We start from the raw sequence: 53,023 nt of genomic DNA on the forward strand, positions 1-53,023 counted from the left end.
AACGAGCGTTCGGTACCCAGTGCGCCGGCCTGCTGCAGGGCGGCGCGCACCCGGTCCAGGCGGGGAAGGTCAGCCGTCGCGATCGGCGGCGCCACGATCTCGTGCGGTACCAGGCGGCCCGCGGCGTCCGCGAGCCAGCGTTCCAGCGCGGCCTCGTCGGAGTCGTCCAGCTCGATGCCCAGGCGCGCGAGGTGTTCGCGGTAGCCGCGGTCCTTCAGTACCCGGGCGTCCAGCTCCAGTTGGAAGTCGCCGACGTCCGTGTCGCGCACATGGAAGACGAAGGCGCTGTCCGACTCGATATGCCCCCCGAACTCGTCTTTCACGGTCTCGGCCATCGTCTCCAGCGACACCCCGGCCATCTCGATCTCCACGCCGATGCGCCGGGGTGCGCCCTCCGGATTGGCGGGCCAGGGGAGTTCGTGAAAGGGCTCGCTCATGCGTGTCTCGGAGTAATCGGGAGTCACCATGATAGCGGCTCGGTGTACCTCATGCGGCCCGGGCAGTAGGATAGGCGCCGACCTACAGGAGCCCGCCGAACCCATGGATCGAATCTATCTGCGCGACCTCGAGATTGATGCCGTTGTTGGCGTCTACGACTGGGAACAGCGCATCCAGCGCCGCCTGCGATTCGATATCGAACTGGCGGCCGATACCCGCATCGCCGCCTACTCCGGCGAGATCGGCGACACCGTCGACTACGAGGCGGTGGCCAACGCCGTGCGTGCCATCGTCACGCGCGAGCCGCATGCCTTGCTGGAATCCCTGGCCGAGGAGATCGCCGAGGCCCTGATGGCCCAGTTCGGCACGCCCTGGCTGCGCATCAAGCTCGGCAAGCCCGGCGCCGTGCCCGGCGTGCGCGAGGTCGGCATCGAGATCGAACGCGGTAGCCTTTCCTCGTAAACCCGCGCCGGCGACGGGGCGCTGCCCCGGTCGGCGCCACCCCCCTGCCGTGCTGTGTCATCGCGGGTCGCGAGGCGACGTGGCGATCTGCAGGGCAGGGAGGTGTTCGCCGTACGTCCCGCATGGCCGCGTGTGCGTTGGTCGCGCCTGTCCCCGCCTCGATTTGCCTCTCCAACCCCGCCACTCGCCGAAGGACTGAACCTTCCGGAATCCCGTACATGGTTCACAGTCCTCGGTCTCCGCACGTTTTTGGTGCGTGTGCACTTTTAGTGCGCACCAAATAAAGGCAAAAGCCCGTGGTTGGGCCGCAACAGGTGTTGCGAAAAGCCGATTTTGCTCCCTTTTGGTACTTGGCACAGCCCGTGCAAGGACCGGGTGTCGACTACGCGACACTCGATTGACCAATCTGGGAGATGACCAACATGAAGAAGTTCACCCGTTCCGCGCTGGCCGCTGCTGTCCTCACCGTAGGCTCCACCGGTGGCGTCGCCTTTACCTCCACCGCCGCCGCGGAGCTGTCCGTGAACATCGGCGCGGTGTCCAATTACTACTTCCGTGGTTTTTCCGAAACCGACGACGGTGCTGCCGTTCAGGGTGGTATCGATTACGAGCATGCCTCTGGTTTCTACGTGGGAACCTGGGTATCGAATGTTGACTTTGGCGTCGACGAGGGGAATGAAGATCAAACAAGCTACGAAATGGATCTTTATCTTGGATTTGCCGACGCGTTCGACAATGGGTTCGGCTACGACGTCGGTTACATCTATTACGCCTATCCGGATGCCCGAGACGATACCGGTTCCCTGAGTGCCGACTTCGGCGAGATCTATGGTGAGGTCAGCTTCGATACGGGCGTTGTGGGACTGTACGGCGGTATGGCCTACGTCGTTCACGACAGCGATGACTCGGCCCTGGAAGACGACGACATGTACTTCTACGCCGGCCTGGATGTCCCGTTCATGGACGTCTACAGCGCCGGCTTCCTGGTAGGTCGCACCAGCTTCGACGATTCCAACGCCGAAAACTACACCCACTACACCGCCAGCCTGACCCGTGATGCGGGCGACTGGGGCGAGTTCAGCTTCAATCTCGAGTATGTCGACGAGACCGACGAAGACCTGGGCGCCTGGGTGGGCTGGTCCAAGACCTTCTGATTCCGCATTACCGCCTAAAGCAACAGCGGGTCCGCCAGATGGCGGGCCCGACTACAGGAGTCTGACATGAAGATGATTACCGCCGTAATCAAGCCGTTCAAGCTTGATGATGTTCGCGAGGCGATCTCGGAGATCGGCGTACAAGGGATGACCATGACCGAAGTAAAGGGTTTTGGTCGCCAGCGCGGTCATACCGAGCTCTATCGCGGTGCCGAGTACGTGGTCGATTTTCTGCCCAAGGTGAAACTGGAAGTGGCTGTCGACGAGAACCTGGTCGATCAGGTGGTCGAGGCCATTTCCAAGTCTGCCAGCACGGGCAAGATCGGCGACGGCAAGATCTTTATCACACCGGTGGAGCAGGTCGTGCGTATTCGCACGGGCGAGACCGGCCCGGAAGCCCTTTAAGGCCTCCGTCTTCCATCGAATGAGGAATTTCAATCATGGAAATTGAACAGCAAGTTGTCGAACTCGCCTACGCAATGGACACCTTTTACTTTCTGGTGGCCGGCGCGCTGGTGATGTGGATGGCCGCGGGCTTTACGATGCTCGAGGCTGGTATGGTGCGCACCAAGAGTGTGGCCGAAATTGCAACGAAGAATATCGCCCTGTATTCGATCGCCAGCATTATGTACATGCTGATCGGTTACAACATCATGTACAGCGACGGCCTGAGCTCTATCATCCCGGGCCTGGGCTTCCTGATCTCGGGCGACAACGCGGTCGCGGACGTACTGGGTAGTGGTGGCGACATCTACTACTCTGATCGTGCCGACTTCTTCTTCCAGGTCGTGTTCGTGGCCACCGCGATGTCCATCGTCTCGGGTGCCGTGGCCGAGCGCATGAAGCTGTGGGCCTTCCTCGCCTTCGCGGTCGTCCTGACCGGCTTCATCTACCCGATCCAGGGCTTCTGGAGCTGGGGTGGCGGGATCCTCGACCAGATCGGCTATCTGGACTACGCCGGTTCCGGCATCGTCCACTTCACGGGTGCCGCTGCCGCGCTGGCCGGTGTGCTGCTCCTCGGGGCGCGCAAGGGCAAGTACGGCAAGGATGGCCAGATCAACGCGATCCCGGGCTCCAGCATGCCGCTGGCCACCCTGGGTGTGCTGATCCTGTGGCTGGGCTGGTTCGGCTTTAACGGTGGTTCCGAGCTGAAGGTCTCCGACATCGAGTCCGCTAACGCCGTGGCCGCCGTGTTCGCCAACACCAACTTGGCCGCGGCCGGGGGTGTGGTCGCCGCTCTGATCACGACCCGTCTGGTGTTCGGCAAGGCGGACCTGACCATGGCGCTGAACGGCGCGGTCGCGGGCCTGGTGTCCATCACCGCCGAGCCGCTGATGCCCAGCCCGTTCCTGGCGATGATCATCGGTGCCATCGGTGGCGTGATCGTGGTCTTCTCGATCGTCGCGCTGGACAAGCTGAAGATCGACGACCCGGTCGGCGCGATCTCCGCGCACGGTACCGCCGGTATCTGGGGTGTGATGGCGGTCCTGCTGTCCAACCCGGACGCGACCTTCTTCGGCCAGATCGTGGGCCTGCTTGCCATCTTCGCCTTCGTCTTCGTGGCCAGCCTGATCGTCTGGGCCATCCTCAAGGCGGTGATGGGTATCCGCCTGAGCGAAGAGGACGAGGATGTGGGCGCCGACATCGCCGAGTGCGGTCTCGAGGCCTACCCGGAGTTCACCGGGAAGCAATAAACCCTCGTTAACCTGAACCGGGGTCGGGCCACAGGCCCGGCCCCAACATCGTCTCCTCCGACGCCGACAAGACAGTCTCCCAGGACTTGGATGTTGGCCTTTGGGCGCCCCTCCCCGGGCGCCCTTTTTTGTTTCCCGAGCTGTGGGAGCGGGCTCGCCCGCGAAGCCCCTGCCTGCGCCCGATAGTGCGATCGACATCCGCAGAGGCACCCCTCACGGCGGACCGTTCGTCTCGCAGCAAGCAGCGCCTGCCCGTCCGGCCATTCATCCCGCCGCCCCGGCTTCGGTTACGATCGCCATTTCGCCGCACCGGAACCCTGTCGCATGGATCGCCTGCTGGATGTTCGCCAACTGAAAACCGCCCATCTGGGCCCGCTGGATCTGGCGCTTCAGCCCGGGGAGCTGGTGCAGGTCACGGGCGCCTCCGGTTCCGGAAAATCCCTGCTGCTGCGGGCCCTGGCCGACCTTGACCCCAATACGGGGGAGGTGATGCTGAACGGGCAACCGCGGGACGCCATGGCGCCGGTCGACTGGCGCCGGCGCGTGGCGTACGTACCGGCGGAGACTGCCTGGTGGGGCGAGCGAGTGGACGAGCACCTGCCAGCAAATTTCGCCCGCCCGGCGGCCCTGCACCTGCTGGAGCAGGTCGCCTTGCCCGAGGCCTCTCTAGGCTGGGAGGTCGAACGTCTCTCCAGCGGCGAGAAGCAGCGCCTGGGGCTGGTGCGCGCGCTGCTGAACCAGCCGCGCGTCCTGTTGCTGGACGAGCCCACCGCCAATCTGGATCTGGAAAACACCAAACGCATCGAACGCGCGGTACGGGGGTATCTCGCCGAGGAAGACGCGGCAGCGCTTTGGGTCAGTCACGACACCCTGCAGCGTCAGCGCCTGGGCGGCCGCATCCTGACCATCGCCAACGGCAAGCTGGAGGTGACCGCGTGGAACTGATCTCGCTTTCCGCGCTGGATTTGTCGCTGGCGGCGTTGCTGGTCGTCGCGCTGGCAGGGCTGACCGTCTGGGCACGTATGGGGCTGGGGCGCAGCCTGCTGATCGCCGGGGCGCGCACCGTGATCCAGCTGCTGCTGGTCGGGCTGATCCTGCAGACGCTGTTCGACCATGCGCAGCTCGGTTGGGTGGCCTTGATGGCGGTGATCATGCTCGCCGTGGCCGGCTACGAGGTGATGGCACGCCAGCAGCGCCGCTTCGCCGGGCTGTGGGGCTACGGCATTGGTGCCGTGACCATGTTCATCTCGGCGTTCGCGGTCACGGTGCTGGCGCTGACCACCATGGTCGGCCCGACCCCCTGGTGGGAGCCGCAGTACGCGATCCCGCTGCTGGGCATGCTGCTCGGCAACACCATGACCGGCATCGCACTGGGGCTGGACCGCCTGACCCAGACCGTCTGGCGTGAGCGCCGCACAATCGAGGGCCGGCTCGCGATGGGGGCCTCCTGGAGCGAGGCGGTGACGACCATGCGTCGCGAGGCCGCGCGCTCCGGCCTGATGCCGACCATCAATGCTATGGCCGCCGCCGGCATCGTCAGCCTGCCGGGCATGATGACCGGTCAGATCCTGGCCGGCGCCCCGCCGGTTGAGGCCGTGAAGTACCAGATCCTGATCATGTTCCTGATTACCGCCGGCACCGGCTTCGGCACCCTGGGCGCGGTCTGGTTCGCCTCCCGCCGCCTGTTCGACACCCGCGAACGCCTGCGCCTGGACCGCCTCAAGGCCGGCCGCCACACCTAGTCACGAGCTCAATGCACTCTCCGGCGTGTGTGGCGCCCGTCATCGCGTGGCGTGCAGCGCCGTGACGATCTCCGTGGGCGGCCCCGGCGTTGGCCCGGGCGAGCGTCGGAGGTTTTGTTACGAGATGGCCACGGCCCCTGACGGGGCCTCGCCATGACGTTGAAAAGTACTGTCATCGCGAGGCGCGCAGCGCTGTGGCGATCTCCGTGGGTGGCCCCGGCGCTGGCGCGCGATCAGGCGAACAGCTTGCGACGGAAGAACTCCGGGGTGGCACCAGCGGCGCGGTGGATCGCGGCGTTGTAGTAGTGCGTGATAAACGGCAGCTCTTCGGCGGCCTCTTCGCGCAGGAAGGACACCGGGCAGTCCTTCGCGGCGATGGTGCAGGTCCACCAGCCGGAGGGGTAGGTGGCCTGGGGGAAGTGCAGGGTCAGGGCGTCGATGAAGTTCGCCGCGCGCAGGCTGTCGTGCATCGGGCGGATGATGCTGTCGGTGTGCAGTAGCGGCGATTCGCTTTGCTGCACCAGCAGGCCGTCCGGGCCCAGGGCCTTCACGCAGTCCTTGTAGAACGCGGTGGAGAACAGGCCCTCGGCCGGGCCGACCGGATCGGTGGAGTCGACAATGATCACGTCGATGGAGCCGGGGGCGGCGTCCTTCAGGTACTGCACGCCGTCGTCGAACAGCAGTTCGGCGCGCGGGTCGTTGTTGGCGTCGCACAGCTCCGGGAAGTACTGCTCGGACAGGCGGGTGACGCGCTCGTCGATATCCACCTGCACGGCGCGCTCGACCTCGTCGTGCTTGAGGACCTCGCGCAGGGTGCCGCAGTCGCCGCCGCCGATGATCACCACGTTCTTCGGGGCGCTGTGCGAGTACAGCACCGGGTGCGACATCATCTCGTGGTAGATGAAGTTGTCGCGGCCGGTGAGCATCACGCAGTCGTCGATGACCATCAGGTTGCCGAAGGCCTCGGTCTCGTAGATCTCGATCTTCTGGTACGGGGTCTGTTCCTCGTGCAGCTTCTGCTTGATGCGCAGGGACAGCGCCATGTCTTCGTGCGGTTCGCTGAACCAGTTGTTGTCGAGTGCCATTAGGCGGCTCCCCTTGCCGGTGCGGTGGACGGTATGATGCGCCGCTATGATAGTGCCCTGTATCCTGCGGGCAACTCTGTTCTTCTCGTCATTGCGAGGAGCCGTAGGCGACGACGTAATCTCCTGAATGAGGGCAATGCGCCTGGTTGCCCTGATCGCCCCTGGTGTTCGGGGGGAGATGAAGGCGATTGCCACGTCGCTTCGCTCCTCGCAATGACGGGGCTTTCCTAGCTTTTGAAATCCGGGAACACCATGACCGTCACGCCCTGGAATCTGGATGAGGCCCGCACTACCTACGGGATCGACCACTGGAACGGTGGCTTCTTCGAGGTGAACGCCGCGGGCAACGTGGCGATGCGACGCGCGGACTGGCCGGAGCACCCCGGCGTGGATCTGTACGAGCTGGCGGGCCGCCTGCGCGAGGAGCATGTGGGTCCGCCGGTGCTGGTGCGGTTCCAGGATGTGCTGGACGGGCGCGTACGCCGCCTGGCGCGGGCCTTCGATACCGCCGCGCGCGAGCTGGAGTACGAAGGCGCGTTCACCGCGATCTACCCGATCAAGGTCAACCAGCAGCGCAGCGTGGTGGACCAGATCCTGGCGGCCGGCGATCAGCCGGATGCCGAGGGACTGACCCCGCGTGTGGGGCTGGAGGCCGGCAGCAAGCCGGAGCTGATGGCCGTGCTGGCGCAGTCGCGCCCGGGTGCGGCGATCATCTGCAACGGTTACAAGGACCGCGAATACGTGCGCCTGGCGCTGATCGGGAGGCAACTCGGGCACCGCGTGTACATCGTGATCGAGAAGCCCTCCGAGCTGGAGGAGGTGATCCGCCAGGCCGAGGCCATGCAGGTCGAGCCGCTACTGGGCCTGCGCGTGCGCCTGGCCTCGGTCGGCAAGGGCAAGTGGCAGAACACCGGCGGCGAGAAGGCCAAGTTCGGCCTGTCCGCGGCGGATGTGCTGGGCATCCTCGAGCGCCTGCGCGGCCTTGGCTGGCTGGACCGGCTGCAACTGCTGCACTTCCACATGGGTTCGCAGATCGCGAACATCCGCGACATCCAGAATGGCATGGGCGAGGCGGCCAGCTATTTCGCCGCGCTGACCGAGGCCGGGGCGGCGCTGCGGGTGGTGGATGTCGGCGGTGGCCTGGGCATTGACTACGAGGGCTCGCGCTCGCGCAACGAGTGCTCCATCAACTATTCGGTAGAGGAGTACGCGCTGAACATCCTGCGCCCGCTCAAGCGCATCTGCGAGGAGCAGGGCCTGGCCATGCCCGAGGTCTTCAGCGAGTCCGGCCGTGCCCTGACCGCGCACCACGCGGTGCTGATCACCAACGTGATCGACTGCGAGCCGGCCCCGGGGGATGGCGACGTGCCGCCCGCAGCAGATGGCGAACTGCCGGAGATCGCCGCCATGCGCGCCTTGCTGGAGGACGGCGAGCGCCCGGCCTCCGAGATCTACCACGATGCCGCCTATGGCCTGGCCGAGGTGCAGGCGCGCTTTGCCCGCGGGATGCTGTCGCTGGTCGACCGTGCCCGCGCCGAGGCGATCTACTTTGCCCTGTGCCAGCGCCTGCTGGCGCGGCCCGAGGCCCTGCCGGCGGAGGTGCACGCGGAGCTGATCGACAAGCTGGCGGACAAGGTGTTCTGCAACTTCTCGGTGTTCCAGTCGATCCCGGATACCTGGGCGATCAACCAGATCTTCCCGATCATGCCGCTGCATCGCCTGGACGAGCGGCCGACCCGGCGCGCGGTGCTGCAGGACCTGACCTGCGACTCCGATGGCCACATCGAGCACTACGTGGAGCGCGAGGGCACGCATACCACGCTCGCACTGCACCCGTGGAACGACCGCGAGCCGTACTACCTCGGCATCTTCCTGGTCGGCGCCTACCAGGAGATCCTGGGCGATCTGCACAACCTGTTCGGGGACACCGACACCGTGAACGTGGAACTGCTGCCCGAGGGTGGCTACCGTCTGGTGGACCCGGAGCGGGGCGACACCGTCGACGAACTGCTCTCCTATGTGCACTTTGCCCCGGATGACCTGCGCCGCACCTTTCGCGCCAAGATCGACGCCGCCGGCCTGCGTGGCGAGGCCGCGGGACGGCTGCTGGCCGAGCTGGAACAGGGCCTGACCGGCTACACCTATCTCGAGGACTGAACCCATGCAGTGCTACGTCTACCGCGCAACCCGTCGCGCCGATACCTATGTCTACTTCCCGGAGAAGGACGATTTCTCCGACCTGCCCGAAGGCGTGATGCGCGCCCTCGGCACCCTGGAGTTCGCACTGGAGTTCGATCTGACACCCGAGCGCACCCTGGCCCAGGAAGATCCACAAAAGGTCCTCGCTAACCTCGAGGAGCAGGGCTTCCATCTCCAGTTCCCGCCCCCGGAAGACGAGTCCGGGTCCTGACCCTCCGCGCGGCCATCCGCACATGGCGCCGCCAAACTCCCAGAACCAGCGCCCTCTCGGTCATCCCGGAAACCGCGCAGCGGTTATCCGGGATCTCATGCGGTGGGGGCTGCCCGGGCTTCGGGGGCTGTCCAGCCTCGGTCATCCCGGCTCTTCGCTGCGCTGCGGCCGGGATGACCGGGGCGGGGTGGCTGCAGGCGGGGTGCGTTGAGCCAGCAGCGGATGGCGAGCTTCAATCTGGCCTCCACGGCGCCCATGGTGATACATTGTTATAACTTCGGCCGGTTTGTGGGGAGGCCATGAAAACAACTTTGCGACAGATCGGAAACTCCCGCGGCGTTCTGTTACCTGCGACACTGTTGCGCCAATGCGGGATCCGCGACGAGATCGACCTGCGGCTCGAGGGTCACCGGATCGTGATCGAACCGATTACCGAGCCGCGCGCCGGCTGGTTCGACCACTACGACATCGATCAGGACGATGCACCCGAATGGTCCGACGCGCCCTGGGCCGAGGATGCCGAGGAGTGGGAATGGTAGGGCGTCGCGCACCGGTTCGCCGCGGCGACGTCTACTGGGTCAACCTGGACCCTACCGTTGGAACGGAGATCCGCAAGACCCGTCCTGCATTGATTGTCTCCCCCGACGACATGAACGCAGCCTTGCCACGGGTTCTGGTGGCCCCGATCACCAGCAAGGGGCAGCCCCTTGGATGCCGGCCGGAGGTCGAGCTCGCGGGCCGCCCGGCCCGTATTCTTCTGGACCAGATCCGCAGTGTGGACAAGCGGCGTCTGGGGTCCACGCTTGGCTCGATCGAACTCGCAAGCTGGCATCCGCAACTCCTGGAAATGTTCGTCTGACGTTTGTGAGCTGCCATCTGACCAGGCCCTGGGTCGTGCGCGTAGAACAGGACGTTGGTATAGACGAAGACCTTATCGCTCATGCAGCGCGTCCCGATCCGGGCGTTCGCCGCCGAAGTGGCAGCCCTTGTCCAGGGCGGCCAGGGCCGCGCGCTTGGAACGCTCATACCGTTCGGATCGTTCCACGATGTGCTCCAGTTCCTCCGTCAGCAGCCGGCAGACCGAAGTCGAACGACGGGCTGCGATGACCTTCAGTTCGGTCAGTACCTGCTTGTCGAGGGACAGGGTAATGTTCTGTTTCATGTTGAATCCTCATGGCTCACGTAAAAATGCGTAGCACGAAAACTACGTGCATTCAACGGAGGCCAGTGTGCTGTCAGCGATCAGGTCGGGGGGGGTGCCGTACTGGCTTGGCCACAGGGCTCAGGTGGCCGGTAGTTCCGGGGCGGAATCGCTTTGGCTGGGGGCCGCGGGGAGGCGCGAGGGCGGAGCCTGCGCATAAAACGCGGGAGTCGCAGCGCGGTCACGCATAAGTCTGTATAGTGTCCGCCCTTTTGCCAGTATCCAGAGTTTGTATTCCATGACCGAGAAGCTTCGCAACATCGCCATCATCGCCCACGTTGATCATGGCAAGACCACGCTGGTCGACCAGCTCCTGCGCCAGTCCGGCACCCTCGACAAGCGTGGCGATCACGGCGAGCGGATCATGGACTCCAACGCCATCGAGAAGGAACGCGGGATCACCATCCTGGCCAAGAACACGGCCATCGAATGGCAGGACTACCGCATCAACATCGTGGACACCCCCGGACACGCCGACTTCGGTGGCGAGGTCGAGCGCGTGCTGTCGATGGTCGACTCGGTGCTGCTGCTGGTGGACGCGGTGGATGGCCCGATGCCGCAGACCCGCTTCGTGACGCAGAAGGCCTTCGCGATGGGCTTCAAGCCGATCGTCGTGGTCAACAAGGTCGACCGCCCCGGCGCGCGCCCCGACTGGGCCGTGGATCAGGTGTTCGATCTGTTCGACCGCCTTGGTGCCACCGACGAGCAGCTCGACTTCCCCATTGTGTTCGCCTCCGCGCTGAACGGCTTTGCCGGGCTGGACTCCAGTGTCACCGAGGGCGACATGACCTGCCTGCTGGAGACCATCGTCAAGCATGTCGCGCCGCCGAACGTGGACGCGGATGGCCCGTTCCAGATGCAGGTCTCCTCGCTGGACTACAACTCCTATCAGGGTCTGATCGGCATCGGCCGCGTGAAGCGTGGGCGCATCAAGCCGAACACCCCGGTCAAGGTGGTGGATCGTGAGGGTGGGGTGCGCAATGGGCGCATGCTGCAGATCATGGGCTTCCATGGCCTGGAACGGGTGGAGGTTCAGGAGGCCCGGGCGGGCGACATCATCACCTTCACCGGGATGGACAAGCTGTTTATCTCCGACACCCTGTGCGATCCGAACCACGTGGAGGCGATGGAGCCGCTGACCGTCGACGAGCCGACCGTCAGCATGACCTTCCAGGTGAATACTTCGCCGTTCGCCGGGCGCGAGGGCAAGTACGTCACCTCGCGCGTGCTGCGCGACCGCCTGCAGGAAGAACTCAAGCACAACGTCGCCCTGCGCGTGGAAGAGGGCGAGGACCCGGACAAGTTCAAGGTCTCCGGCCGTGGCGAACTGCACCTGGGCATCCTGATCGAGAACATGCGTCGCGAGGGCTACGAGCTGGCCGTCGCGCGCCCCGAGGTGGTCATCAAGGAAGTCGACGGCGTGAAGCAGGAGCCGTACGAGTCGGTCACCGTGGACGTCGAGGAGCAGCATCAGGGCACGGTCATGGAGAAACTCGGCGAGCGCCGAGGCGAGATGACCAACATGGTTCCGGACGGCAAGGGCCGCGTGCGCCTGGACTTCATCGTGCCGTCGCGCGGCCTGATCGGCTTCCAGACCGAGTTCATGACCGCCACCTCCGGCACCGGCATCCTGCACCATATCTTCGACCACTACGGCCCGTATCAGTCCGGGGCGGTGGCCTCGCGCCAGAATGGCGTGCTGATCGCCAACGCCGCCGGCAAGGCCCTGGGCTTTGCCCTGTTCAACCTGCAGGACCGTGGCAAGCTGTTCATCGGCCCCGGCGAGGAGGTCTACGAAGGCATGGTGATCGGCCTGCACTCGCGCGAGAACGACCTGGTCGTCAACGCGCTCAAGGCCAAGCAGCTGACCAACATCCGTGCTGCCGGGACCGACGAGAACATCCAGCTGACCCCGCCGATCCGCATGACGCTGGAGCAGGCCATCGAGTTCATCGACGACGAACTGGTCGAGGTGACCCCGGAAAACCTGCGTATCCGCAAGAAGTTCCTGCTCGAGCACGAACGCAAGAAGGCCTCCCGCGCCGCCGCAACCGCCTGAAGCTAGACCCAAGGCGGAACCAAAAAGCGCCCGGCCGGATCGCATCCGCCGGGCGCTTTTTTTACGTCCTGCCCTCTGCCGCCATCCCGGAGCCCGCGCAACGGTTATCCGGGATCCCCTGCGCCGGGGATTGCGCGGATCCCGGGGTATGTCCAGCGCCGGAGATCCCGGCTCATCGCTGCGCTGCAGCCGGGAGGACGGTGCGGCGTCTGGAAGCAGATGGGCGTCCCTTCCGTTGCCCGCCAGCTGTAGGAGGCGAGCCCTCTCGCCGATCAGGTGCGTCCAGCGCCCCATCGCCCAGAGGGCCGGGCTCCTGCGGGAGACGAGGGCTGCAGCGGCATGTGTTCAGGAGAGCTGTTCGAGGAGACGGGTGTCCTCTTTCTTCCAGTTATCCGGGGTCTCCTCCGGCTGGATCGTGCTGCACGAGGTGATCTGGCCTCCGCTCTCATCCGGTGCTATGGTGTTTTGGTGTGCACGATTCAGCCCGTCTGGAGGGCTTCGATGAGCCGATTAACCATCACCCTGGACGACCAGCTGCATCAGGCCCTGAAAGAGGCGGCGGCGCGGCAGCAGCGTTCCATCGCTTCGATTATCGAGGAGAGCCTGGTCTATCGCGGGATTCGTACCCGTAGCGAAGCGCGGCAATTAGTGGCCTCGGCTCGGAAGCGCGCAGCGCTAAGCGAAGAAGATGCCATGGCTCGAGCGCTGGAGGAGACCCGTTCCGAGCGCGGCCGATGAAGCAGTGGACGCTGGTGGTCGACACCAACGTCGTGGTCGCGGGGCTTCTGTCCAGTGCGCCACGCTCGCCCGTATGCCGTGTCCTGGACGGGATGCTGGCGGGACATTTCCCTTTCCTGACTTCGCCTGCCCTGATATCCGAATATCGCAGGGTTCTCTTGCGGCCGTCGCTGGTTCGGCTGCATGGCCTTTCGGACTCGCATATCGATGACTTGGTGACCGAACTGGTCGCCAATGCGATCTGGCGTGAGCCGAGCCCCACATCGATTTCGGCCCCGGATGCCGGAGATGCTCACCTGTGGGATCTGCTGGCTTGCCACCCGCGCAGCATCCTCGTGACGGGCGACAAGCTGCTGGCCCAGCAGCCATTTGCGCCGGGTCGTGTCGTCACGCCCGAGGCAGGCCTTCAGCTGTTTGAAACGAGCTGATTAGGTGCGCGGGCGCGGTTGTCTGGGGCGCGAGCGGAGTTTGTTATTTTGGGTTCGTGATCTCGGATCCCCGGGCCACGCGATTCTAAACGGCGTCATCCTGGAAACAGTGGCGGGCCAGCCTCTCACTGAGTTTCAGGCAAAAGGCAAGGTTTGACCCCGAGGCTCCGCTTGCGTCCCAAAGGTACGCCCGCGGATCACGCCGCATGGACCGCTTCCCGGGTTCGCTCGATATCCGCGAGGACATACGGATTGGTCACGCTTTGCGGTGTCACCAAGTCCACGGGCCGTCCAAGAATGTCGCTCAACTCTCTGCGCAGACCGAGGAATTGCTCGAGGGACAATCCGGTCTGCTCCGGCCCGAATTCCACGAGGAAATCCACGTCCGAACGTTCAGGGTCGAAATCTTCCCCGCGAGCCGCAGACCCGAAAACGTCCAGCCGCGACACACCGAAGTCACGGCATGCCGATTCGAGCGCGTCGAGATGTTGTCGAATCAATGGATGCATGATGCCCAAGCCTCCTACCGCTATTACGATACGACAGTCACGCTTGGAGCGCAGCCAGAAGGCTATGCCTCGATTGAGGCCCCGGCTGGCCCGCTGAGAGGGGTACACCCTCCGGAGCAGGCTACGGGCAGGGGTGCGCCGTTCGAGGGTCCAGAACACCAGCAGGAATGTAGACGGAAAACAAACCTTTCCCCGGTTCCTGTATTACCAGATGCAGCGTATCGGGAAGTCGCGCAAGGCCGGATCGGTGGTCAGCAATGGGATCTGCTCGAGCTCTGCCTGGGCAGCTAGGATGCGATCGAACGGGTCGCGATGGTCGACAGAATAGGTCCCGGCGTGGATCGCTTGCGAGTAGTTCACTGCCAGATGCGTAAAGCCATCTGCGGTGACGAGTTCATCAAAGCGCTGGATGACTACACCGCCAATCTGCAGTTTGCCCAGTCGATGCTTCGTCGCAATCTCCTATGCGCTGGCGGCGCTTACCATGACAGCGTTATCCAAGTCCCCAATAATTTCCCGAGCGCGTGACGATAGCCGCGAATCGTTCGTTAACCACCAGAGCAGGGCGTGGGTATCGAGCAGGACTCGCACACTATTTCTCCCAAGCGGCGAGTTCATCCTCCGGCAAGGGTTCGAAGAATGCGTCTTCGACCTGGCCCGTTATGCGCCCGGGTTGGCGCTGTAATGGAGGGGATGCCAGCGGCTCCAGCCGCGCATACGGCCGGCCTGACTTGGCCAGGATGATCTCCTCGCCATCATGCGCGCGCTTCAGCAGTCGCGACAGGTGCGTCTTTGCTTCGTGTACGTTGACTGTTGTGCTCATGAGCTCGCCTAATCCGACTAAGTCGTATGACTAAGCCTATGTGCCGGAAACGATTTAATCAAATCGTTCCTGTAGACCATTTCGTCGAGTGGGTCTCACCCAGGCCCGGGGCAAAAGGCAAGGTTTGACCCCGAAGGCTCGATTCTAAACGGCGTCATCCTGGAAACAGTGGCGGGCCAGCCTCTCACTGAGTTTCAGGCAAAAGGCAAGGTTTGACCCCGAGGCTCCGCAACCGCCACCTTCCGGTGGTGGAACAACGGACGGTGTTGAATCGCAAGCTTCGCGGCCATGATGCCTACTTTGGCATCACCGGGAACGTCAAGGCGCTGCAACGTCTGCGCTTCGAGGTTCAGGGCCGTTGGCGCAAGTGGCTCAGCCGCCGATCCCGAGCGGCGCAACTGAACTGGATCCAGTTCAACCGCCTGCTCCAGCGTCACCCGCTCCAGCCTGCACGCGTGGTTCACCGTGTGTACGCCACGTAGCATTTGCTACACCGAGGAGCCGGATGCGTCAATCGCGCACGTCCGGATCTGTGGGAGCCGCGGGTGAGCAATCACCCGTGGCCACCCAGCCCCCGTTTTCTTCGCGGTTTCGCGGCCCGGGGATGAAGGCGTGCAGCGCGCGCGGGATGCAGCGTCACGTCACCGACAATATGCCTTTTGACTCGCGCTGTCCGGCTAGCAGTCGTTCGGAGCAAAAGGCAACGTTTGACCCCTAGCCAAGAAAAAGCCCTGGCATCAACTTGACGCCAGGGCTTGGTCGTGCTCAGGACTAAATAAATCTGTCCCCGTTGCTTATTCTTCTTCGCCCGTTACGCGGGATCTGCTTCGTCGGTGCAACCGCGGATGTCTTGATCACCGTAGCCATCGGCGACGCAGGTGGCAACGGTGCCTTCTTCGTTCACGTTAAGGGTGATCGTGCCGCGGCCACTGCTGTCAGAACTGATAGTTGCGCCTGTCCAATTCGGGGCGGTGCCATCAAGGTCCGCCTCAACCGCTTCGGTGGAGCAGAAATCAGCATCTGTGTCGCGTCCAGTTTGAATTGCTTCTGCGACACACGTCAGGACGCCGCGGGCTTCGGCTAGATCGGCCCCGCCGGCGGCGCGGTCGGTGTAGTTCTGATAGGCCGGCAGCGCGATAGCAGCCAGGATGCCGATGATCGCGACGACGATCATCAGTTCGATTAGGGTGAAGCCCTGTTGGGCGGTCTTCTTCTGCATGGTGGTTCCCCTTGTGTTCGGTTGGAGGCGTCCTTTTGGAGCGCAGCAGAGAACAAGCAGGAGGCGTGCCAACTCGGAGATTGGGGCGGCATGGCGAGCCTGCAGCCCCTGGGGCCCATTTGAGCGCCCATTTGGCACGGGTTACAAACCCCTTGTCGCAGTGACAACCTGTGCCAAGCAATACGTTCGGCACAGGTGGGTGCTGCGATATGGTGCGGATTTACCTGTGGTGTACGATTGAGGCAACCAACGAGAGAAACGGTCATGCATTGGATCTCCATCGACACGGCGATGCGCGTCACCGGCCTGGCCCGTCGCACGCTTTGGCGTCGGGTTGCCGGGCACCCGGAGTGGAAGCGAAATCTGGACGAGCCGTTACAGCGGGCACTCATTGCCGTCGATGCACTGCGTTCGGATTTGCTCTTTGATGCGACGGAGGACGATCTCGCGGTACTTGTCGCGGCGGATCGGCGCGAGCCGGAGTCGATGAACGATCTGGCACTTTTGCTGCTGGAGGCGGGGCATCCGGAGTCGGCGCTGGAATGGCTAAGCCGGGCCGCCAAGAAGGACCACCCGGACGCAATGCATTGGCTGGGCCGTTGTTATATCTCGGGCGAGGGGTGCATTGCTGACCGAAGTGAGGGGCTTGCGTGGCTTCAGCGCAGTGCGAAGAAGGGGCATGTGATTTCGGCTCGTCAGCTGGACGCGCTCGCTTCAGGCTTGCCCTCCGGCTGACGCCGAAGAGGTGTAGCGACAGGCCATTTATCTTTTCACAAGGTCGTTTTATCTATTCGGGTCGGCCGAAACCGGCCCACCCTGTTGCGCCCCAAAAATCCCAAACGAGCTGGATCTAAAAACCGGGCTCCAAGCAGGATTCGTCGTGGTTATCTCCGGTCGGGTTAAAGCAGTAGTTCTGACCGATGTTCTTGTTGGCCGTAAGGAGCTCCTTCAGGCCTTCCGGGAGGTTGTCGCATTGGCCGCTTTCGGCCAGCACGAAGTGGTGTCCGAAGTCGTCGTCAGCCTCACTCGGGTTGTAGAAATCCTCGCGAGGAAGAGCCTCTTGCGGAACGGTGAGTCCGGTTTGTACGCCCAGTTCAACCCCTTGCCTAATGCCGCGGTTGGAGGTTTCGGCGCGATATCGGCGTCGATCAATCTCGATGAGGTGGCGTGAGCCCCAGTCCACTGCAGGGTAACCTGTCGGTTCGGTGTCGTCCGGGTCCCCTAGGCAGACGTTGTAAGTGGGTTGTCGGCCGGTGGCGCTAAACTCCCGGCGCAGTAGCTCGGTGTTCCCGTACCAGTTGGAGCCCGCAAAACATTGATAAAACATGACCGCATTGCCGTTAAAAACGCTCGCGCCAGGGCCCGTTAGCCCTAGCACGTTGGCGACCGAGCCCCCTTCAAACGTGACATCGGCGGCATCGATGCGATTATTGATGCAGGCCTGAACGGTTCGTGTATCGGAGCGGACAACTTCGAAGTCTTCGAGGTCCAGGTCCGCGTGGTCGCTCGTGCGGAACACGAAGCCCGAGATTGATGCGAAGCCGATCCCATCGGGATCCGCGATCTCGATGATCACGTCGTCCGCGCGGACGATCTGCCGGCGGCCATCTTCGTCGCTGTAACGTTCTTCGTAATCCTCGAAGACGGTTCTACTTGTAACGTCCGGATTGGTGGGGTCCAGTGGCTCGCGCCCTGTGAGCTCGCGGCCCGATCGTGGGCCGTCTTGTTCGCCTCCTGGCAGCCGACCCCGGGCGATGTTGCCGATGTCGCCAAGGTCGTCCCATGCGATATTGCTGGCGACTTCGACGCTTTCGCGCGGCCCCCACGGGCTATCCCAGGAGACTGTTACCTGGGCGGTGTGCAGGGCGGGGTTTGTCCCTGCGTCGGGGTGGATCAGGATGGATCGCTCGATCTCGAAGTTGGCATTAGTGCCTTCATGGGTGTCTGTGTTGCTTTCTGCCGCCAGGCGAGTCGGATTGCCCCGAAGCCGTTCGATCTCCGCGCTGGCCAGGCGGACGGCCTCCGATCGGGTTTTGGTTTCGGCTGCGCCGGTGATGAGTTCACCGTGCAGTTTGGCGATGGCGAGCAGCCCCACTGACACGACGGCCAGCGCAATCAAGGCCTCGAGCAAGGTGACCCCTTTGGTCCGCGAGCTGAGCTGTCCCTTCGATGCGTGGTTCATTCGATGTTCCTCTCTCCCCGTCACTAGCGGGGCGTTGAGCATGGGGCGCGTTATTGGGAGAGCCAGTCGCGCCATGAGCCCGTTACTGCGCCGCGACGGCCAACATTGCTAGCGCCACCGGCCGCGACGGGGTCAAAAATGAATTTCGGGTTGCCGGCGATAAAATCTGGATCCGCTTCGTTAAGGATGGTGGTGTTGCGTTCGATGATCGCGGCTCCGTAGAACTCGGGATTGCCCGTGGCAACGAGTTCCTCCTTGACATAAAGAACACCGTGAAATTCGTCGAATTGTCCACGGGCCGTTACGTTTCCATCGACCACCATTACGACTGGGTTTTCCCGGGTTCCGATCGTACCCTCGAGGGTAATGTCACCATCGACCCAAATGGTCTGTCCGTTGTATTCGGGGCCGAGGTTGCCGGGAAACTCACCCTCTTCGAAGTGGTGCGTTACGAGATTGTCTCGGTATTCTTCTCGCGGCGCGCCCATGAAGCGCTCGAAAAACTCGTCATCTGGTATATTCATGGACGGGTCGTAGTCGAGTACGTCGACCCCGATTCGATCCTTGTTGGACATCTCCCGGTAGATGCTGCTGCCGGGGCCGGGGACTGGGTCATCAAGTGCCGGTGGTTGTTCCGTAAGTTGGCGCATGAATGTAGTCCCCGCGTTCCCGGATATATCTACCGCGCTACCCGTGCGGATGGTCAGGTTGTTGTATGCGTTGAACACTTCGGCGTTGCCGCGGATGTCGACGCCGCCGCGGGTGATTATGGGGTTGTTCGGGGGGTTGCCGAGTGATGGCCCGGCTTTCATGGTAATCAATACCGCCTGCGACGCCGATTCGTCGTCACTCCAGCCGCAGGCCATGACCACGAACTCGCGGTTGTCGAAGTCCGTGGGGAGGGTGGGTGCCACAAAACCGGCAGCGGTGTTGCTGCATCCAGTGGGGGCATCGTCCAGGCTGTAGTAAGCGACCCTGTAGGGGCCATTGGCGTTGTCATTGACCGAGGATGGGTCGTAGTTGCCGCGGCGGATGTGGTCCATGGCGGTTTCGAGCCCGCTCTGGGCGGCGGCGGCGGTTTGCTTGGCCCGGATCTCGTTCCCGGACATGCGCTGCTCCAGTATGGACGTCTGTGCGGCGAAAATAATGGTGATCGTCACGGCAACCATGATGATGAGCGCGATCAGGAGCGATGCGACGCCGTCCATTCGGTGGCCGATACGATGGTGGTTGGCTCTTGTTGCGTACATGTCAATGCACTCCGGCGTTCCAGGTCAGGGCGCCCAGATCACGCGATGGTTTCGGGCTTTGGCGCTTTCATTCAGGAACGTTCGGGTCGTCGAGTCTTGGGCGTGCTCGGCTTCCAGCAGGATATTGATGCGGCGCATTTCGACCAGCACGTCTCCCGCTTCGGTGTCACTGGGCGGTGTCGCGCAAGCCGGCGCCGTGCTGGCTGTGCTGGTGATCTCGGAATAGTCGCCGTCTGCTGTGGAGGCGTTCATGCAGATGGATCCCGCTGTAGAGAAACGTAGCCGGATAATGGATGTCGTGTCTGGATCCGTGATGGATTCCCAGCCGCTGCTTTCATCGCAAACGCCGCTGGATGTCTGGTCGCGTGGTGCGTTGAGTATTTGGATCGCACCGCTTTCAAGGCGGTAGCCGAAGACATACTGGCGGTTGTCGCCTTGTAGGTCGGTCAAGTCGTACGGAAGGTCATCGTCAGCGGGATAGGTAAACGTTGGGTCGTAGGCAACCAGTATGCAGTCACCTCCATGGATGCTCATGTCGCGGATCGGTGTGTCGTCAGCGCGCATGAAGGGATTATCCGGGAGTTCGTCTGCATTTTGCTGCACGCGGCTTGTGTGTGAGTACCCGGCCCGTCGGATGTCGTTGATCATCATGTCCATTGCCACGCGTGTTTCCTGCGTGAGGCGAGCCTCCTGTGTGACGAAGATCGCGCCGCGGATGACCGTGATGTACAGCGCTGCGATGGCGGCGATCACCAAAGTGGCAACCAGGATGCCGACCATTAACTCCACAAGTGTGAAGCCATAACTGCGCGCAGGCGCCGGGGCGCGAGATAAAGCACCCAGCTTTTGGGGGCCCTGATGGACTTTCAACATGACCTGTACCCCGCTCTGCCGTTATCTGTCCCGCATACGCTTGGGCGGCCAATGGCATTGATTTCAACCTCCATTCCGTAGCCTTTCGGGGAGGAGAATTCCAAGGTCGCCGGGGCTCCCGAGACCGCGGTGCCGCGGACGTGACTGAACTGGATCTCGAGGTCACCTGCAGGCATATCGATGTTTCGAAACTGATTGGCGCGAACAGTTCTTTCGACCGGGTCTTCGGTGCCCGCCATACGGACGGTGCATGAGTTTTCTACCGAGCAGCTGCAGTCAGGAGATTCCGATATCCCATGGCACCACTCGGACCCAGCCTCGGACACGAAGTAGATATCGCGACCCTGCTTGATGGCTTCGGTCCGGGCAATCTGGATCTGGTGTAGAGCGCTTTCTGCCGCCCCTACGACACGTCGTTGCTCGATCATATTGAAGACGGGCACAGACGCAGCCAGCAGGATAGCCATGACCGCTAGTGTGACCACGAGCTCGATCAGGGTGAAGCCCGGGCTGGAGGAGCGGTTGGCCATGCGCGAATCCGGAGGAGTTATGCCTGACCCCTATTATACGGATTGCGATATCGTGGCAGAGGACGATTGTGACCACTCAGGGGTCGAAAGAGACCATTCGGCGACCTGGATGAATGCGGGGCTACCGACTTGTGGTGCAATCAATTCAGAAGCAAGTCTTCATGCCAAGGGAGAAACCGCGATGCAACAGACACACGCCCGGATGAGCGGGTTTACACTGATCGAGGTGATGATCGTGGTCGCCGTCATCGGGATTTTGGCCGCGATCGCCTATCCCGCATATCAGAACTACGTCCTGAAGGCGCAAAGGGCCGATGCGCACGATGCTCTCATGAGTATCCAGCTCGCGCAGGAGCGATTCAGGGCCAACAACCCGACTTATGCTACCGATCTGTCGGCGCTGGGAAGAGATGGCATCCTCTCCGACGACGAGCACTACAGTTTGGTGCTGTCCGATGTTTCGGCTTCCGGCTACACGATCACGGCCTCCCCCAGGAACTGGCAGACAAACGACACCTGTTCCGAGATTTCCCTGACTGTGAGTGGCGGTGCGGCAGAGCGGAACGCGAAGCCCTCGCGCGATGAATGTTGGTGATGGTAAAGGGCTTGGTCACATGGGGGCATCGCCCCGCGCCGTGGTTGTCAGCAGCTATCCAGCGAAGCTGAGCGCGGGCGCCCCACGCTGCTGACAATGACGCGGCGGGCTGTGGAGTAGGAGCTGCTGCAGACGCTGAAGCTCCCCATTTGCAAAGCGCCGCTGATGCGCTGCGTTGTTCCGCGCGGGACGTAGGATACGTAGTCCTTGACAGGCGCATTACCCGTGATCGAAAGCATGTCCTGCAACTCTGCACTCTCGTAACCAATGAGCGGGTCCTCGTTGGAGCGTGTGCCCGAGTGCGTCGGGTCGGCGAACCAGATCCAGCCGTAGGCCCAGTCGCCGTCTTCGCGGCAGGTCTCGCCGTCGCTGGATGGACACAGCGTGACGCGCTCGTTCCGCTTGATCGCCTCGCTGCGGGCCAGGTGCATGGCGTTGAGCAGGCTGTTGGTGGCGCCGATGATTCGCTGACGTTCGAGCATTTCGCTGAACGCGGGGGCCGCGAGCGTGGCCAGAATGGCGAGCACACCCAGAGTGACCATCAGCTCGATGGCTGTAATTCCCTTGCAATTCCGCATCGTCGTCTCCTCCCTGAGATCGCGTGCAGGCGTGAGCATAGACGAGCACGGCGGGCGGGGCCATCCGCCAACCCGGGTGACGCTGGAACGTTACCGGTGGCAGGTTGCCTACAAGTCAAAGGTCCCGACAGGCATGGTGGCTATGGTTCTGTTTGGACGCCGTGCATTCGACGGGAGATTGCTTCGCTTCGCTCGCAATGACGGGGTGGAGAGGGCAATGACGGGGTAGGGCTGGCAGAGACGGGATGTAGCGTCTGCTGCGAAATCGAAGGTCTTGGAGGTGAGTGGGCCCATGGTGAAGGACGTGCAGCGGATGGATCAGGCGGATCTGCTGGATCTGCAGCAGCAGGCGGCGCGTGCGGCAAGGCTGGACGTCACGTTTCGCGACGAGGCCCGCTCTGGGGCGCCGACGCCGGAGCTGCAGGTGATCCCGCCCGGCGAGTTCGAGATGGGTTCGGATGCCTCGGAGTACGGCCATCAGCCGCACGAGGGGCCGCGCCGCTACGTGGCGCTGGAGCGGCCCTTCGCCCTGGGGCGCTACGCGATTACGCGCGAGGAGTGGGAGGCGTTCCAGGCGGCGACGGGCTGGGAGCCCTGGGAGTGGCTGGTGTGGCCGAGTACGCCGCGCATGCCAATCTTCAATATCAAGCCGGATAGTATCCAGCAGTACCTGGACTGGCTGAGCGAGGAGACGGGCAAGCGCTATCGCCTGCCGACCGAGGCGGAGTGGGAATACGCCTGCCGGGCGGGCACGCGCACGCCGTTCGCGTTCGGCGAGGTGGTGGGGTGCCGCGACGTGCACTTCAACTCGTTGTTCCCCTACGAGGAGCGGCGCCAGCGGCGCAAGTGGTACATCCCGGCGTGTTTCCCGCTGTCGCGGCCGCTGGATGTGGGCAGCTTTCAGCCCAACCTCTGGGGGCTGTACGACATGCACGGCAATGTGCAGGAGTTTACCTCCACGCCATGGCATGACAGCCATGCCAGCCTGCCGCGCGATGGCGTCTACCGTCGCGATCCGGACAACGAGTGGGTGGTCACCAAGGGCGGTTCCTGGTTCGATGCCGCCGTGAATACCCGCAGCGCCGCCCGGCGCCGCCGCAACATCGACGAGATGGATACCAACCTGGGCTTCCGCGTCCTGCGCGAGCTGGAGGCGTAGGCCCCGGGCTGGCGGTGGCAGGGGCTTCGCGCGTAAGGCGCGCCCCCTGCGGGGAACGGTTCGGCGCTGCGGCGAGGCTTGGGTCTTGTGTAGGAGGCCAGCCCTCTGGGCGATGGGGCGTAGGCCGGGCCCGATCGGCCAGAGGGCTGGCCTCCTACAGTGGGGCGCTGCCCTGTTCCGGTCGGAACAGGTGGATCTCCAGGCCCTCGATGTTCCGATAGTGCCGATCGTTGGCCGTGACGAGTGGCAAGCCCAGCTGTGTGGCGGTCGCCGCAATCAGCGCATCGGCCATCTGCATGTTGTGGCTGAGGGCGTAGGTCTCGACAAGGAAGGTTGCGCGGTTCGAGATGGCTTCGCTTACCGGTTGGATGCGGGCATCCCAGTACTGGACGGCTTGGCGCAGCGCGCGGAATTCGGACTGGTCGCGCAGCCCCTGGACGAGTTCCATGTAGGTGACTGCGGACACTGTGAATCCCGGCGAGCTGTCGAGCCATTCGCTGGCTCGCTGATTCCCGCGCAGATTCCAGATCAGGACATCCGTGTCCACTAGCATTACTTGAAGTTCCTGGGTTGCCGGATCCGGCGGATGTGTTCGTCGACCGGGCCGGTTTGGTCGCGCCAGAGCCCGAACAGCGGGTTATGTGCGGGGCGCGCCTGGGTCGCTTCACTGCGAGCCCGGTAGGGGACAAGTCGGGCGCGCAGCTGGCCCCGATAGGTGATCTCGATCTCCTCCCCTCGGTCCACGGCGGCAAGCAACTCGCGGCTGTGCAGGCGCATGTCCTTGGTGGTAGCTTCCATGACGGCCTCCGTTGGTTACACTTTGAAGTGTAACTAAAGTGCGTTGGTGGTCAAGAAGCTGGGTTGCCGGCCACGATCATTTTGATGTGTTTCGCTGCGCTCAGCCGCATCCTACGAGGGGTTTCTTGAGCGTAGGGTGCACTGAGCGGAGCGAACTGCACCGTTCGCTTGGTCGCGAACGTTGGCGCATCCGATGCTTCCGGTCAGTAGTGGTAGCGGAGCTGCGCGATCAGCAGGGTTCCGTCGTCCACCTTGTATACGATGCGGTGTTCGCTATCGATCCGGCGGGACCAGTAGCCGGCAAGGTTGTGCTTGAGGGGTTCGGGCTTCCCGATGCCCGTAAACGGGTCGCGCTGGATGGCCTTGATGAGCTCGTTCACGCGGCGAAGGGTTTTCTTGTCGTGTCGTTGCCAGTAGAGATAGTCCTCCCAGGCAAGTTCAGCAAAGAGTAGCCTCACTCCTCCAGGCTCCGCTCCTTGCCTCCCCCTTGCTCCAGTTCGGCGACCGAGGCAAGCAGGCGCCGAGCATTCTCTGGTGCCCGAAGCAGGTAGGCCGTTTCCTGTAGCGCCTCAAAGTCTTCCAGTGACATCATGACCACGGAGGGGGCTTTGTTGCGGGTGATGATAATCGTGGAATGGTCTTCGCAGACCTGTTCCATCGTCTTGGCCAGATTGCTCCGCGCTGCGGTGTAGCTAATGGCGTCCATGGAGTACCCCTTGGGTCCGGATCTGTACATGTACGGGATAATGTACGATTCGGCGTGAGCCATAGCAAGCGAACGGACCATCGTTGATGGACGCTTATGGGAGCTGCTCGGTACCAGCCGGGGGCGCACGTTGGGGGGTAATGCGTGTCGCTCCGTTCAACCGCATCCTACGGTTGGATTGCGGCGCGTAGGATGCACTGAGCGCAGCGAACTGCACCGTTTACTGGAGGCTGTTACAGCCAGCGGGCGAGCCAGAGGCGCAGGCGGAGTTCGAACGGGGGGGCGTAGCCCTGCTTGCGGAAGACGATGTCGCCGTCGGGGTTGATGATGAACGTGGCCGGCACGCCGCGGACGTTGTACTGCGCGGCCAGGGTGCCCTGCGGATCGTTGATCACGGCCAGTTCCCGCTCGCGTTCGTTCAGGTGGTCCAGCACCTCTTCTTCCACGCCCGATTGCATAGCGACCGTCAGCACCGGGTGGCTTTGCGACAGGCGCACGATCTCGCCTTCCTCCAGCCGGCAGATCGGGCACCAGGTGGCCCAGAAGTGGAGCAGCATGGGCTCGTCCGCGTAATCCGCGAGCGTTACCGGCGTGCCATCCAGTAGCTGGGCCTCGAATTCGGGGGCCGGGCCCTCGACCATGTCGCGCGCCATCCAGGCGCGTACGGCCAGGAAGATCACCAGCGCCAGGCCGATCTGAATACCCCAGGACAGCGCGCGTCGGCGTCCGGAGGGCTTCGGGCGTTTCGGTTTCTCGGGCGTGGTTTCGGTCAACGGATCATCTCGGCTTGTCCGGGGCGGGCGCGGGTGCCACGTTTTTTCGGGCCCTTGCGCACCGCGATGCGTACCAGTTCGTCCTCGTCGTCCATCAGGCGTTCCCGCTGGGCCTCGGTCAGCAGAGGGTTACGCGCGACGAAGTAGCGCAGGTTGGGGTCGCGATCGTTCACGCAGGCCTCGACCTGGTCCGGGGTCAGGTCCGGACGCTTGGCGCAGTTCAGGCGTACGGTCTGGTTGGGGTCGGCCAGAAGCAGCGCGACTTCCTCCGGGGTCAGGTCCATGCGCCGGGAGAAGTAGGCCTTCACCTGGGCGTGCTGGTCGCGGACCAGCAACGGTCGCCAGCGCTCCTCCAGCGCTCCGGAGAGGGCCAGATCCATGCGCTCTTCGAATGACAGCGCCTTGTATTGGCGGGTGAGCTCGTCCATCGGGCGGGCATTATAGGCGCGCTGCTTGGGTTACGCGGGCACGCCCCCACAATTTGCAGGAACGACAGCACACCGGGGCCTGTCGTACCATAAGCAGACGATAATCTTCTCCGACTGCTTCGGAGAGCGAGGGATCATGAACGCACCCGTAGCCGACAAGCCGCTTTACCACGTGCCGAGCACGGCCCACGTGACGGCTTCGCTGCACGCGTTGACCGATGCCCAGCGCGACGAGCTGGTGCGCCGCATCAAGCGCCTGCTGATCGAACGCAACGCGGTGCTGGTGGCCCATTACTACGTGGACGAGTCGCTGCAGCGTCTGGCGGACGAGACCGGCGGCTGCGTGGCCGACTCCCTGGAGATGGCGCGTTTCGGCAAGGAGCACCCGGCCGAGACGCTGGTGGTGGCCGGGGTGCGCTTTATGGGCGAGACCGCCAAAATCCTGAGTCCGGAGAAGCGCGTGCTGATGCCGACGCTGGAGGCCGAGTGCTCGCTGGATCTCGGCTGCCCGGCCGACGAGTTCGCGAAGTTCCGCGCCCAGTATCCGGACCACACGGTGGTGGTGTACTCCAACACCTCGGTGGACGTGAAGGCGCAGGCCGACTACGTCGTCACCTCCAGCATTGCCGTGCCGCTGGTCGAGCACCTGCGCGATCAGGGCAAGAAGGTCCTGTGGGCCCCGGACAAACACCTTGGCGACTACATCCGCCGAACCACCGGTGCCGACATGGTGCTGTGGGACGGCTCCTGCGTGGTGCACGACGAGTTCCGCTCCTGGGCGCTGGAAGACCTGCGCGGCCGTCATCCCGGCGCTGCGGTGCTGGTGCATCCGGAATCCCCGCGCGAGGTGATCCATCAGGCCGATGTGGTCGGCTCCACCAGCCAGCTGATCGCGGCGGTGAAGGAGCGCCCGGAACAGGAATTTATCGTCGCCACGGACAAGGGCATCTTCTACAAGATGCAGCAGGCGGCGCCGGGCAAGACCCTGATCGAGGCCCCCACCGGCGGCCACAGCGCCACCTGCACCAGTTGCGCCCATTGCCCGTGGATGGCCATGAACGACCTGGTCTCGCTGGCCGACACGCTGGAAGACACCGCGGAACCCGCGAAGAACGAGATCTTCGTCGACGAGACCGCGCGCCAGAAGGCCCTGGTGGCCACGCAGCGCATGCTCGACTTCGCCGCCGAACACCGCAAGGCCACCGAAGGCGACGCCTGACGAGGTGTCTTGTAGGAGCCTGCTTGCAGGCGAAGCCCCTGCCCGCGCCCGACTCTGGCGAACATGACATTCGCGGACCCGTTTGCTCCAGCATTGGTCCGATAACGATACACTTCGTCGATACATTCTCTGGTCGTCTGCGCAGGAGGCCATCATGAGCGAGTTGCAACGCATCACCTTTGATCCGGAAATCTGCGGTGGACGCCCTTGCATCCGCGGCACCCGGATGCGAGTGCGGGATGTCCTTGACCTTCTGGCGGCAGGGGCCTCGCGGGAGGAAATTCTGGAGGACTACCCCTACCTGACGGGCGAAGACATTACCGAGGCGTTGCGGTTTGCCGCGCGTCAAACGGATCACCCTGTTCTTCACGTCGCCTGAATGCGCTTCCTGGTCGACGCTCAGCTGCCGCCGGCCCTTGCGCGTTGGCTCGTTGACCAGGGTGTTGCGGCCGAGCATGTTGCGGATGTCGGACTTCTTGAGGCTTCCGATAAAGAAATCTGGGCGGAAGCTCTCCGAACGGGGGCCGTCATCGTGACCAAGGATGAGGATTTCGCCGTGTGGCGCTCCGCGGACTCGGGGGCCTATCCAGCCGTCGTCTGGCTTCGAATCGGAAATACCCGGAAAGCGGCCTTGCTCGAATGGTTCAAGCCGCTTCTACCTCGCGTGCTCCGGGCGCTGGAGAACGGCGAATCGCTGATTGAAGTCGACTGAGCGAGCGGCCCCTCGCTGAGCGAGTCCTGACACCACGTCTACTCAGGTGGAGTTGAAGTTAGCGGTCGTTCAGCCAGGCGGCCCACTGGGAGTGGGTAGAGACGTCCACGCCGTCGGCCTTCGCGGCCTGTTGCAGGTGGGTCTGCAGGTCGGCCATCAGTTCGGAATCCATCAGATCGGGCTCCAGGGTGAGCTGCGCATGCAGCGTGCTGTAGACGAGCTTGAGTTCATTTACCGGGTACTGCGACCAGTCGAGGTGGGCCATGGCGTCCGTTCTCCGTTTCCATCAGTTGAGTTATAGCCTGAGGGTGGCCTGTGATGCCATTCAAAAGCACCTGCGTGGTGGCGGAGATGTTTAAGCGCCGTGCACGTCTGCTGGTGGCGTCGGAACGCCCGGACGGGCGTGCCGCGCGCGTGGCGGAGCTGGCCGCGGCGGCCGAGTTCGAGGACTGGATCGAGGTACGTCCGGCGCGCGCGATGGGCGCGCTGACGGATGATCACCTGGCCTGGGCCGATTTGCTGGTGGCGGTCGACACCGCCGCCGCCCGCGCCATGCCCGAACATCGGCCCGCGACCTGCCGCCCGAAATACTGGCGCTTGCCCGCCGAGACCGGCGCGGAGCTGGATCTACAGGCCCTGGAGGCCTTGCGTTGCATGGTTGGCGGGATGCGTATGCTGGCGCGGGTGGATGCCGAAGGCGCCTGAGGGGCATGTCGGCGCGTCCCGTCCAGTGTTCTTCAAGACGCGAGGCATTGCCTTGCGAATCCCGAGTCATCCCGGCCGCAGCAAAGCGGAGAGCCGGGATCTGCGGTGGTTACTTTGACCGGGCGTGTCAGATCCCGGATAACCGCTGCGCGGTTTCCGGGATGACGTCGAGAGGGGTGATCGGGGATACCCGGGCGTGATCGCGAGGGGCGCGCCCGGGTTGGTTCCGACCGATCGCCACGGCGCTGCGCGTCTCGCGATGACGATGCTTCTCGCAGTTCGCGTCATGGCGAGGCTCCGTCAGGGGCCGTGGCCATCTGCGGACGCAACCGCTGAGGGTTGCCTGGCTCGGCGTCGGGGCTGTCCACGCGGCTCGCTGCTGCACGTCACGCGATGACGGGTCAGTTTTCCCTGTGGCCTCCTAGTCGGGGGTGTAGGGCGTCGGTGCGCGAGCGTGCAGCTGGGCCAGGTGGTCTTCGTAGAGGGTCCAGATGCGCGGCGCGATGGCGCCGCGTGTACCGGGGTAGGTGAGGCGGTCGGGGTTGAAGCTGATCAGGCGTTCGATCTCGGTGCAGCGCAGTTCGTCGTTGATCACGTTGAAGATCAGGATCTGCGTGCCCTGGTCGGCGATGGGCAACAGGGCGCCGATGATGCCGGTGTCGTTCAATCCGGGCTCGCCGCGGGCGTCGCCGAGCTCGGCTGGGGGGCGCACCAGCGTCCCCAGCAGTTCCTGGTAGGCCTGATCACAGGCGTAGCAGATCTCGGGCGCACGCAGCCCCTGCACCCGGGCGCAGGCCTGCTGCACGGTGGTGTCGGGCAGGGCCATGCGCTCCGGTGGAATCGGGATGCGGTTCGATTCGCCATTCGGCAGCAGGCGCGGTACCGCCTCCTGACAGGACGGGCATCGCCAGGTGGCGATGCGGGGGCCGTCGATTACGTTGCTGGGAGGCATCTGGCGACCCTCATCCGGGGGTTCGGGGCGGCATGCGGCGGGCGGTAGCGAACGCCTGGGTTGCTGGCTGATGAGGGCGGGGCCATTCGCGGGCAGGCTCGCTCCCACAGGGGCGGGCCCACCGGGCCAGCCCCCGGGGTCGTCCTCGTTTCAAGCGAGCCTCCTGTTCAGCCGAAGTAGTCCGGTTCGTTACCGGGGCGCCACTTGATATTGCAACCGAGGCTGGGGTGCTGCGGCTCCGGTGCCGGCTGGCCGGCGAGCAGGGCATCGCTGGCGGCGCGCAGGTCGCGGCCGGTGACCGGGGTGTCGGAACCGGGGCGGGTCTCGTCGAACTGGCCGCGGTAGAAGAGCTTGCGCTCGGCATCGAACAGGTACAGGTCCGGGGTGCAGGCCGCGTGGTAGGCCTTGGCGACGGACTGGTCCTCGTCGAGGCAGTAGGGAAAGTTGTAGCCGAAGCGACGGGCGTCGTCCTTCATCTTGTCCGGGGCATCGTCCGGCACCGCCTGGATGTCGTTCGAGTTGATCGCGATTACCGCGATGCCCTTGTTCGAGTATTCGCGACCGTAGCGCGCGAATTCGTGGCGGATCAGCTGCACGAACGGGCAGTGATTGCAGATGAAGGCGATCATGTAGCCTTTCGCGTCGGGGAAGCTGTCGAGGCTGACGTTTTCGCCGGAGACGACGTCCGGCAGGGAGAAGTTGGGTGCCTCGGTACCGAGTTCGATCATCTGCGAGGGGGTGCGGGCCATGACTGCTCCAGTGGTCGGATTTGCGACAATTATACGGCGTTGGCCGGGGATGCTTGAAACCTTCCGACTGCGACCGCAATCTTTGAACAGTACCTGAGTAATGGAGTAGGGAATATGGGCTGGGTGACCGGTGTCGTACAGGAGCGCAAGCAGTGGACGGACCGCCTGTTCTCGCTGCGCGTGGATGCCGAGGTCGAGCCGTTCAAGGCCGGCCAGTTCAACCGCCTGCGCCTGGAGATCGACGGGGAGATGGTGGGACGGCCGTATTCGTACGTGAACGCCCCGGGCGAGACCCCGCTGGATTTTTATCTGATCACCGTGCCGGACGGCCCATTGTCCAACCGCCTGGTGCAGCTGGAGCCGGGTGATCAGGTGGAGTTGATGCCGCGCGCGACCGGCTTCTTTACCCTGGACGAGCTCCCCGACAGTCGCGACCTTTGGCTGTTGTCCACCGGTACCGCGCTGGGACCCTTCCTGTCCATCCTGAAGACAGACACCCCGTGGGAGCGCTTCGAGAATATCCGTCTGGTCCACGCGGTGCGCAAGGCGGAGGAACTTACCTACCAGGACACCATTCGGGAGTTTCAGGAGCGCGACGCGAAGCGGTTTCAGTACATCCCGTTCGTCAGTCGCGAGCCGTTCCCCGGGGGGCTCGAAGGGCGGGTGCCGGCCGCGATCGCCGAGGGCCGGCTGGAACACCACGCGGGCCTGAAGATTACCCCGGAGCATTCGCAGGTGATGCTGTGCGGCAACCCGGCCATGGTGCAGGACACGACCGCGATCCTGAAGGAGCGCGGCCTGGCGAAGAATCGCCGGCGCAAGCCGGGGCATATCACCACCGAGAACTATTGGTAGGCCCGGGGCTTTTTGGATTCGGGCCGGCCCTCTCGCCCTGCGCTCGCGAAGATCGCCCAAACTCGACAGGCTCCCGGGGCCATGTTGTAGGAGGCCAGCCCTCTGGCCGATGGGGTTTTGCCGGCGCCTGATCGGCCAGGGGGCTGGCCTCCTACGGGCTGTGGCTTGCGCTGGGGCTAGTCCAGCAGGTTCGCCGACCAGGCGCGGATCAGGCCCGCCACGTAGCGGGTGTGTTCCGGTCGCGAGAGCAGGTGGTCGGCCTGGTGCAGGGCGACGAAGCTCTTGGGGTGCTGCGCCTGCTGGAAGATCTTGCGGGCGTGATCGACGCTGACCACGGTGTCGCCCGGTGCGTGCAGCAGCAACAGCGGCCGCTGCAGGGTGTCGAGTGCGTGGTCCAGGGTCGGCTCCTCGATCGACTCGATGAAGGCGCGGCCGATCTCCACGGGGCGTCCGCCGATGTTGATCCGGGCGGAGCCCTCACGCCGGATCTCGTCGGCCGTGTCCCCGAACAGGTGGGCGACGTGGCCGGGCCGGCTGGGGGCGGCAATGGTGACGACGCCGTCCAGCGTCTCGCGCTGCGCGCTGACATGGATCGCCATGGCCCCGCCGAAGCTGTGACCGACCAGCAGGTTGGTGTGCCGCCCGGTGAAGGTCTCCAGCGCCTCGAGCGCCGAGTGGAGGTCCTCGCAGTAGGTCTCCTGCGTGCTGTCGCGGAACTCGCCCTCCGAGTCACCCAGGCCCATGAAGTCGAAACGCAGGGTGGCGATGCCTTCCTCGGCAAGGGCGCGCGCCAGCCGTACCGTCGCCGGGAAGTCCTTGGAGCAGGCGAAGCAGTGCGCGATGCAGGCCTGACCGCGAACGGCATCCGCCTCGGGTGCGACCAGTACGCCGCCCAGACGGGGGCCACGCGGGGTCTGGATGGTTAAGGGGGTGTTGTGGATCGCCATCGAGCAGGCTCCTGAAGGGCGGCTATGGTCCCGCCGGGGACGGTCTGCGATCATACGGGTTTGAGGATCCGAATGGCCATGCGGGATTCTTCCGCCATGCGGCCACCACTTCACGGGACCACTGGGGGCCGGCTTGGAAACCGAAAGTCAGATTCGCGCACGCTTGGCCGAGCTGGAGGCCGAACACCGCGCTCTGGATTCCGCTATCGGCGTGATGCACGAGCAGGCCGCACCCGACATCTTCGCCATCCAGCGCCTGAAGAAGCGCAAGCTACAACTGAAGGACGCGATCCAGCGCCTGCGCAGCCGGCTGATCCCCGACCTCAACGCCTGACCCGGGATATTCACCACGAAGCGGACGGGGGCGCGCATGAGAGCAAAGCGCGTGACAGGAAGATTAGAAGACAGGAAGAAAGGCAAGGCTATAGGCCTTGGGCCCAGATCGTTCTGTTAAGCGTTTACCCGTCGGTCAGATCAGGGGCTCACGACACATAAAGTAATCTGTTTTTCTTCCCGCTCTTCCAGCCTTCCTGTGAATCGCCCTTGACCTTGACCTTCTTCGTGCCTTCGTGTGCTTCGTGGTGAGCAAAAAAAACGGCGCCCGGAGGCGCCGTTCGAGTGCGTTCCGTGATGGAACGGCTGGGGTCAGCCCCAGATGTCCTGAGTGATCCCGGCATACCAGGCCCGGGTGTACTGCGCCTCGCGGCTTCGGAAGCTGGAGCTGGCGCCCGACGGGCTGACGCCACCGGCACCATCGACCCCTGCTTGCGCGCCATCCTTGTACTGGTAGACCGCGGCCACGCTGATCGCGTAGTCCGGGGTGACCAGGCTGTAGCAGGTGTTGGCGGAGGAGGGGTTGATCGGCTCCTGGCCGGACAGTTCGCGCACGACCGCGGCCGCGACGATCTTGCCCTGGTTGTTGGCCGAGTGGCCGGACTTCGGCATGGCGCCCGCCACGCTGGCATCCCCCAGGACGTAGATGTTGTCGTCCATCTCCGACTTGAAGGTGAGCTGATCCACCGGGACCCAGCCCTCGTCATTGGTCAGGCCCACGTCGTGGGCGATCTGGCCGGCGCGCTGGGCGGGGATGAAGTTCAGCACGTCGGCACGGACGCGTTCGAAGCCGCTGTCGGCCAGCACGGTCATGTTGTCGACATCGATTTCCTCGGCGCGACCGCCCTCCGAGCCGGCGCGCCATTCAATCATGTCGCCGTAGTGCTCGGCCCAGCCTTCCTCGAACAGGCCCTGCTTGGAGAAGCCATCCTTCGGATCCAGGATGATGATCTTGGAGCGCGGCTTCTCCTGCTTGAAGTAGTTCGCGACCAGTGACACCCGCTCGTACGGCCCCGGCGGGCAGCGGAACGGGTTCGGCGGGGCGACCATGACGAACACGCCGCCGTTCGGCATGTTTTGCAGCTGGGAACGCAGCAGCTCGGTCTGCGAACCGGCCTTCCAGGCGTGCGGGACACGGTCGGCGTCGGCCTCGGAGATGCCGGGCATGTCGTCGTAGCGGAAATCGATCCCCGGGGACATCACCAGCTTGTCGTAGCTCATGCTGTCGCCGCCGGCCAGGCGCACGCTGCGCGCGGAGGCGTCCACCGCGGTCACCCGGTCCTGGACGATCTCGATGCCGTAGTCATCCCGCAGGGTGTCGTAGCCGTGGGCGATGAAGTCCATGTCCGCGAAGCCGCCGATCACCCAGTTGCTGCCATAGCAGGTGTGGTAGGTGGCGTTCGGCTCGATCAGCGTCACGCGCATGTCGGGCGAGAACTGCTTGATGTATTTCGCGGCGGTCGCGCCGCCGGAGCCGCCGCCCACGACCACGACGTGAGCCTTGTCGGCCCCGCGCATGCCGTTGGCTGCACAGCCAATGCCAGCGAAGGCCGCGGCACTGCTGATGCCGGCGACCTTCAGGAAATTGCGTCGAGTAAAGTCATGCATGATGTGATTCCCCCCTGATCAGAAGCGGCTGAAGTAGCCGGCCATCGCTTCGATTTCCTCGTCGGTGTAGCCCTTGGCGTGACGATCCATGATCGTCGCGTCACGGTCACCGTCGCGGAATGCCCTCATCTGGCTCTCGATGACATCAGCGGGAATCCGGCCCAGATCCGGTACACCCTCCTGAGCGCCGGCCGCGTTGTGGCAGGCCTTGCAGGAGGCGGCCATCAGCTGGCCCCGGGTGATTTCGTCGTCGGCAAGGGCCTGGGTAGCAGTGCCCGCCATCGCTAGCGAGGCGGCAAGCCCCACCAGGTACAAATGCGATTTCTTCATTGGAACGGACTCCTCCGTTAGAAGTGGCTTTTTGCGAGCGACAGCTGTGGAGTACTGCCTTCATCCTCGGGCCCGGTGTGGTGATCCGGGTTGTGATTTGCGCCACCGGGTTCGAGCCCGGTAGTTGCGCCTGATCGCGAAAACCAACGATCATGGAGACCGTATAGCACACACAAAGCGCCTTTTCGATACATCGCAGAGGCATCTGCCACCAGGAGGAGTGCCATGACAGGGGAACGGCGTCGTCATCCACGGATCCCGATGACGGTCGAGGTCGTGGCCGAGTGCGAAAGCGGGGACACGGTGACCCTGACCACCAACGACATCTCCGGCGGCGGAGCCTTCCTGCAGTGGGACGATCCGGAAAACGCCTGTGTGGGGCACCTGATGAAGCTCGCATCGGATGACGAGTTGATGCTCCAGGTCTTCGGCATGCTCGGGGATGGCGGCGAGGCGCCGCGCGTGAAGGCCCAGGTGGTGCGGGTGATGGACGGCGGCATCGCCGTGCGCTTCGATCCCGAGGAGCTCGAATAGGGGTTGCCCCGATACCCGAGGCGGACGCGCTAGTCCTCGCGCTCGATCTGTTCCAGGCCCGCGGCCCACTCGTCGGCGATCATCGGGTTCGTCAGCAGCCAGTGCACGGTGTCCGCGCTCCAGTCGTCGCGGGCCTCCTGCAGTGCGGTATCCCAGTCCGTGACTGCGTAATCCCCGCGCCCGACGCCGCTGAGCGCCTGCAGTTCCGCCTGTTGCTCCGGGCCCAGGTCGCGCAGCGTGCCCTCCAGCTCCTGCAGGGTCAGGTCGCTGGCGTGGTCGGCCAGCACCTGCAGGGCCCAGTCGTCGTCACTGCCCTCGGAGCCGGTATCCGGGAAGACCACGTCCTCCTTGGCGTGGAACTCGCGGGCGGCCTGGATCAGCCGTTCCAGAGTCTCGCCGGGGATGCCAAGGGAGACGGCCATCGTCTAGTGGGACGGGGTCCGCTCCTGGGCGAGGACCCAGGGCGCAGCCACGATGGCGGTGAAGATCGGATCGTTCGCGGCCCAGCGCCGGGCATCGTCATCCGAGGCGCGGGCGACCTGGTCATTGGCTAGCCATTCGCTGACCTGATGCGTGGCGTCATCGCGGAAGGCGCGGGCCACCTCGATCAGGTCCAGTTCCGGTGCCACGCGGATCACCACGCCGCGGGCGAAATGCGGCATGAGCTCCTTCCACGGCAGCGGACCGGCCTCTTCTTCCAGGGGGGTCTCGGGTTGTTCGGCAGGGGCGTCTTGCATGACGGTTCCGGTCGGTTTCAGATAGGGTTCAGGCTAGGCCGATACCCTTGCATCTTCAAGACCTTTCCACGCAAATCCCCGGAGGATGCGCCACCATGCGACCCACGCCGGATCTCCAGCCCGGACACCGCGAGCGGCACCCGATGCGGCGTCGCTCGGGCCCGGTGCGGGCGCTGGCCATGCTGTTCCTGGTCGCGCTTCCGGCACAGGCGCAGTTCAATACCGACGACCCCGAGGCCGCGGTCTGGGACCTGGACGAGGCTGTTGCCCAGATCGAGGCACATTACCCGGGGCGGGTCCTGCATGCCCGCGAGGATGTCAGCCGCTACGGGGCGCGCCTGTTCGTGATCCGGATCCTGACCAACGACCAGCAAGTGCGTACCCTGCGCATCGAGGAAGGTACGGAAGTGGAGCTCCCGGAATGAATCTGCGCGTGGTACTGATCGAGGATGACGTTGCCCTGCGCAACCAGATCGGCGAGGAACTGGACCGCAGCGGCTGCCGCGTGGATACCGCCTCGGATGGCGAGACCGGATTGTACCTGCTGACCGAGTACCACTGCGATATCGCCGTGGTCGACCTTGGCCTGCCCGGCATGGATGGCCTCGACGTGATCCGCAAGGCGCGCGAGTCGAAGCCGCGCCTGCCGATACTGATCCTGACCGCGCGCGACCGCTGGCAGGACAAGGTCGAGGGTCTGGAGGCCGGCGCCGATGACTACCTGGCCAAGCCCTTCCATATCCAGGAACTGCTGGCGCGCCTGCGCGCCCTGGCGCGCCGCAGCCTGCAGTCTGGCCAGGAGCGGCTGCACTTCGGCCCGCTGGTGATCGATACCGCCGGCGACGAGGTCTGGTTGAATGGCGAATCGGTGACCCTGACCACATTCGAGTACCGCCTGCTGATGACCCTGGTGCGCCAGCCCGGCCGGGTGCTGAGCAAGGACGCGCTGGCGGACTACCTGTACGACCACGACGAGGACCGCGAGAGCAACGTGATCGAGGTCCTCATCGGTCGCCTGCGTCGCAAGCTGGATGCCGATGGCAGCCTGGGGCTGATCGAGACCCTGCGCGGGCGCGGCTACCGCTTTGCCCGCGAACCCGACCCCGCCCCGGAAAACGAGTCGGACAGCGCCCGATGATCCACCCCGAGGCCGCCCGGTCCGCATGAAGGCGGCCCTGCGCAAGCTGCGCGGCAGCCTGGTCCTGCGCCTGGCGGGGGTCACGGCCGTCACCGTGCTGATCTTCTCGCTGCTGACGGCCTGGGTGCTGGAGGCGGCCTTTCGCGACAATGCGGCGGACGCGGTGGAGACCCGGCTGGAGGCGCAGGTGCTGCTGCTGATGGGGCTGGCCGAGGTGATCGGGCCCGCGGATGTACGGGTCCCCGAGATGCTCCCCGAAAGCCGGCTGCAACTGCCGGTCAGTGGTCTTTATGCGCGCATCCTCGGCGAGGAGGGCCAGACCCTCTGGCGGTCGCCCTCGACGGTGGGCGTCTCGCTGCGTGGCTGGTCGGAGGACGAGTACTTCAGCTTCAGCCTGCCCGTGCAGTGGGAGCTGGAGGGCGACCAGGTGGGACTGACCTTCCAGATGCTGGAGGACCGCGAGGCCTTCAATGAACAGGTCGAACAGTACCGCGTAAGCCTGTGGCAGGGGCTGGGCGCGATGACCCTGTCCATGATCCTGGTGCTGTCGCTGGCGCTGTGGTTCTGGGGGCTGCGCCCGCTGCGCCAGGTGCGGCGCGACCTGGACGCCCTGCGCCATGGCGACCACGCCCGTCTGGGCGGGTACTATCCCACCGAGGTCCGCGCCCTGACCGGCAGCATCAACGACCTGGTCGAGTTCGAGCGGGCCCGCCTGGCGCGCCAGCAGAATGCCCTGGCGGACCTGGCCCACAGCCTGAAGACCCCGATCTCCGCATTGCGCCTGAACCTCGAGAGCGCGCGACCGGACCCGGACGACATGCAGCACCAGGTCGACCGGTTGCAGGGGATCGTCCAGCACCAGCTGAATCAGGCGCAGCGGCTGGGGCCGGCCCCGTTCCAGGCTGCCGAGCCGCTGGCGCCGATCATCGAGCGAACCGGCCAGGCGCTGGGACGGCTCGCCGCGCAGGAGGGGGTGACGCTGGAGACCGACCTGGCCCCGGGCTGTGCCCTGCGCATGGACGGTGGCGCCATCTTCGAGTTGCTGGGCAATACCCTGGACAACGCCATTCGCCATGCCACCAGCCGGGTGCGGGTCACGACGCGCTGCCAGCCCGGCGAGGTGATGCTGATCATCGACGATGACGGTCCGGGTATCCCGCCGGCCGACCGGGCCCGGGTGCTGGAGCGCGGCCAGCGCGCGGACACACGCGGCGGGCAGGATGCCGACCGGGATACCGGTCAGGGGCTCGGGCTCAGCATCATCCATACCCTGGTCACCGACCACCGCGGGACGCTGTTCATCGAACAGGCCCCGGATCTGCACGGGGCCCGCATCCGCATGGTGTTCCCGGGGGGCTGAATCGACTTACCGGGGTGCTATCCCGCAACAGCCGGTTCGCGCGGATCAGAGCCCCAGGCCTTCCATCGGCAGGCTCGGTGTTTCGCCCAGCACTCCGGCCCGCACCAGTGCCGCCGCCCCGCAGGCAAAGGTCCAGCCCAGGTGTCCGGATCCGGTGTTTAGGTGCAGGCCCGTGATGGCGGTGGGGCCGAGGATCGGTGTGCCACGGGCACTCATCGGGCGCAGTCCGGTCCAGGGGGCCATCGTCTCCGGGTCGAAGTTCGCGGGCAGGCCGGTCAGGGTGCGCCGGCACTGATCGAGGACATTCGCCGCGCGCTCGATGTTCAGGTGGCGGTCGCGGCCGGCAAATTCGGCGGTACCGGCCAGGCGCAGGCGCGCCCCCAGCGGGGTCATCACCACCTTGTTGGCGTCATCGATCAGCGGCAGATTCAGCCGGCAGTCGGCGTCCATCGGCAGGGTCAGTGAATAGCCCTTTACCGGGGCGACGGGCAGATGCAGCCCCAGCGGGCGCAGCAGGTCCGGGGCGTGGTAGCCATTGGCGACCACGCAGGCATCCGCCGCGATCGGCCCTTCGGAGGTCTCCACCGCGTCGATGCGGCCTAGGTGGGTGCGCAGGCGCCGTACGGTGACGTTCGGGTAGTAGCGGATGCCCCGGCGCTGGCCGATCGCGAGCAGCTGCTCGGTGAACCGTGCCGCGTCGCCGATCGCATCCCCGGGGAAGAACAGCCCGCCGCACAGGCGGTCGCGCACCGGGGCCAGCGCCGGCTCTTCCGCGATGATCCGCTCCACGTCCCAGTCCTCGAAGCGCACGTCCTCATCCATCATCGCCTCGCTGGCGGCGCGATTGTGGGCCTGGCTGGCCGGGTCCTGAAACAGCTTCAGGATGCCGCAGCGGCGAAAGTCGAAGTCCAGCCCCTCGCTCGCCAGTTCCCGCTGCAGGCGGTCGATCTCCCGGAGCGAGAACGCGGCCAGGCGGGCATTCAGACGGGTGTGCTGCTCGAACAGTGAGCGGCGGCTGTGCCACAGAAAGCGCAGGCCCCAGCCGGCCAGCCCCGGCAGGGCACGCGGGCGCAGCAGCAGAGGCGACTCCGTGCGGCCGAGAAAGCGCAGCAGGTCCAGTCCGACGCCGGGGGTATTCCAGGGTTCGGCGTGGCTGGCATGCAGCATGCCGCCGTTGGCTTGGCTGGAGCCGGAGGCGGGGGCGGGGCCGGCATCCACCAGCACGACCTCGGCCCCGGCCTCCTGCAGGTACCAGGCGGTGCTCACGCCGATCACGCCGGCCCCGATCACGACTACGCGCATCCTTCGCTTCCCCTATCAAGAACGCTCATGTACCGCTTGCCAGTCGTTGGATCACGTCCGCGTATTCGCGTTCCAGCCGCTTCGGCGACACCTTCTCGCGGGTGCCCAGTTCCTGGGCGAACTGCGAGACGCGAAATTCCTCGATGCGGTAGCGAAAGGCGAGCACGTCCGGGTGATCCGGCGCCCGCGCGATCAGCTCCTGTGCCTGTTGCCACAGCGGCTCGACCGCGACGCGTCGCGCGCGGTCCTTGTCCGGGGCCTGGGTCAGGCGTTCCAGGCGCTTGTCGATTGCCTGCAGGTAGCGCGGCAGCTCGGGCAGCACGGTGTGCGGGGTGCGCAGCAGGAAGTCGGCCGGGACCAGCGCCTCGAGCTGCCCGCGGATGTCGCGCGCGGCCTCGATCCAGGACAGCGGCAGATCCCCCTGCAGCCGGGTGCGCAGGTCGTGCCAGTGGCGCAGGATCTCGGCGGCCAGGCGCGAGAGCTCCATCACCGTGGGCGAGAACTCGGGCAGGCTGGCCTCCAGGCGCTCTTGAAAGTTCTCGGCATCGCGCGGCCACGGCTCGGCCAGGAACACCCGGTCGGCCGCGGCCTCCAGGATTTGGTCGCGCAGGGCCTCGCAGCTGCCGAGCGTCGAGTAGTTCAGGCAGGCGCGCTCGATCTCCGGGAGCTGGCGGCGCAGGTCGCGGGCGGTCTTGCGCACGCCCAGCAGGAACAGCCGGCGCAGCCCCGCTCGGTGGGCGCGTGCGGCCCGCGCCGGGTCCGGTTCCAGCTCCAGCGAGACCGCATCGCCGCGGTCGACCAGGATCGGGAAGGCGCGCAGCTGCGCCCCCTGGTGGTCGAATTCGACGCTCTCCGGCAATGCGCCGAAGTCCCACTCGGTGATCCCCTCGCGGGTGATCTCGTCCGGGCGGCTGGCGTCGAAGTGGGCCTCGGCGCTGTCGCCCAGCCGGCGCTTCAGCGCGGCCAGGTCGCGGCCGCTGGCCTGCTCGTGGCCTTCCGGGTCGAGGATGCGAAAGCGCATCACCAGGTGTGGCTCGAGGTTCTCCGGGCGCCAGGCATCCAGCGGGATCTCGGTGCCGGTCATCGCGCGCAGGGCCTCGGCCAGCGCCGGGATCAGCGGGCCCTGGCGGTGCTCGATGCGCGCGAGCGCGGCCTGCGCGAAGTCCGGCGCGGGCACGAACTGGCGGCGCAGGCCCTTGGGCAGGCTCTTCAACAGGGCGGTCACGCGCTCCTCCAAAAGCCCCGGCACCAGCCAGTCGCCCAGCCAGTCGGGTACCGCGTTCAGCGCGGCGATCGGGATGGTCACGGTCACGCCGTCGTCTGGCTGACCGGGCTCGAAGCGGTAGGCCAGCGGCAGGCGCAGGCCCTCGACCTCCAGATGGTCGGGGTAGGCCCCTTGCGGGAGCGCGGTGTCCGGCTCGTTCAGCAGTTCCGCACGGTCGATCCGCAGGGCGTCGGGGTCCCGCTTCTCGGCCTTGCGCGCCCAGGTCTCGAAGCTTGTGCCGTCGGTGATGTCTTCCGGCAGGCGGGCGTCATAGAAGTCGAACAGGCGATCCTCCTCCACCAGCAGGTCGCGCCGGCGCCCGCGCGCCTCCTGCTCGGCGATCTCGGCCACGGCCTCGCGGTTGGCCTGTACCCCCTTCGAGCGGGTGCGCAGCTCGCCGCCGACCAGGCCCTCGCGGATCATGATACGCCGCGCCTCGGCCGGGTCGTGTCTTGCGAAGTCCACCGGCTTTTTCGGGGCGACGACCAGGCCGTACAGGGTGATGCGGTCGAAGGCCCCGACGCGTCCGCTGCGACGCTGGAAGTGCGGCTCGAAGATATGGTGCTTGAGCAGATGCGCCGCCGCGGCCAGGATCCAGTCGGGCTCGATACGGGCATTGTCGCGGGCGTAGACACGGGTGGTCTCGGCGATCTCCGCACTCATCACCCAGGCGGGTTTCTTCTTCGCCAGGACCGATCCGGGGTGGATCTGGAAGCGGCGGTTGCGCGCGCCGAGGTAGTCGCCGCGCTCGGTCTTCTGTCCGATCTGGCTGACCAGTCCGGTCAGCAGCGCGCGGTGCACGGGCTCGGCGTCGGCCGGTTCGTGGTTCGGCTTCAGGTCCATCTCGCGGGCTTGGCGCAGCAGCTGCACGCGCAGTTCCTGCCACTCGCGCATGCGCAGGAAATTCAGGAAGTGCTCGCGGCACCAGCGTTTGAGCGCATTCGAGCCGAGATCCTCGCGCGCGGTGTGCCAGGCCTCCCACAGCCGCAGCATGCCCATGAAGTCGGAGCCCTCGACCTGGAACTCGCGGTGCGCCTGGTCCGCGGCCTGGGTGGCCTCGGCCGGGCGCTCGCGCGGGTCCTGCAGCGACAGGAACGCGGCGATAGTCGCGGTCTCGGTCACGCAGCCGTGGTCGGCCCCGGCCAGCAGCATTGCACCGTGGCGCGGGTCGATGGGCATGCGTGCCAGCTGGCGGCCGCGCGGGGTGATGCGCCCGCGCGCGTCCACCGCACCCAGCTCCTCCAGCAGGCGGTAGCCGTCCTTGACCAGGCGTGGATCGGGTGGATCCACGAACGGGAACTGGCGCGGCTGACCGAGCTTCAGCGCGGCCATCTGTAGGATCACCGAGGCGAGGTTGGAGCGCTGGATCTCCGGGTCGGTGAAGGGCGGGCGCAGGTTGTAGTCGTCCTCCGCGAACAGCCGGATGCAGATGCCGGGGCCCAGTCGTCCGCAGCGCCCGGCGCGCTGGTCGCAGGCGGCCTGCGAGATCGGCTCCAGGCTCAGGCGTTGGACCCGCGAGCGCCAGGAGTAGCGCGAGACGCGGGCCAGACCCGAGTCGATCACGAAGCGGATGCCGGGGACGGTCAGCGCGGTCTCGGCGACGTTGGTGGCCAGCACGATGCGCCGGCCGGCGTGCGACTGGAATACCCGCGACTGCTCGCGCGCGGACAGGCGCGCGTACAGTGCCAGGACCTCGGTGTCGGCGCGCACCTGGCCGCGCAGGGCCTTGTGGGCGTCGCGGATCTCGCGCTCGCCGGGCAGGAATACCAGGATGTCGCCGGGGCCGGCGCGCTCGCATTCGGCCACCGCCTCGCGGATGCCGTCGAACAGGTCGCGCTCGCCGCGACCGGCGTCTTCGTCCTCGTCGGCCGCGTCTTCCGGCTCGATCGGGCGGTAGCGCAGCTCCACCGGGTAGGTGCGTCCGGCCACGGTCAGGATCGGGGCGTCGTCGAAGAACGCCGACAGCCGCTCCGGGTCCAGCGTCGCGGAGGTGATGATGATGCGCAGCTCCGGGCGTTTCTTCGATAGGCGCTTGAGCACGCCCATCAGGAAGTCGATGTTCAGGCTGCGCTCGTGCGCCTCGTCGACGATCAGGGTGTCGTAGGCGCGCATGTCCGGGTCATGCGCCAGCTCGGCAAGCAGCATGCCGTCGGTCATCAGCTTGACCCAGTTGTTCGGCCCGGTCTGGTCGGAAAAGCGCACCTTGAAGCCGACGGTGGAGGTCTTCTCACCCCCCAGCGTGGTGCCCAGTTCCTCGGCGATGCGGCTGGCGACCGAGCGCGCGGCGATGCGGCGCGGCTGGGTGTGGCCGATCAGCCCGGTCTCGCCGCGCCCGGCCTCCAGGCACAGCTTGGGCAGCTGGGTGGTCTTGCCGGAGCCGGTCTCGCCGCACAGCACCAGTACCGGGTGTTCGCGGATCGCGGCGACAATGCGCTCGCGCTCGGCGTGGATCGGCAGGTCGCCGGTGTAGACGGGCTGCGGGCGCAGACGGGCGCGCTCTTCAGTGCTTCCTTCGGCGTGGTCCAGGCGGTCGGCCAGGGTGCGAGCCAAGCGGTCGCAGGCCTGCCCGCGCTTCTGGCGCTGGCGGGCCCGGCGCAGCAGGTCCGCGAGGTGCTTGCGTTCGGGGGCGGCGGGCAGCGCCTCGATACGGGCGGCGAGGGCGTCGAGTTCCGGTGCGGGGGCCGGTTCCACGGTCAGCCCTGGTAGCGCAGACGCAGGGCCTCGATGTTCTCGGTGCGCAGGCGCTCCAGCGCCTGGCGCACGCGGTCCTCGTCACTGAACGGGCCGAGGTACACGCGGTACCAGGTATCACCCTGGATCTCGACCTCGTGCACCTGCGGGTCGAGGCCCAGCAGGGTCAGGCGGGCCTTCATCTCGTCGGCCTGGGCGAAGCGGCGGAACGACCCGGTTTGCAGGACCACCGGCTCCCCCTCGCTGGGGGATGCGGCGGGCGGCAGGGTCGGGGCAGGGGTGTCGCGCTCGGACTCTGGTACGCGGATCTCGTCCTCGGGCAGCAGCTCGTAGTAGCGAAACCGCGGTTCGTCGTCCGACGGTACGGTGTCGCGCTCCACGGGGGGCGGGGTCGGGGCCGGAGCGGCGGTCTCGGCTCCCGGGTCGCCGAACAGCGCGCCCAGGTCCGGTGATCGGTCGGCCCCCTGCAGGTACAGCACGGCGGCAATGCCCAGCCCGATCAGCAGGCCGATCAGCATCCACACCCAGCCGGGGATCGGTCGCGCGGCCTTGCGCGGGGCGGACTTGCGACGGGTCTTGCGGGCCTGGGCCATGGTCTACATCCGTTCCGGGGCGGTCACGCCCAGCAGGCGCAGGCCATTGTGCAGCACCTGCTTGGCCCCGGTCAGCAGGGCCAGGCGTGCGCCGATCACGGCGGCATCCTCCGCGTTCAGGAATGGCACCGCGTTGTAGTAGGCGTGAAAGCCGGCTGCCAGCTCGCGCAGGTACTGGGCGATCTGGTGCGGTTCGCAGGCCTCGGCGGCCGCCGCGATCACCTCGGGGAAGCGGTCCAGGCGATCCAGCAGGTCGTCTTCCTGCGGCTCGGTCAGGCGCTCGGACAGCCCGGTGTCGTCCAGCGCGCTGGCGGCATGGCCGCGCTCGGCCGCAGTGCGCAGCACGCTGGCGATGCGCGCGTGGGCGTACTGGATGTAGTACATCGGGTTGTCGTTGGACTGCGACTTGGCCAGGTCCAGGTCGAAGTCCAGGTGCTGGTCGCAGCGCCGCTGTACATAGAAGAAGCGCGCGGCATCCGACCCGACCTCGTCGCGCAGTTCGCGCAGGGTGACGAACTGCCCGGCGCGGGTGGACATCGGCAGGCGTTCGCCCCCGCGGTAGAGGATCGCGAACTGTACCAGTAGCACGTCCAGGCGATCGGCCTCCAGGCCCAGGGCCTGCAGGGCGGCACGCACGCGCGGGACGTAGCCATGGTGGTCGGCGCCCCAGATGTTGATCACGCGCTCGAAGCCGCGCTGGAACTTCTCGCGGTGGTAGGCGATGTCGGAGGCGAAGTAGGTGTAGTCGCCGTTCTCGCGGCGCACCACGCGGTCCTTGTCGTCGCCGTAGTCGGTGGAGCGGAACCACAGGGCCCCGTCCTTCTCGTACAGCGCGCCGTGCGCCTCGAGATCCTGCACCGCGGCATCGATCGCGCCGGAGTCGGCCAGGCTGCGCTCGGAGAACCAGCACTGATACTCGACCCCGAACTCGCGCAGGTCGTCGCGGATGTCTTCGAGGATGGCGTTCAGGCCGCAGTCGAACACCGTGCGGTACAGCTCCGGGCCCAGCAGCTCGCGGGCGCGGGCGATCACCGCGTCGATGTAGATCTCCTTGTCGCCACCGGCCGGCTCGTCCGGCGGGAGGTCGCGGGTGACGGCCTCGGTCGCGTGCACGGCCTGTTCGCCGATCTGTGCGGTCAGGGCCTCGGCGACCGGGTAGATGTAGTCACCCTGATAGCCGTTGGCCGGGAACGGGACCTGCACCCCGTGCTGTTCCAGATAGCGCAGCCAGACGCTGGCGGCGAGGATGTTCATCTGCCGCCCGGCGTCGTTTACGTAGTACTCGCGGGTGACATCGAAGCCGCAGAAATCCAGCAGGTCGGCGACGGTGGCGCCGAACGCCGCGCCGCGGCCGTGGCCGACATGCAGCGGGCCGGTGGGGTTGGCGGAGACGAACTCCACCTGCACCGGGCGACCGCCGCCCACGCTGGAGCGGCCAAAGTCGGCGCCCTGGGTGGCGATGCGGCCGAGCACCAGCGTGCGGGCATCCGCGGCCAGGCGGAAGTTGATGAAGCCGGGGCCGGCGATCTCGGTGGCGGCGAGACCGGGTACCTCGGGCATTGCGGCGCTGAGGGCCTCGGCGAGGTCACGCGGTTTGCTCTTGGCCGGGCGCGCGAGCTGCATCGCGAGGTTGCTGGCAAAGTCGCCGTGTTCGCGGTCGCGGGCGCGCGTGACCTGCACCTCGACACCGTGATCGGCGGGTACACGGCCATCGGCCACCAGGGTCTCCAGGGCGGCCGCGAGGGCCTCGGTGAGGGTGTCTTTCAAGAGGGGCTCGATCCGTCGTGTAAAAAGGGCCGCATTCTAACCCGGAAGCGGCGCACGTGCCGCCCCGGCGCCTGCCGCGGGAACGGGTCAGGCGAGCGAGACGGGGTCGATGTCGATGGCGATGCGGGTGCCGCGCGGCAGGTCGTCGGCCTGCCAGGCGTGGCGCGCCCGTGCGAGGCCCTCGTGCAGGGGGTTGCGGCGCGTGGACTGCAGCAGGATCTGTTCGCGGAAGCGGCGGTTGACGCGATGACGCGGCGCGGGGGCCGGGCCCAGTACCCGCAGGCCCTCGGTCGCGGCGCTGCGCAGGTGGGTGGCGACGCGCTCGGCATGGCGGCGGGTGGTCTCGGCATCGCCGGCCTCGACCCGGACCAGGGCCAGGTGGCCGTGGGGCGGCAGCTCGGCGGCGGCGCGTTCCTCCAGCAGGGGCGCGACCATTGCCGGGTAGTCGGCGGCATCCAGGCCGCGAATCAGGGGGTGGTCGGGATGCCCGGTCTGGAGCAGCACGCGACCGCCGCCGGAACCACGCCCGGCGCGGCCGGCGGCCTGCACGATGAGCTGGAGGGTGTTTTCCGTGGCGCGCAGGTCGACGCTGAACAGGCCCTGGTCCACGTCGATCACACCGACCAGTCCGACCTGGGGGAAGTCGTGGCCCTTCGCCAGCATCTGGGTGCCGACCACGATCGCGGCATCCAGCTGGCGGATACGGTCCAGTGCCGCCTCCAGCGCGCCCTTGTGACGGATGCTGTCGCGGTCCAGGCGGATCAGGGGGGTGGTCGGGAAGTGCCGCGCCAGGGCCTGTTCCAGCCGCTGGGTGCCGAGGCCGCGCTGCGCCAGCGGCTCGCCGCATTCCGGGCAGCGCTGGGGGCGGGGTTCCTGGTGGCCGCAGAGGTGACAGACAGCGCGCGGGTTGTGCGCGTGAATGGTCAGTCGCGCATCGCAATCCGGGCACTCGGCCACCCAGCCGCAGGCGTCGCAGGCCAGTACGCGGGCGAAGCCGCGGCGGTTGAGCAGGAGAAAACACTGGTGGCCGGCCGCCAGGGTCTGCTGCATGGCCTCGAGCAGCGGGGCGGTCAGACCCTCGTCCGGGAGATGTACGCGCGTGTCCACGGTCTCGACGGTGGGTGGGCGGGTCCCGTCCGGGCGTGTGGTCAGCCGGGCGTGGGCGTAACGGCCCGTGGTGGCCGCGTGCAGGCTCTCCAGGGTCGGGGTGGCGGAGCCCAGAACCACCGCGGCCTGCTCCAGCTGGCCGCGCTTGATCGCCAGGTCGCGCGCGTTGTAGCGGAACCCGTCCTGCTGTTTGAAGGCGCTGTCGTGTTCCTCGTCGACGATGATCAGGCCGAGGTCGGGCAGCGGGGTGAAGAGGGCCGAGCGGGTGCCGACGACGATGCGGCGCTGACCCTGGCGGGCGGCCTCCCAGGCGCGCAGGCGTTCGCCCTCGGCCAGGCCGGAGTGGAGCAGGGCGACCTGCCCGGGAAACCGTTGCTGGATGCGCGCGCTCAGTTGCGGGGTCAGGGCGATCTCGGGGATGAGGAACAGCGCGGCGTGCCCGCCTGCCAGCACGCGTTCGGCCATCTGCAGGTAGACCTCGGTCTTGCCGCTCCCGGTCACGCCCTCCAGCAGCAGCGGTGCGCCGGTCCCGGGTGTCAGGGCCTCAACGGCCGTGCGCTGGTCGGGGGTCAGATCGTGGTCGCTGGTGGTCGGCGGTGGCGGCTGTGTCGGGTCGGGCGTGATCGTCTCCAGCCAGCCACGCGCCTCATAGTCGCGCAGTTCTCGCGGGGCCAGCTGCAGGCCGGTCGCGGCGGCCAGGGTGGCGCGATCCAGGGCCGTGGCCGCGTGTCCCGGCTCCAGGGCGCGGAGGACCGCCTGCTGGCGCCGACCGCGCGCGAGGCCGTCGGCCAGGGCGCGGGTGCCCTCGGGGGTGATCCGCCACAGGGTTTCGGGGGTGAGGGCCGGCAACGGGTCGCCGTGGCGCAGGGCCGGTGGAAGTGCCCCCAGCAGGGCCTCGCCCAGCGGGTGATGGTAGTAGCGGGCCCCGAATCGCAGGAGCTCCAGCAGGCGGGGCGAGAGGAGCGGTTCGCTCTCCGGGGCCTCGTTCACCGCCCGCAGGCGTGCGGGCGGCACGTCACTGGTGGTCGCCAGCTCGACCACCAGGCCGACCGTGGAGCCTCGGCCGAAGGGCACGCGAACCCGCTGTCCGGGCGTGAGCGACAGGCCTTCGGGGATGCGGTAGTCAAACAGCCGATCCAGGGGGCGATCCAGCGCGATGCGGGCGATTCGGGGCGCGACGGGCATGGGCCCAGTTTACTGCGTCGGGGCCCGGGAAGGGGGAGTCGGTTGCCTCAGGGCGGGTCGGGTTGTTATCCACAAAATCTGTGGATAACTCTGTGGGTGAAACGGGGGGAAGGGCCCTAAATGCTTGTTACTGCTGGGGGCGTCTTGGATTGGCCAAAAATCGACCAGAAGCCAAAAGAATCGAATAAACAGATAGTTACGGGGTTTATGTGAAACGGAGTGCGCGCTCTGTGTGCTAAGCGGCCGTTGGTTTCATCGCTTGTGGGTAGTCTGTACAGGGTGTGTACAATTGTGACGCCGTCCCGGGTGTTCATCGGGCCTTGAGGAAACAGTGATTCATGCGCACGCAAAAGCGACTCGAGCGCCAGTGTGTACATTGAGCAGTGTTTCCCGAGCCAACAAAAAACCCGGCACCGCGAGGCGGTTGGCCGGGTTTCGGTGGCGGGACCCGTATCCGGATCTCGCATTTGGGGCGGGCTACTAGCCGAGGGCCTTGACCGATGCCACGAGCTCGGCGGCCACCTTCTGGCCGTCGCCGTAGAGCATCTGGTTGTTGTCGGCGTAGAACAGGTGGTTCTCGATGCCCGAGAAACCGGAACCCTTGCCGCGCTTCACGCAGATGACGTTGTGGGCCTGGTCGGCGTTCAGGATCGGCATGCCGTAGATCGGCGATTCCGGGTTGGTCCGGGCCACCGGGTTCACGACGTCGTTCGCGCCAATCACCATCGCGACATCCGCGGTCTTGAACTCCTCGTTGATCTCGTCGAGGTCGAAGATGATGTCGTAGGGCACGCCGGCCTCGGCCAGCAGTACGTTCATGTGCCCGGGCATGCGGCCCGCGACCGGGTGGATCGCGAACTTCACGTCCACGCCGCGCTTCTGCAGCAGCTGGGTGAATTCCCAGATCTTGTGCTGCGCCTGCGCGACGGCCATGCCGTAGCCCGGCACGATGATGACCTTCTCGGCGTAGGCCATCATGATCCCGGCATCGTTGGCCTGGATCTCCTTCATCGTGCCTTCGATCTCTTCCTCGGCACCGCCGGCGGAGCCGCCGAACTGGCTGAACAGGATGTTCTTGATCGGGCGGTTCATCGCCTTGGCCATCAGCTGCGTGAGCAGCGTACCGGCCGCGCCGACCACGATACCGGCGATCATCAGCGCCGGGTTGTCGAGCACGATGCCCTTCAGGCCGACCGCCAGGCCGGTCAGGGCGTTGTACAGCGAGATGACCACCGGCATGTCGGCGCCGCCGATCGGCAGCGTCATCAGGATGCCGAAGGCCAGCGCCAGGACGAAGAACAGCAGCAGCGTCGCCGAACCGATCTCGCCGCCGCCGGTGGCCATCAGGAAGCCGAGGATCACGGTGATGGCAAAGATCGCGATGTTCACGACCTGCTGGCCAGCGAAGGTGAAGGTCTTCTTCATCAGGCCCTGCAGCTTGGCGTAGGCCACCAGCGAGCCGGAGAAGGCCACCGAGCCGATCAGCGAGCCGGTCACGGCGATCGCCAGGCCGGTGTTGCTGACGGTTTCCGGGGTCGCCTGCAGCAGGTAGATCGCGCCGATGCCGGCCGCGGCGCCGCCGCCCATGCCGTTGTACAGCGCGATCATCTGCGGCATGTCGGTCATCGCGACCTTCTTGCCGCTCCACCAGGCCAGCGCGCCGCCGATGGCGATACCCAGGATGATCAGGGTGTAGTTCACGCCGCCGGAGATCTCCGGATGCACGAAGGTCACGAGCGTGGCGATCACCATGCCCACGCCGGCCCAGATGATGCCCGGCCGCGCGGTGGTCGGCGAGGACATCTGCTTGAGGCCGACGATGAACAGTACCGCCGCCGCAAAATAGGCGAGGTTGATGATCATGCTCATGCGTTATCTCCCTTCTTGTCGTCCTTCTTGCTGGTCTTGAACATCTCCAGCATGCGTTCGGTGACGACGTAGCCACCCACGGCGTTGCCCGCGGCCAGGATCACGGCGACAAAGCCGATGGCCTGTTCCAGCGGGGTCGTGGCATGGCCCAGCGCGACCATGGTCCCGACCAGCACGATGCCGTGGACGAAGTTGGAACCGGACATCAGCGGGGTGTGCAGGATGACCGGCACCTTGGAGATGATCTCGTAGCCGGTGAAGGCCGCGAGCATGAAGATGTACAGCGCGATAAAGCCTTCGATGATCATGAGTTCGCTCCCTTCAGGGCCTCGCGGGTGGCCTCGTGCACGATCTCGCCGTCGCGGGTCAGCACGCTCTTGGCGATGACCTCGTCATCCCAGTCCGGCTGGAACTCGCCGCCCTCGGCGATCATCGGCGTGAGGAAATTGAGCAGGTTCTTGGCGTACATCTCGGAGGCATGCAGCGGTACCTGCGAGGGCACGTTCAGCGGGGCATGAATGGTCACGCCCTTGTGCTTGCTGGTCTTGCCCGGCTTGGACAGTTCGCAGTTGCCACCACCCTCGGCCGCCAGGTCGATGATGACCGCGCCGGGCTTCATGCCCTCGACCATGTCCTTCGGGACCAGTTTCGGCGCGTCGCGACCGGGGATCGCGGCGGTGGTGATCAGCACGTCGGCCTTGGAGATGAACTCGCCCAGGGCATCCTGCTGCTGTTGCTTCTCTTCCGCGGTCAGTTCGCGGGCGTAGCCGCCTTCGCCCTCGGCGGAGACGCCGAGATCGAGGAACTTCGCACCCAGCGACTCGACCTGCTCCTTGGTGGCGGAGCGCACGTCATAGGCCTCGACCATCGCGCCCAGGCGCTTGGCCGTGGCGATCGCCTGCAGCCCGGCCACGCCGGCGCCGATCACGATGACTTTGGCCGGGCGGATGGTGCCGGCCGCGGTGGTCAGCATCGGGAAGAAGCGGCAGGACAGATCCGAGCCCATGATCGCGCCCTTGTAGCCGACCACGGCCGCCTGCGAGGACAGCACGTCCATACTCTGGGCGCGCGAGATGCGCGGGATCAGCTCCATCGCGAAGCTCAGGATCTTGCGCTCCTGCATCGCCTTGACCACGTCCGGATTGCGGTGGGCATGGAACAGGCTGACGACGGTGGAGCCCTCCGGCAGCTGGTTGACCTCTTCCACCGTCGGTGGGGCCACGCGGACCATCAGGTCCGACTGGCCGTAGGCCGTCTCGGTATCGACCACGGTGGCCTTCTCGTAGGCCGTGTCCGGGAAATGGGCATTGGAGCCGGCACCCTTCTCCAGCTGCACGGTGACGCCCAGATCGCTGAACTTGGCCGCCACCGTCGGATCCAGGGCCACGCGACGTTCGCCGCTGGCGGACTCCTTGGGAACGGATAATTTGATTGCCATGCGCTCTCTCCCCGGGCCAAACGTCCCGGTACTCCCCTGGGACGATCAGCCGCGCTCGCGGGTGGTGAAATCGGATGCGGCACGCCTGAAGCGGGCATGCCGCACAAAAAACGACCCGCGAGTGTAGCGGAATCGCCCCCGTGCTTAAACCGTGTCCTGCGCTTACAGGGTCTTGTTCCGGGCCGCGGAGCGTACGATACCTCGGGTCATGGCGTTGTAATTGCTTTGTTCTCGAAGGCTGTTTATTGTTTTTCGGGTAAAAGTGAAGGGGGCATGGATTTGTTCACTCGGCCCCGCGTGAGCAAATCCGTGTTTCCTTGAGACGGGACGGGTCATGTTGCCGAACGAGCATCAGGTCCTGCGCACGGATGCCGCGGGCATGCCGCTGGAGTGGATCGGCCTGGAGCAGGCCGTGCGCCTCTACTACACCGAGCAGGTGGCCTACACCTGTGGCAGCCCGCTTTATCGCATGCGCGGCGGCATCAACGCCCGCACCGGGCTGCAGTCGCGGGTCGAGGTCAACTCGATCATCGCCACCTTTGGGACCCGCCAGTCCCGCTTCAACGACTACATCCCCCCGCTCAACAACACCACGCTGTTCCGCCGCGATGCCCACCTGTGCCTCTACTGCGGTAATGCCTACCCCGAGCGCGACCTGTCGCGCGACCATGTGACCCCGATCAGCCAGAACGGCGAGGACACGTGGACCAACGTGGTCACCGCCTGCAAGCGCTGCAACAACCACAAGGCCGGGTTCACGCCGGAAGAGGCGGGGATGCAGCTGCTGGCCATCCCGTTCACGCCCACGCACGCGGAATACATCTTCCTCAAGGGCAAGCGCGTGCTCGCGGACCAGATGGAGTTCCTGCAGGCACACTTCCCGCGCACCAGCCCGTTGCGGGGCCGCCTCGGCTGATCCCGGCCCGGCGCGCGGGCCGCCCCCGCCGCGGTATCCTTGCCACACACCCGATCGGGTCCTGAACCAAAATGCCCCTCGGGCACTCCGACAGGGAGTCCCCGTACCCCATGCCTGCAAGGAGCCCCATGAAGTACTTCGGAGAAGCGGATTATCGTCACGGCCAGGCGCGCGACGTCGGCGTATTGCTGACCAACCTCGGCACGCCGGACGAACCCACCGCGCCCGCTCTGCGCCGCTACCTGAAGGAGTTTCTCTGGGATCCGCGCGTGGTCGAGGTCCCGCGCCCGATCTGGTGGCTGATCCTCAACGGCGTCATCCTGAACATCCGTCCGAAGCGCTCGGCGGCCAAGTACGCCACCGTCTGGACGGACGAGGGCTCGCCGCTGCTGGCGATCTCGAAGCGCCAGGCCGAGGGCGTGCGCCGCCGCCTCGCCGAACAGACAGGGGAGGCGATCCCGGTTGCGCTGGGCATGCGCTATGGCAACCCGTCGATCGCCGCCGGGCTGGACGAGCTGCGCCGCCAGGGCGTGCGCCGCGTGGTCGTCCTGCCGCTGTACCCGCAGTACTCGGCCAGCACCAACGGCTCCACCTTCGACGCCGTGGCCGAGGTACTCAAGGGCTGGCGCTGGGTGCCGGACCTGCAGTTCATCGCCGCCTACGACGCCCAGCCCGGCTACATCGAGGCCCTGGCCAGCAGTGTGCGCGAGCACTGGCAGGAGCACGGCCAGGCCGACCGCCTGGTGATGTCCTTCCACGGCATCCCCAAGCGCTACCTGCTGCAGGGCGACCCCTACCACTGCCTGTGCCATGCCACCGGGCACAAGCTGGCGCAGGCGCTGGGGCTGAATGACGACCAGTGGCAGGTCACCTTCCAG

Annotated in this window: 62 protein-coding genes and 1 pseudogene (2 of these 63 cut by a window edge); 29 read left to right on the top strand and 34 right to left on the bottom strand. The window is 65.7% G+C overall.

All coding sequences use genetic code 11. The features are described from left to right. Positions 1-467: the 5' portion of an amidoligase family protein gene (locus tag C996_RS0100270; protein WP_018865491.1), read on the bottom strand. The gene continues 556 nt to the left of window position 1, outside the view; the window shows 467 of its 1,023 coding nt (coding positions 1-467); it begins with the start codon at positions 465-467; the stop codon falls past the left edge of the window. Between the two features lie 73 nt (positions 468-540). On the opposite strand from C996_RS0100270, the gene folB reads away from it, so the two are divergent. The 6 genes from folB to fetB all read left to right on the top strand — a co-directional run bounded on the left by folB (position 541) and on the right by fetB (position 5,490). Further along, complete coding sequence (gene folB, locus C996_RS0100275; protein ID WP_018865492.1) at positions 541-900, top strand: dihydroneopterin aldolase; 360 nt, start codon at positions 541-543, stop codon at positions 898-900. Positions 901-1,322: 422 nt separating this feature from the next. Beyond that, a complete protein-coding gene (locus C996_RS0100280) occupies positions 1,323-2,054 on the top strand; it encodes a TorF family putative porin (protein ID WP_026279134.1) in 732 nt (243 codons plus the stop codon). Positions 2,055-2,120: 66 nt separating this feature from the next. After that, positions 2,121-2,459, top strand: a complete 339-nt coding sequence (locus C996_RS0100285) for a P-II family nitrogen regulator (protein WP_012981610.1) — start codon at positions 2,121-2,123, stop codon at positions 2,457-2,459. A 35-nt stretch (positions 2,460-2,494) separates the two neighbouring features. Further along, the gene (locus tag C996_RS0100290) at positions 2,495-3,748 is read left to right on the top strand and encodes an ammonium transporter (RefSeq protein ID WP_018881473.1); all 1,254 of its coding nucleotides are present in this window, start codon (positions 2,495-2,497) and stop codon (positions 3,746-3,748) included. 324 nt (positions 3,749-4,072) lie between these two features. After that, positions 4,073-4,693, top strand: a complete 621-nt coding sequence (locus C996_RS0100295; RefSeq protein ID WP_018865495.1) for an ATP-binding cassette domain-containing protein — start codon at positions 4,073-4,075, stop codon at positions 4,691-4,693. Continuing rightward, positions 4,684-5,490, top strand: a complete 807-nt coding sequence (gene fetB / locus C996_RS0100300) for an iron export ABC transporter permease subunit FetB (protein ID WP_018865496.1) — start codon at positions 4,684-4,686, stop codon at positions 5,488-5,490. Before C996_RS0100295 ends, fetB begins: the two co-directional genes overlap by 10 nt. Before the next feature lie 233 nt (positions 5,491-5,723). Here the strand turns inward: fetB and speE are convergent, their stop codons facing one another. Next, on the bottom strand, positions 5,724-6,575 hold the full coding sequence (gene speE / locus C996_RS0100305) for a polyamine aminopropyltransferase (protein ID WP_018865497.1): 852 nt from the start codon (positions 6,573-6,575) through the stop codon (positions 5,724-5,726). Positions 6,576-6,827: 252 nt separating this feature from the next. On the opposite strand from speE, the gene speA reads away from it, so the two are divergent. The 4 genes from speA (at position 6,828) to C996_RS0100325 (ending at position 9,844) form a co-directional block, all read left to right on the top strand. Beyond that, complete coding sequence (speA, locus tag C996_RS0100310) at positions 6,828-8,732, top strand: biosynthetic arginine decarboxylase (protein WP_018865498.1); 1,905 nt, start codon at positions 6,828-6,830, stop codon at positions 8,730-8,732. 4 nt (positions 8,733-8,736) lie between these two features. Continuing rightward, positions 8,737-8,985 carry a YcgL domain-containing protein gene (locus C996_RS0100315; RefSeq protein ID WP_018865499.1) on the top strand — a complete coding sequence of 83 codons (249 nt, stop codon included), beginning with the start codon at positions 8,737-8,739 and terminating at the stop codon, positions 8,983-8,985. A 311-nt stretch (positions 8,986-9,296) separates the two neighbouring features. Continuing rightward, a complete protein-coding gene (locus C996_RS13680; RefSeq protein WP_231366537.1) occupies positions 9,297-9,524 on the top strand; it encodes an AbrB/MazE/SpoVT family DNA-binding domain-containing protein in 228 nt (75 codons plus the stop codon). Then, positions 9,518-9,844, top strand: coding sequence for a type II toxin-antitoxin system PemK/MazF family toxin (locus C996_RS0100325; RefSeq protein WP_018865501.1), 327 nt, complete (start codon positions 9,518-9,520; stop codon positions 9,842-9,844). Before C996_RS13680 ends, C996_RS0100325 begins: the two co-directional genes overlap by 7 nt. Before the next feature lie 72 nt (positions 9,845-9,916). Here C996_RS0100325 and C996_RS0100330 read toward each other — a convergent pair whose 3' ends face one another. Further along, on the bottom strand, positions 9,917-10,147 hold the full coding sequence (locus tag C996_RS0100330) for a hypothetical protein (protein ID WP_018865502.1): 231 nt from the start codon (positions 10,145-10,147) through the stop codon (positions 9,917-9,919). A 277-nt stretch (positions 10,148-10,424) separates the two neighbouring features. On the opposite strand from C996_RS0100330, the gene typA reads away from it, so the two are divergent. From typA to C996_RS0100345, 3 genes are all read left to right on the top strand, one after another. Next, on the top strand, positions 10,425-12,245 hold the full coding sequence (gene typA, locus C996_RS0100335; protein ID WP_018865503.1) for a translational GTPase TypA: 1,821 nt from the start codon (positions 10,425-10,427) through the stop codon (positions 12,243-12,245). Positions 12,246-12,746: 501 nt separating this feature from the next. Continuing rightward, positions 12,747-12,983 (top strand): ribbon-helix-helix protein, CopG family, encoded by a 237-nt coding sequence (locus tag C996_RS0100340; RefSeq protein WP_019592953.1) that lies wholly within the window; start codon positions 12,747-12,749, stop codon positions 12,981-12,983. After that, positions 12,980-13,411, top strand: coding sequence for a putative toxin-antitoxin system toxin component, PIN family (locus C996_RS0100345; protein WP_018865505.1), 432 nt, complete (start codon positions 12,980-12,982; stop codon positions 13,409-13,411). Before C996_RS0100340 ends, C996_RS0100345 begins: the two co-directional genes overlap by 4 nt. A gap of 197 nt (positions 13,412-13,608) precedes the next feature. On the opposite strand, the gene C996_RS0100350 is transcribed toward C996_RS0100345, so the two are convergent. The 3 genes and pseudogenes from C996_RS0100350 to C996_RS13875 all read right to left on the bottom strand — a co-directional run bounded on the left by C996_RS0100350 (position 13,609) and on the right by C996_RS13875 (position 14,743). Then, positions 13,609-13,920, bottom strand: a complete 312-nt coding sequence (locus C996_RS0100350; RefSeq protein ID WP_018865506.1) for a nucleotidyltransferase family protein — start codon at positions 13,918-13,920, stop codon at positions 13,609-13,611. A 204-nt stretch (positions 13,921-14,124) separates the two neighbouring features. Next, a pseudogene (locus C996_RS14690) lies at positions 14,125-14,511 on the bottom strand (type II toxin-antitoxin system VapC family toxin). Between the two features lies 1 nt (position 14,512). Continuing rightward, positions 14,513-14,743: a type II toxin-antitoxin system Phd/YefM family antitoxin gene (locus C996_RS13875; protein WP_081623655.1), complete on the bottom strand. Its 231-nt coding sequence runs from the start codon at positions 14,741-14,743 to the stop codon at positions 14,513-14,515. A gap of 245 nt (positions 14,744-14,988) precedes the next feature. Between C996_RS13875 and C996_RS0100360 the strand changes: the two genes are divergently transcribed. Continuing rightward, on the top strand, positions 14,989-15,225 hold the full coding sequence (locus C996_RS0100360; RefSeq protein ID WP_018865508.1) for a group II intron maturase-specific domain-containing protein: 237 nt from the start codon (positions 14,989-14,991) through the stop codon (positions 15,223-15,225). Between the two features lie 329 nt (positions 15,226-15,554). On the opposite strand, the gene C996_RS0100365 is transcribed toward C996_RS0100360, so the two are convergent. Continuing rightward, on the bottom strand, positions 15,555-15,962 hold the full coding sequence (locus C996_RS0100365; RefSeq protein ID WP_018865509.1) for a prepilin-type N-terminal cleavage/methylation domain-containing protein: 408 nt from the start codon (positions 15,960-15,962) through the stop codon (positions 15,555-15,557). A 264-nt stretch (positions 15,963-16,226) separates the two neighbouring features. On the opposite strand from C996_RS0100365, the gene C996_RS0100370 reads away from it, so the two are divergent. Next, positions 16,227-16,697 carry a tetratricopeptide repeat protein gene (locus C996_RS0100370; RefSeq protein WP_018865510.1) on the top strand — a complete coding sequence of 157 codons (471 nt, stop codon included), beginning with the start codon at positions 16,227-16,229 and terminating at the stop codon, positions 16,695-16,697. A 115-nt stretch (positions 16,698-16,812) separates the two neighbouring features. On the opposite strand, the gene C996_RS0100375 is transcribed toward C996_RS0100370, so the two are convergent. The 4 genes from C996_RS0100375 to C996_RS0100390 are packed head-to-tail and all read right to left on the bottom strand — an operon-like array spanning position 16,813 to position 20,797. Continuing rightward, positions 16,813-18,144 carry a prepilin-type N-terminal cleavage/methylation domain-containing protein gene (locus C996_RS0100375; RefSeq protein WP_018865511.1) on the bottom strand — a complete coding sequence of 444 codons (1,332 nt, stop codon included), beginning with the start codon at positions 18,142-18,144 and terminating at the stop codon, positions 16,813-16,815. A gap of 50 nt (positions 18,145-18,194) precedes the next feature. Further along, a complete protein-coding gene (locus tag C996_RS0100380) occupies positions 18,195-19,394 on the bottom strand; it encodes a PilX N-terminal domain-containing pilus assembly protein (RefSeq protein ID WP_018865512.1) in 1,200 nt (399 codons plus the stop codon). Positions 19,395-19,418: 24 nt separating this feature from the next. Then, positions 19,419-20,267, bottom strand: a complete 849-nt coding sequence (locus C996_RS0100385; RefSeq protein WP_081619715.1) for a PilW family protein — start codon at positions 20,265-20,267, stop codon at positions 19,419-19,421. After that, the gene (locus C996_RS0100390) at positions 20,261-20,797 is read right to left on the bottom strand and encodes a GspH/FimT family pseudopilin (RefSeq protein ID WP_018865514.1); all 537 of its coding nucleotides are present in this window, start codon (positions 20,795-20,797) and stop codon (positions 20,261-20,263) included. Before C996_RS0100390 ends, C996_RS0100385 begins: the two co-directional genes overlap by 7 nt. Positions 20,798-20,978: 181 nt before the next feature. On the opposite strand from C996_RS0100390, the gene C996_RS0100395 reads away from it, so the two are divergent. After that, the gene (locus C996_RS0100395; protein ID WP_018865515.1) at positions 20,979-21,392 is read left to right on the top strand and encodes a type IV pilin protein; all 414 of its coding nucleotides are present in this window, start codon (positions 20,979-20,981) and stop codon (positions 21,390-21,392) included. A 47-nt stretch (positions 21,393-21,439) separates the two neighbouring features. Here the strand turns inward: C996_RS0100395 and C996_RS0100400 are convergent, their stop codons facing one another. Then, positions 21,440-22,009: a GspH/FimT family pseudopilin gene (locus C996_RS0100400; protein ID WP_018865516.1), complete on the bottom strand. Its 570-nt coding sequence runs from the start codon at positions 22,007-22,009 to the stop codon at positions 21,440-21,442. Between the two features lie 253 nt (positions 22,010-22,262). Here C996_RS0100400 and C996_RS0100405 point away from each other — a divergent pair, with 253 nt between their 5' ends. After that, the gene (locus C996_RS0100405) at positions 22,263-23,129 is read left to right on the top strand and encodes an SUMF1/EgtB/PvdO family nonheme iron enzyme (RefSeq protein ID WP_018865517.1); all 867 of its coding nucleotides are present in this window, start codon (positions 22,263-22,265) and stop codon (positions 23,127-23,129) included. 154 nt (positions 23,130-23,283) lie between these two features. On the opposite strand, the gene C996_RS0100410 is transcribed toward C996_RS0100405, so the two are convergent. The 6 genes from C996_RS0100410 to C996_RS0100435 all read right to left on the bottom strand — a co-directional run bounded on the left by C996_RS0100410 (position 23,284) and on the right by C996_RS0100435 (position 25,834). After that, positions 23,284-23,682: a type II toxin-antitoxin system VapC family toxin gene (locus C996_RS0100410; RefSeq protein ID WP_018865518.1), complete on the bottom strand. Its 399-nt coding sequence runs from the start codon at positions 23,680-23,682 to the stop codon at positions 23,284-23,286. After that, positions 23,682-23,927, bottom strand: coding sequence for a type II toxin-antitoxin system Phd/YefM family antitoxin (locus C996_RS0100415; RefSeq protein ID WP_018865519.1), 246 nt, complete (start codon positions 23,925-23,927; stop codon positions 23,682-23,684). Before C996_RS0100415 ends, C996_RS0100410 begins: the two co-directional genes overlap by 1 nt. A gap of 203 nt (positions 23,928-24,130) precedes the next feature. Further along, entirely contained in the window at positions 24,131-24,385 is a 255-nt protein-coding gene (locus C996_RS0100420) for a Txe/YoeB family addiction module toxin (RefSeq protein WP_018865520.1), read from the bottom strand. Next, positions 24,382-24,633: a type II toxin-antitoxin system Phd/YefM family antitoxin gene (locus tag C996_RS0100425; RefSeq protein WP_018141477.1), complete on the bottom strand. Its 252-nt coding sequence runs from the start codon at positions 24,631-24,633 to the stop codon at positions 24,382-24,384. The genes C996_RS0100420 and C996_RS0100425 overlap by 4 nt, the downstream gene beginning before the upstream one ends. Positions 24,634-24,866: 233 nt before the next feature. Continuing rightward, positions 24,867-25,406, bottom strand: coding sequence for a protein disulfide oxidoreductase (locus C996_RS0100430; protein ID WP_018865522.1), 540 nt, complete (start codon positions 25,404-25,406; stop codon positions 24,867-24,869). Beyond that, positions 25,403-25,834 (bottom strand): hypothetical protein, encoded by a 432-nt coding sequence (locus tag C996_RS0100435; protein WP_018865523.1) that lies wholly within the window; start codon positions 25,832-25,834, stop codon positions 25,403-25,405. The genes C996_RS0100430 and C996_RS0100435 overlap by 4 nt, the downstream gene beginning before the upstream one ends. Before the next feature lie 136 nt (positions 25,835-25,970). On the opposite strand from C996_RS0100435, the gene nadA reads away from it, so the two are divergent. The 3 genes from nadA to C996_RS0100450 all read left to right on the top strand — a co-directional run bounded on the left by nadA (position 25,971) and on the right by C996_RS0100450 (position 27,765). Continuing rightward, positions 25,971-27,053, top strand: coding sequence for a quinolinate synthase NadA (gene nadA / locus C996_RS0100440; RefSeq protein ID WP_018865524.1), 1,083 nt, complete (start codon positions 25,971-25,973; stop codon positions 27,051-27,053). A 154-nt stretch (positions 27,054-27,207) separates the two neighbouring features. Next, a complete protein-coding gene (locus C996_RS0100445; protein WP_018865525.1) occupies positions 27,208-27,432 on the top strand; it encodes a DUF433 domain-containing protein in 225 nt (74 codons plus the stop codon). Continuing rightward, entirely contained in the window at positions 27,433-27,765 is a 333-nt protein-coding gene (locus C996_RS0100450) for a DUF5615 family PIN-like protein (protein ID WP_018865526.1), read from the top strand. Positions 27,766-27,823: 58 nt separating this feature from the next. Here the strand turns inward: C996_RS0100450 and C996_RS0100455 are convergent, their stop codons facing one another. Next, a complete protein-coding gene (locus C996_RS0100455) occupies positions 27,824-28,030 on the bottom strand; it encodes a hypothetical protein (RefSeq protein WP_018865527.1) in 207 nt (68 codons plus the stop codon). 86 nt (positions 28,031-28,116) lie between these two features. Here C996_RS0100455 and C996_RS0100460 point away from each other — a divergent pair, with 86 nt between their 5' ends. After that, positions 28,117-28,470 carry a hypothetical protein gene (locus C996_RS0100460; protein ID WP_026279136.1) on the top strand — a complete coding sequence of 118 codons (354 nt, stop codon included), beginning with the start codon at positions 28,117-28,119 and terminating at the stop codon, positions 28,468-28,470. A 421-nt stretch (positions 28,471-28,891) separates the two neighbouring features. On the opposite strand, the gene C996_RS0100465 is transcribed toward C996_RS0100460, so the two are convergent. Then, positions 28,892-29,422, bottom strand: a complete 531-nt coding sequence (locus C996_RS0100465; protein WP_018865529.1) for a hypothetical protein — start codon at positions 29,420-29,422, stop codon at positions 28,892-28,894. A 167-nt stretch (positions 29,423-29,589) separates the two neighbouring features. Continuing rightward, positions 29,590-30,171, bottom strand: coding sequence for a thioredoxin family protein (locus tag C996_RS0100470; RefSeq protein WP_018865530.1), 582 nt, complete (start codon positions 30,169-30,171; stop codon positions 29,590-29,592). 114 nt (positions 30,172-30,285) lie between these two features. Here C996_RS0100470 and C996_RS0100475 point away from each other — a divergent pair, with 114 nt between their 5' ends. Next, positions 30,286-31,026: a ferredoxin--NADP reductase gene (locus C996_RS0100475; protein WP_018865531.1), complete on the top strand. Its 741-nt coding sequence runs from the start codon at positions 30,286-30,288 to the stop codon at positions 31,024-31,026. 176 nt (positions 31,027-31,202) lie between these two features. Here C996_RS0100475 and C996_RS0100480 read toward each other — a convergent pair whose 3' ends face one another. Beyond that, on the bottom strand, positions 31,203-31,973 hold the full coding sequence (locus C996_RS0100480) for a S9 family peptidase (RefSeq protein ID WP_018865532.1): 771 nt from the start codon (positions 31,971-31,973) through the stop codon (positions 31,203-31,205). A 133-nt stretch (positions 31,974-32,106) separates the two neighbouring features. Here C996_RS0100480 and C996_RS0100485 point away from each other — a divergent pair, with 133 nt between their 5' ends. Beyond that, a complete protein-coding gene (locus tag C996_RS0100485) occupies positions 32,107-32,307 on the top strand; it encodes a YdcH family protein (RefSeq protein WP_017942660.1) in 201 nt (66 codons plus the stop codon). Positions 32,308-32,618: 311 nt separating this feature from the next. Here C996_RS0100485 and C996_RS0100490 read toward each other — a convergent pair whose 3' ends face one another. Continuing rightward, positions 32,619-33,914 carry an NAD(P)/FAD-dependent oxidoreductase gene (locus C996_RS0100490; RefSeq protein WP_018865533.1) on the bottom strand — a complete coding sequence of 432 codons (1,296 nt, stop codon included), beginning with the start codon at positions 33,912-33,914 and terminating at the stop codon, positions 32,619-32,621. 18 nt (positions 33,915-33,932) lie between these two features. Next, entirely contained in the window at positions 33,933-34,244 is a 312-nt protein-coding gene (locus C996_RS0100495; RefSeq protein ID WP_018865534.1) for a c-type cytochrome, read from the bottom strand. Between the two features lie 225 nt (positions 34,245-34,469). Between C996_RS0100495 and C996_RS0100500 the strand changes: the two genes are divergently transcribed. Next, the gene (locus C996_RS0100500; protein WP_081618392.1) at positions 34,470-34,778 is read left to right on the top strand and encodes a PilZ domain-containing protein; all 309 of its coding nucleotides are present in this window, start codon (positions 34,470-34,472) and stop codon (positions 34,776-34,778) included. A gap of 29 nt (positions 34,779-34,807) precedes the next feature. Here the strand turns inward: C996_RS0100500 and C996_RS0100505 are convergent, their stop codons facing one another. Both C996_RS0100505 and C996_RS0100510 read right to left on the bottom strand, forming a co-directional pair. Continuing rightward, positions 34,808-35,200 (bottom strand): DUF3775 domain-containing protein, encoded by a 393-nt coding sequence (locus C996_RS0100505; protein WP_018865536.1) that lies wholly within the window; start codon positions 35,198-35,200, stop codon positions 34,808-34,810. Between the two features lie 3 nt (positions 35,201-35,203). After that, positions 35,204-35,515: a DUF2288 family protein gene (locus C996_RS0100510; RefSeq protein ID WP_018865537.1), complete on the bottom strand. Its 312-nt coding sequence runs from the start codon at positions 35,513-35,515 to the stop codon at positions 35,204-35,206. Between the two features lie 95 nt (positions 35,516-35,610). Here C996_RS0100510 and C996_RS0100515 point away from each other — a divergent pair, with 95 nt between their 5' ends. The 3 genes from C996_RS0100515 to C996_RS0100525 are packed head-to-tail and all read left to right on the top strand — an operon-like array spanning position 35,611 to position 38,013. Beyond that, positions 35,611-35,940: a PepSY domain-containing protein gene (locus C996_RS0100515; RefSeq protein ID WP_026279137.1), complete on the top strand. Its 330-nt coding sequence runs from the start codon at positions 35,611-35,613 to the stop codon at positions 35,938-35,940. Then, positions 35,937-36,653: a response regulator transcription factor gene (locus C996_RS0100520; protein WP_018865539.1), complete on the top strand. Its 717-nt coding sequence runs from the start codon at positions 35,937-35,939 to the stop codon at positions 36,651-36,653. The genes C996_RS0100515 and C996_RS0100520 overlap by 4 nt, the downstream gene beginning before the upstream one ends. Positions 36,654-36,678: 25 nt before the next feature. Further along, complete coding sequence (locus C996_RS0100525) at positions 36,679-38,013, top strand: HAMP domain-containing sensor histidine kinase (RefSeq protein WP_018865540.1); 1,335 nt, start codon at positions 36,679-36,681, stop codon at positions 38,011-38,013. Between the two features lie 45 nt (positions 38,014-38,058). On the opposite strand, the gene C996_RS0100530 is transcribed toward C996_RS0100525, so the two are convergent. The 8 genes from C996_RS0100530 to C996_RS0100565 form a co-directional block, all read right to left on the bottom strand. Beyond that, a complete protein-coding gene (locus tag C996_RS0100530) occupies positions 38,059-39,315 on the bottom strand; it encodes an FAD-dependent oxidoreductase (protein WP_018865541.1) in 1,257 nt (418 codons plus the stop codon). A 25-nt stretch (positions 39,316-39,340) separates the two neighbouring features. Next, a complete protein-coding gene (gene hrpA / locus C996_RS0100535; protein ID WP_018865542.1) occupies positions 39,341-43,270 on the bottom strand; it encodes an ATP-dependent RNA helicase HrpA in 3,930 nt (1,309 codons plus the stop codon). Between the two features lie 2 nt (positions 43,271-43,272). After that, positions 43,273-43,863: an SPOR domain-containing protein gene (locus C996_RS0100540; protein ID WP_018865543.1), complete on the bottom strand. Its 591-nt coding sequence runs from the start codon at positions 43,861-43,863 to the stop codon at positions 43,273-43,275. A 3-nt stretch (positions 43,864-43,866) separates the two neighbouring features. After that, entirely contained in the window at positions 43,867-45,630 is a 1,764-nt protein-coding gene (gene argS / locus C996_RS0100545) for an arginine--tRNA ligase (RefSeq protein ID WP_018865544.1), read from the bottom strand. An 87-nt stretch (positions 45,631-45,717) separates the two neighbouring features. Further along, positions 45,718-47,922: a primosomal protein N' gene (locus C996_RS0100550; RefSeq protein WP_018865545.1), complete on the bottom strand. Its 2,205-nt coding sequence runs from the start codon at positions 47,920-47,922 to the stop codon at positions 45,718-45,720. A 480-nt stretch (positions 47,923-48,402) separates the two neighbouring features. After that, the gene (locus C996_RS0100555) at positions 48,403-49,791 is read right to left on the bottom strand and encodes an NAD(P)(+) transhydrogenase (Re/Si-specific) subunit beta (protein WP_018865546.1); all 1,389 of its coding nucleotides are present in this window, start codon (positions 49,789-49,791) and stop codon (positions 48,403-48,405) included. Further along, entirely contained in the window at positions 49,788-50,099 is a 312-nt protein-coding gene (locus C996_RS0100560) for an NAD(P) transhydrogenase subunit alpha (protein ID WP_017942675.1), read from the bottom strand. The genes C996_RS0100555 and C996_RS0100560 overlap by 4 nt, the downstream gene beginning before the upstream one ends. Further along, a complete protein-coding gene (locus tag C996_RS0100565; protein WP_038035506.1) occupies positions 50,096-51,229 on the bottom strand; it encodes an NAD(P) transhydrogenase subunit alpha in 1,134 nt (377 codons plus the stop codon). Before C996_RS0100565 ends, C996_RS0100560 begins: the two co-directional genes overlap by 4 nt. A gap of 334 nt (positions 51,230-51,563) precedes the next feature. Between C996_RS0100565 and C996_RS0100570 the strand changes: the two genes are divergently transcribed. Together C996_RS0100570 and hemH are read left to right on the top strand one after the other, a co-directional pair. Further along, positions 51,564-52,145 carry an HNH endonuclease gene (locus tag C996_RS0100570; RefSeq protein WP_018865548.1) on the top strand — a complete coding sequence of 194 codons (582 nt, stop codon included), beginning with the start codon at positions 51,564-51,566 and terminating at the stop codon, positions 52,143-52,145. Positions 52,146-52,273: 128 nt separating this feature from the next. Next, positions 52,274-53,023, top strand: partial view of a ferrochelatase gene (hemH, locus tag C996_RS0100575; protein ID WP_018865549.1) — the 5' portion only. Its footprint extends 345 nt past the window's final position; the window shows 750 of its 1,095 coding nt (coding positions 1-750); it begins with the start codon at positions 52,274-52,276; its stop codon lies off the right edge, out of view.

This window comes from Thioalkalivibrio sp. ALE25 (genome assembly GCF_000377285.1).
Lineage (GTDB): Bacteria > Pseudomonadota > Gammaproteobacteria > Ectothiorhodospirales > Ectothiorhodospiraceae > Thioalkalivibrio.

What these genes read in the sequence shown, in the direction of transcription:
- folB (WP_018865492.1), top strand. Translation starts at nt 541, where the DNA reads ATGGATCGAATCTATCTGCGCGACCTCGAGATTGATGCCGTTGTTGGC.
- C996_RS0100280 (WP_026279134.1), top strand. Translation starts at nt 1,323, where the DNA reads ATGAAGAAGTTCACCCGTTCCGCGCTGGCCGCTGCTGTCCTCACCGTA.
- C996_RS0100285 (WP_012981610.1), top strand. Translation starts at nt 2,121, where the DNA reads ATGAAGATGATTACCGCCGTAATCAAGCCGTTCAAGCTTGATGATGTT.
- C996_RS0100290 (WP_018881473.1), top strand. Translation starts at nt 2,495, where the DNA reads ATGGAAATTGAACAGCAAGTTGTCGAACTCGCCTACGCAATGGACACC.
- C996_RS0100295 (WP_018865495.1), top strand. Translation starts at nt 4,073, where the DNA reads ATGGATCGCCTGCTGGATGTTCGCCAACTGAAAACCGCCCATCTGGGC.
- speE (WP_018865497.1), bottom strand. Translation starts at nt 6,575, where the DNA reads ATGGCACTCGACAACAACTGGTTCAGCGAACCGCACGAAGACATGGCG.
- speA (WP_018865498.1), top strand. Translation starts at nt 6,828, where the DNA reads ATGACCGTCACGCCCTGGAATCTGGATGAGGCCCGCACTACCTACGGG.
- C996_RS0100315 (WP_018865499.1), top strand. Translation starts at nt 8,737, where the DNA reads ATGCAGTGCTACGTCTACCGCGCAACCCGTCGCGCCGATACCTATGTC.
- C996_RS0100325 (WP_018865501.1), top strand. Translation starts at nt 9,518, where the DNA reads ATGGTAGGGCGTCGCGCACCGGTTCGCCGCGGCGACGTCTACTGGGTC.
- C996_RS0100330 (WP_018865502.1), bottom strand. Translation starts at nt 10,147, where the DNA reads ATGAAACAGAACATTACCCTGTCCCTCGACAAGCAGGTACTGACCGAA.
- typA (WP_018865503.1), top strand. Translation starts at nt 10,425, where the DNA reads ATGACCGAGAAGCTTCGCAACATCGCCATCATCGCCCACGTTGATCAT.
- C996_RS0100340 (WP_019592953.1), top strand. Translation starts at nt 12,747, where the DNA reads ATGAGCCGATTAACCATCACCCTGGACGACCAGCTGCATCAGGCCCTG.
- C996_RS0100345 (WP_018865505.1), top strand. Translation starts at nt 12,980, where the DNA reads ATGAAGCAGTGGACGCTGGTGGTCGACACCAACGTCGTGGTCGCGGGG.
- C996_RS0100350 (WP_018865506.1), bottom strand. Translation starts at nt 13,920, where the DNA reads ATGCATCCATTGATTCGACAACATCTCGACGCGCTCGAATCGGCATGC.
- C996_RS13875 (WP_081623655.1), bottom strand. Translation starts at nt 14,743, where the DNA reads ATGAGCACAACAGTCAACGTACACGAAGCAAAGACGCACCTGTCGCGA.
- C996_RS0100365 (WP_018865509.1), bottom strand. Translation starts at nt 15,962, where the DNA reads ATGCAGAAGAAGACCGCCCAACAGGGCTTCACCCTAATCGAACTGATG.
- C996_RS0100370 (WP_018865510.1), top strand. Translation starts at nt 16,227, where the DNA reads ATGCATTGGATCTCCATCGACACGGCGATGCGCGTCACCGGCCTGGCC.
- C996_RS0100375 (WP_018865511.1), bottom strand. Translation starts at nt 18,144, where the DNA reads ATGAACCACGCATCGAAGGGACAGCTCAGCTCGCGGACCAAAGGGGTC.
- C996_RS0100380 (WP_018865512.1), bottom strand. Translation starts at nt 19,394, where the DNA reads ATGTACGCAACAAGAGCCAACCACCATCGTATCGGCCACCGAATGGAC.
- C996_RS0100385 (WP_081619715.1), bottom strand. Translation starts at nt 20,267, where the DNA reads ATGTTGAAAGTCCATCAGGGCCCCCAAAAGCTGGGTGCTTTATCTCGC.
- C996_RS0100390 (WP_018865514.1), bottom strand. Translation starts at nt 20,797, where the DNA reads ATGGCCAACCGCTCCTCCAGCCCGGGCTTCACCCTGATCGAGCTCGTG.
- C996_RS0100395 (WP_018865515.1), top strand. Translation starts at nt 20,979, where the DNA reads ATGCAACAGACACACGCCCGGATGAGCGGGTTTACACTGATCGAGGTG.
- C996_RS0100400 (WP_018865516.1), bottom strand. Translation starts at nt 22,009, where the DNA reads ATGCTCACGCCTGCACGCGATCTCAGGGAGGAGACGACGATGCGGAAT.
- C996_RS0100405 (WP_018865517.1), top strand. Translation starts at nt 22,263, where the DNA reads ATGGTGAAGGACGTGCAGCGGATGGATCAGGCGGATCTGCTGGATCTG.
- C996_RS0100410 (WP_018865518.1), bottom strand. Translation starts at nt 23,682, where the DNA reads ATGCTAGTGGACACGGATGTCCTGATCTGGAATCTGCGCGGGAATCAG.
- C996_RS0100415 (WP_018865519.1), bottom strand. Translation starts at nt 23,927, where the DNA reads ATGGAAGCTACCACCAAGGACATGCGCCTGCACAGCCGCGAGTTGCTT.
- C996_RS0100425 (WP_018141477.1), bottom strand. Translation starts at nt 24,633, where the DNA reads ATGGACGCCATTAGCTACACCGCAGCGCGGAGCAATCTGGCCAAGACG.
- C996_RS0100435 (WP_018865523.1), bottom strand. Translation starts at nt 25,834, where the DNA reads ATGGACGAGCTCACCCGCCAATACAAGGCGCTGTCATTCGAAGAGCGC.
- nadA (WP_018865524.1), top strand. Translation starts at nt 25,971, where the DNA reads ATGAACGCACCCGTAGCCGACAAGCCGCTTTACCACGTGCCGAGCACG.
- C996_RS0100445 (WP_018865525.1), top strand. Translation starts at nt 27,208, where the DNA reads ATGAGCGAGTTGCAACGCATCACCTTTGATCCGGAAATCTGCGGTGGA.
- C996_RS0100450 (WP_018865526.1), top strand. Translation starts at nt 27,433, where the DNA reads ATGCGCTTCCTGGTCGACGCTCAGCTGCCGCCGGCCCTTGCGCGTTGG.
- C996_RS0100455 (WP_018865527.1), bottom strand. Translation starts at nt 28,030, where the DNA reads ATGGCCCACCTCGACTGGTCGCAGTACCCGGTAAATGAACTCAAGCTC.
- C996_RS0100460 (WP_026279136.1), top strand. Translation starts at nt 28,117, where the DNA reads ATGTTTAAGCGCCGTGCACGTCTGCTGGTGGCGTCGGAACGCCCGGAC.
- C996_RS0100465 (WP_018865529.1), bottom strand. Translation starts at nt 29,422, where the DNA reads ATGCCTCCCAGCAACGTAATCGACGGCCCCCGCATCGCCACCTGGCGA.
- C996_RS0100470 (WP_018865530.1), bottom strand. Translation starts at nt 30,171, where the DNA reads ATGGCCCGCACCCCCTCGCAGATGATCGAACTCGGTACCGAGGCACCC.
- C996_RS0100475 (WP_018865531.1), top strand. Translation starts at nt 30,286, where the DNA reads ATGGGCTGGGTGACCGGTGTCGTACAGGAGCGCAAGCAGTGGACGGAC.
- C996_RS0100480 (WP_018865532.1), bottom strand. Translation starts at nt 31,973, where the DNA reads ATGGCGATCCACAACACCCCCTTAACCATCCAGACCCCGCGTGGCCCC.
- C996_RS0100490 (WP_018865533.1), bottom strand. Translation starts at nt 33,914, where the DNA reads ATGCATGACTTTACTCGACGCAATTTCCTGAAGGTCGCCGGCATCAGC.
- C996_RS0100495 (WP_018865534.1), bottom strand. Translation starts at nt 34,244, where the DNA reads ATGAAGAAATCGCATTTGTACCTGGTGGGGCTTGCCGCCTCGCTAGCG.
- C996_RS0100500 (WP_081618392.1), top strand. Translation starts at nt 34,470, where the DNA reads ATGACAGGGGAACGGCGTCGTCATCCACGGATCCCGATGACGGTCGAG.
- C996_RS0100505 (WP_018865536.1), bottom strand. Translation starts at nt 35,200, where the DNA reads ATGGCCGTCTCCCTTGGCATCCCCGGCGAGACTCTGGAACGGCTGATC.
- C996_RS0100510 (WP_018865537.1), bottom strand. Translation starts at nt 35,515, where the DNA reads ATGCAAGACGCCCCTGCCGAACAACCCGAGACCCCCCTGGAAGAAGAG.
- C996_RS0100515 (WP_026279137.1), top strand. Translation starts at nt 35,611, where the DNA reads ATGCGACCCACGCCGGATCTCCAGCCCGGACACCGCGAGCGGCACCCG.
- C996_RS0100520 (WP_018865539.1), top strand. Translation starts at nt 35,937, where the DNA reads ATGAATCTGCGCGTGGTACTGATCGAGGATGACGTTGCCCTGCGCAAC.
- C996_RS0100525 (WP_018865540.1), top strand. Translation starts at nt 36,679, where the DNA reads ATGAAGGCGGCCCTGCGCAAGCTGCGCGGCAGCCTGGTCCTGCGCCTG.
- C996_RS0100530 (WP_018865541.1), bottom strand. Translation starts at nt 39,315, where the DNA reads ATGCGCGTAGTCGTGATCGGGGCCGGCGTGATCGGCGTGAGCACCGCC.
- C996_RS0100540 (WP_018865543.1), bottom strand. Translation starts at nt 43,863, where the DNA reads ATGGCCCAGGCCCGCAAGACCCGTCGCAAGTCCGCCCCGCGCAAGGCC.
- C996_RS0100550 (WP_018865545.1), bottom strand. Translation starts at nt 47,922, where the DNA reads ATGCCCGTCGCGCCCCGAATCGCCCGCATCGCGCTGGATCGCCCCCTG.
- C996_RS0100555 (WP_018865546.1), bottom strand. Translation starts at nt 49,791, where the DNA reads ATGAGCATGATCATCAACCTCGCCTATTTTGCGGCGGCGGTACTGTTC.
- C996_RS0100560 (WP_017942675.1), bottom strand. Translation starts at nt 50,099, where the DNA reads ATGATCATCGAAGGCTTTATCGCGCTGTACATCTTCATGCTCGCGGCC.
- C996_RS0100565 (WP_038035506.1), bottom strand. Translation starts at nt 51,229, where the DNA reads ATGGCAATCAAATTATCCGTTCCCAAGGAGTCCGCCAGCGGCGAACGT.
- C996_RS0100570 (WP_018865548.1), top strand. Translation starts at nt 51,564, where the DNA reads ATGTTGCCGAACGAGCATCAGGTCCTGCGCACGGATGCCGCGGGCATG.